This is a genomic window from Acinetobacter sp. BD54, assembly GCF_044778325.1.
GTDB classification, from domain to species: Bacteria; Pseudomonadota; Gammaproteobacteria; order Pseudomonadales; family Moraxellaceae; genus Acinetobacter; species Acinetobacter baumannii.
Window position 1 is genome coordinate 230,687 of the sequence record NZ_JANJEP010000003.1, and the last position, 57,671, is coordinate 288,357.

The following is a 57,671-nucleotide window of genomic DNA, read 5'->3' on the forward strand; positions in this document are numbered from 1 at the left end:
TCGGTTCGACAGCTCCAAAGGCACTTACAACAACAAAGCACCACCTTTCAAGAGCGCGTTCAACAAGTACGCTTTATGCTGGCAACCGAATATTTAAAAGACCCGCATTTAAGCCTACAAGAGATTGCGCTTTTACTTTGTTATTCAGAACAAAGTGCCTTCCAAAGAGCATTTAAACATTGGACCAAGCAAACCCCACAACAATGGAGAGATCATTTTTTAAACAAAGAATAACCAACCAAAACTTACAAATCTTTTCTTGATTAAAACAACACTGAAAACAAAAATTTCATATAGTCACATGCTTAATTTTTTGTGACGTATTTCACATTAATTAAAAAATAGATCAATAGATGAGTAATCACAATGAATAAATATTTTGCTGAATTCCTAGGTACGTTTTGGCTAGTCTTTGGTGGTTGTGGTAGCGCAGTTTTAGCCGCAGCTTTCCCTGAACTTGGTATTGGCTTTGCAGGTGTAGCCCTTGCCTTTGGTTTAACCGTACTCACAGGTGCTTATGCTCTAGGGCATATCTCAGGTGGACATTTCAATCCCGCGGTAAGTGTTGGCCTTTGGGTCGGTGGCCGCTTCGATGTTAAAGATTTAATTCCGTATATTGTTGCGCAAGTGGTTGGTGCGACTGCTGCTGCATTTGTTCTTTATATTATTGCTCAAGGCCAAGCAGGCTTTAGTGGTGTTGGCGGTTTTGCGACCAATGGTTTTGGTGACTTATCACCAAATAAATTTGGTTTAGGTTCTGCTTTCATTATTGAAGTGGTTCTTACCGCTTTCTTCTTAATCATTATTTTAGGGGCAACTGACCGCCGTGCACCTGCTGGCTTCGCTCCTATCGCGATTGGTTTAGGCTTAACACTCATTCACTTAATCAGTATTCCGGTTACGAACACTTCGGTAAACCCTGCACGTAGTACAGGTGTTGCGTTCTTTGCTGAAACGGCTGCTTTAAGTCAGTTGTGGTTGTTCTGGGTAGCACCGATTTTAGGGGCTGTGATTGGGGCAATTATTTATAAGGTAGTTGCTGGGGATAAGGATTAACTGCACAACCGCAAATACCACGGTCACTCAAGTTGTAGTTGTATAGGTAATGCCTCACTTTTGAGTGAGCAAAAGTGACAAAACTCATTCGTTTCACTGACGTTACTTCCATGTAACGCAGTGAAACAGGCGGCATCCGTGCCGCCGTCGCGATAGCAAATTGAGTAAAATATATTTATTACAAAAACGGATTATTAATTTCTTGTTCAGCTGGACGTTCAATTTTCTCAGGCAATTCTTCTTTTTCCAAAGCTGCAACTACATCATTTAAAAAACTCTGCAATGCCTTTGCCTGCTCTAACCCGACTTTGTCTTTAGTGATTTGCAAATTGCCATAAATACTCACGCAATCGACATCATTTTCTAATGTTAAATCTTCAATTGAAGAAGACTCAGTACCCTTTTCAAATGGCTTAAACATAGCTGTTGTCTCGTTGTTATATCTTCACAGTGTAATACGACCAATTTAAAAAAAATCAATCAAAATTAAAAGTGCCGACAAAATTAAGAAAGCGCCCATTAGGATATTAAAATATTTCAAACGGTTGCCCTGATTCAGTACCACTGAAAATTTATCACCACATAATCCCCAAAAGAACAAGCATGCATAGCATGTGAAGAAATAAATAATAATAAAGATCGGCAACGACTGCGGGTTTTCAATGCTAGTAAACATGGTAATACCCGACACACAAGCCAACCACGCTTTTGGGTTAAGCCACTGTAATAAGAAACCATCTTTAAAATTGGGAATAAGCATGTGCCCTACAGGTGCACTTGAAATTGAAATATTGGCAGCAGAAAGAATAATTTTTATGCCGATATAGCAAACAAAGAGCGTTCCACAAACTGCAAGAATTTTTAAGACAACTGGAAACTGAGTTAATACACTTTGAAGACCAAAGGCCATAAAAATCAAAAGTAAGGTAAAGCCAATGGTGGCACCTGAAATATAGGGAAGTGATCTTTTTAAACCATGATTTAAACTGGTCGATAAAATGACTGTATTGACGGGTCCGGGTGTAATCGACATTGCAAAAGAAAAAAGAAACATCGAGGCAAACATTATTATTATCCTTATTCGAATAAATAGATGAACAGACAGATCTGTCTGTTCATCTTATTGTATCGATTCAGGCTTCACAACAGTGCTAGAAGCGTCTTATTTCATTATCTGCAAGAAATAGTTCACCAAGGCTTCAACCAATTGTTTCACAATGGCATTTCTAGTTTCTTCATCAATACTTGGAACTTTTGCTTCCATCGGTTCAGAAGAACCAGTTTTTTGCTTTTTAAACTGATCTTGTAACGCTTGAATTTGTTCTGCGCTTAGGTCTTGTTCGCACTGGCTTTCACCATCCCAATGCAAATAGTCGAGCTTTTGGTTAGGTTTAACTTGGCTAGCAGTTAACGGTAAGCGATAAACGTTACGTTTTTGCTGTTCTGTAAGCTGTGGAAATAAGTTAATACCAAGCTTTTCTTCTATATAACAAACACTCACTACCTTCACTTGCTGCGAGTTATTGTTAGGTGCGTAGTAAGCCCCAATAGCGCCAGTTTTTGGCATATACACCGCTTTATAAACTGCGGTAGGTACAATCACACCCTGCCCAATCGTTTTGAGACGTTTACCCTCAAAAACAGGTCCTGTCACGACATATACATCTTGTTTTTGCTTGGTGACAATAGCACGGGTTGCTTCTTCAAGTTTACGCCAGACTTCTTGGTTATTTTTAGGTGCTTGCGGCACCATGTTGCTGAGCGAGAAACTATCAGACTGTGATTCTTTATTTGGCATATCGCCATTCGGTGCCATATGACCACGGTCATACCCTGAACCACGGTAGTCACTTAAAAGTGCCCGGTGCTTTTGAGGAACACGCGTTTCTTCATGAAAGTTATCTTCACGTTTAATTTTGGTACTCAAACGTTCTGCATCTAAATGCTCGGCCGACCATAATGGTGTTTTAGAAATGCCAGAATAGAGGACATTAAAACCGTTAAAGCACAGCGGATAGCTGTCTTTTTTTAAGCTTTCTTTATTTAACGCAGGCGGAACTTCACGATAAAACTGGTTAAGACAAGTCGAGTTAGTACTTAAAGGCGAAAACCACTGCGAAATCTTTTCACTGCCGAAAGCAATTGCAAAGCTTCCGGCTGCAATACAAGCAAGAATAATCTTGCCAAAATGCTCACTTAGAGAAAATGAATTTGTACCTTTACTACGTTTTTTACTTGCCATGTTTCTATCAATACCACTATCCACACGCAGCTTAACAATCCTGCTTTTTTAAGTATATCGCTTATCTTTCAAATGGTTAAAACGTGGTCATCTTTTTTGTAACTCTAATCGGTTTTACGTAACAGTCTGTTGGCATTATGAGTGCCTTTGGCTATTGAATTACGCCAATTGCGTATCTTTCGTTGAAATGCACTTATAGCTTATGACATGGTTAGCTCCACAAATTTGGATAAAAATATAATCGGAGTCCATTTAATGATCCATTCAAAGATTATTGGTATTGGCGTAATCACAGGATTGTGTAGTATGGCTGCTTTGGCTGAACCAGCAGTCCAGCCAGGTGATACTTTAGAAAGCTTATCTAAAGTAAAAGTGACTACAACCGTCAACGGCCAACCAGGTTCTATTAGCGATTTGGTCAATAGCGGACAAGTACAGCAAGTTTCTGCTGCACCAACAAGCGCAGCGCCTACCGGTGCTCCTATTCCGGCAGATGTTCCACCAGCACCTCCAGCGGGCGGTGAAATGGCTCCTCCAGCTGCACCTACTGATGCAGTGCCACCTGCACCGAATCAAGCGGCTCCAGCGCCACAAGATCCGAACACTCCACCGCCAGCTGCTAACCCGAACCAGTCAGCAGACCCAATGGCAAAAGATGGGGCGTTACCAGCAGATGCACCTATGCCACAAGCTCAATAATCCGAGCCATAAAAAAACCAAGACATATGTCTTGGTTTTTTTATTACATCAAATTTTATATTTCGATTTGACTACCTAATTCAACAACGCGGTTAGTTGGAATTTGATAGAAGTCACTCACCGGACTAGTATTACGCTGCATTGAAATAAACAGCTTTTCTCTCCATGGCGACATGCCGTCACCCACAGAGTGAACAATACGATCACGCGAAATAAAGAAGCTGATATGCATCAAGTCATATTCAAGGCCTAATTGTTCATAGGCTTGCATCAATGCTTTCGGTACATTCATTTCATCTTTAAAGCCGTAGAAAATTTTAATACGGAAGAAATGTTCGGCTAAGGTTTCTGTCGTAATACGCTCTTCAGGTGCAACAAACGGTACATCTTCAATCACTACAGTGACCAAGATATTACGCTGATGCAGTACCTTATTGTGCTTAATATTATGCAGCATGGCATGTGGCACAACATTTGGCGTACCTGTCATAAATACAGCATCGCCCGGCACCCAGTGCACACTATTACCAATACTTTTTACAAACAAATCGAGTGACAAAGTATCGTGTTCAAGCTTAGCAAAAGTAAGTTCACGGCCACGTTTCCATGTCATTAAAATGGTCACTGCAATCGCACCAATCAATAATGGCACCCAACCGCCAGACAAGATTTTAAGCGAAGTTGCACCGACCAATACCGACTCTAAAATAAAGAACGGAATAATCAGAAGAAGCACTTTTGGCAGGCTCCACTTCCAAGCCGAGTAGATAAATACAGCAACCAAAATCGTGTCACAGAGCATGGTCAAAGTTACGGCCAAACCGTATGCACTTGCCAAGTTCGAGCTGGTTTTGAAGATTAAAATTAAGATAATAATTGCGATTAAAAGTAACCAGTTTAAGAAAGGTACATAAATCTGACCTTCTTCGGACTCAGACGTATGTTTAATACTTAAACGCGGTAAATAACCCAATTGAATCGCTTGGCGCGCAAGAGAAAACACCCCTGAAATTACAGCTTGAGAGGCAATGACTGTTGCCATGGTTGCCATAATAATCATTGGGTATAAGGCCCACTGCGGCACCAGTAAATAAAACGGGTTTTCAATTGCCGCTGGGTCTCTGAGTAATAATGCGCCCTGTCCTGCGTAGTTTAAAACCAAGCATGGCAATACCACAAAGAACCACGCCAGACGAATCGGAACTGGTCCGAAATGTCCCATATCGGCATATAGCGCTTCACCACCAGTCACAGTTAACACCACAGCACCCATCACAAAAAATGTCATGATCGGATGGTGATAGATAAACTGGATCGCCCAATGCGGACTAAACATGCCTAGTACCACAGGTGTTTGGATGACACTGTGAATACCCAAGATTCCTAAAGATAAGAACCACACAAGCGTAATTGGACCAAAAAACTTACCTACAAACGCCGTACCGTGCTTTTGCACCAAAAACAGCGTGACGATAATGGCAATTGCAATAGGCATAATGAACGGGTCAAACACATCGGTTGCAATAGACAACCCTTCGACCGCAGACAATACCGAAATGGCTGGGGTAATAATACCGTCACCAAAGAACAGTGATGCCCCTATAAAGCCTATCGCAATCATGTAGATTTTTTTGTTGTCGGCAATTTTCGCTTTACGCAAATTCAACGCGAGTAAGGCCATAATGCCGCCTTCACCATTGTTGTCTGCACGCATCACGATTGCGACATACTTGATGCTAATAATCAGCATTAAGCACCAAAAAATAATGGATAAAATTCCTAATACGTTTTCAGGCTGAATTCCCAACCCATGCGCTGCATGGAAGGACTCTTTCAAGGCATAGAGCGGACTTGTTCCGATGTCTCCAAAGACCACTCCAAGAGCTGCCAAAGCCGTGGCAGGCAAGGTCGCTTTTTTGGCCGTATTTTGCATTGTGTAATTAAACCAATATGATTTTTAGCGCAATCTTATCACCTCTATTATTTTTTTTCTGTAAAGCTCGTCTTAAATCTTGGCAGGACTCGTTTTTTTAGTTACTATCGCACGCCTTGGTGAGGTGTCCGAGTGGCTGAAGGAGCACGCCTGGAAAGTGTGTATACGTTTACGCGTATCGAGGGTTCGAATCCCTCTCTCACCGCCAGAATTTTAAAAGACCTAAATCGTTTTGATTTAGGTCTTTTTATTTAACTTAAATAAAATCAACTTAATCAACGATAAGTAACTTCGCACCATTTAAGCTAAAAGACTGATGTGGCTCTGAATTGTCTCCGACTTGATAACTCATACCTGAAGTTAAAGTAAATGTTCGTCCATCTTTCAATCTACTTTCTAACTCACCTTCTAGGCAAAATAATATGTGCCCTTTTTCACACCAATGGTCTGCTAAGTAATTTGCAGAGTACTCTACAAGCCTTACTCTTATTTTATTTCCTTCTTCACCAAAAAATTGAGTTTTCCAATAAGCTTTTCCAGTTTCACCGCTATATTCAGTGACTTCTATTTCTTCCCAATTTGTAATTTGAAATGGAAAAGGCGCGATATTCATAGTTTTCCCAAAGACGTATTATTGTGTTTTCAACTTATAGACAAAATTGGTTTTTGCAAACACTTTAAAAATATTATCTCTTAAAGCCAACGCCCAACTAAGAAAGAAACTCATTAGATTTCTCTAATCAGCCTTAATCCAGATCAAAAACTTCTAATGACTCTACATAAGGCAAAATAAGATATTCATGATTAGATAAATGTTGTTCTAGCTGGTTATGCGTTGTTTGGTTGAATTGATAAAAGTTGCTCAACTCATTAAGCAATTGAGGAGTTTTATTTGCATTAAATTTTGATGTTTTAATAAAGAATAATAAGCTTGCCCCTAAACCCACATACTCTAAGCCATAGTTTTGATCTAAATGCTCAATCAAGCTAAAAGACTCAAAAGGGTTCAAATCACAAGTAAAGTAACCATTGAGGCATGCTGCAAATTTTTGAGTTTCAGTTTGAATATTGACTAACTTTACTTGAATAACTTCATCTAAAATTTTTTCTGGTTCAGCATTGATCTGTAGCAGAGTTGCCTGATCTTCATCGCTATAGTTAAGTTTTTTTGGCAAGTTATTAAAGTTTAAATAATTTTCTGGCTTTAATAATTGTTCAATATGATATTGAAGCTCTAAAGGTCGAGTATTTTCCCAACTTGCTGCACTGTCATCTTCAACGAATTCTGTGGTATCAAAATAAAACCCCTCTCCCATTGAAGCATGCATGGACGTGTATTCGCACTGTCCTATATCTTCTAAAAGTAATAATACTTTTTTAGGGAAATGTTTCTGCTTAATTTCTGAATATAATTTAGCAACATCGTTCCATGAGTTTATTTCACTGATTGTTGCGTAGCATATTAATTCATGAGCATCTTCAGTTATAAAAGAATTTTCTTTTTCTTTAATGCGAAAAACGGTCATAATTTTTTAAATTTAATCTATATTTAACGAACATTTATATCATAAATAAACTGTATATTTAACTTAAAACCTTAATGTAATTTTTTAAAAAATCTTCTATATAAAAGACCCAAACTCTCACGCTTAGGTCTCTCTTTTAAAAATTACTCAGACAATGCTAATAATTTCTGAACATACTGAACGGCACTGTTATCTATTTCTTGGTGAGTTGGAATAGCATCATCTGGTGAAGGGTTTGTGTCTAAACCATAAAATGCGTAAAGCGGTTGATAGACTGCCCCAACATATAAAGCGGTGAGTTCAAAAGAACTAAAAATCTGTTCTAACGAAAGCTTATATTCGCCTTGCTCTGAATAAACTTTTTCTTGAGCACCCGCAGACACTGCCAGCATAAATTTTTTATTTTTAAGTTTGTCACCTGTTGAACCATAAGCCCAACCATACGCCAAAACTTCATCAAGCCATTGTTTCAAAAGCGGCGGACAGTTAAACCAATACACTGGAAATTGAAAGACTAAATTTTCGTGTTCTTCTACAAGCGCTTGCTCTTTGGCAACGTCAATTACGCCATCTGGGTAGGCTTGATAAATTTGGTGAACCGTAAATTGGTCTGGGTGTTTTTCTAATTCCTCCACCCATCTTTTATTAATTACAGACTGGTCTATGTGAGGATGCGCAACGATCACTAATGTCTTTTTCATTATAAAAACACTCTTATCGAAAAGTAGATAAATCGATTATAGAAGTGTGCTTTCCTAAATATAAGTACGGTAATTTTTGTTATATACTATACTAAAAGATAGTGTAGATTTTAAAAAATGACTGACTGCCTTCCATCAAATACGCCATTAGAAGAAACAGGATTTGGCTATACCCTTTCTTTAATCAATGGCAAATATAAGATGATCATCATGTATTGGCTGTATGGAAAAACCGTTATGCGTTTTAATGAGTTGCAACGCTGTATTGGCAATATTTCATTTAGAACGCTGAGCAATACACTTAAAGAGTTAGAAAGAGACGAACTTATTATTCGCAAGGAATATCCCCAAATTCCCCCGAAGGTTGAGTACCGTCTTTCGGAAAGAGGACAGTCTTTAATTCCGTTGTTAGATATGATGTGCCAATGGGGCGAGCGGAATATGAATTCTTAGTTTTATAGACTGAAAGTGATACTCAATATGAGACATGAATTAAGAGAAATTTTTATTAAGGGATGCGACGAGAAAATTGAAAAGAAGGGAGACAATGTTGGTCTATCTTTTTATGCTTTTTTTAAAAATAAGAATGATAACCCTGAGTTACTGATGGAAGCAGCCCATTGGTGGATTATGGAGCATAAGCTAGATCACTTCGAGAAAGCTGTGAAGATTAAACAATTGGTTTTGAGTGAAAGCTAAAAATAGAATTATTTAAAAGGCTTAAATTTAAGTAAATTAAGCCTTTTTTTATTTTAAAAACTTCTATTTAACATATGACCAAACATCAGGATCTGTATATTCTTCATCGATATGATAGCCCTCAGCCTTAGCTTTTCTCTCTTCCTTTTCCCGATATTTTTTATTTTCAATTAGTCTCTTTTTAAATGCTTGCTTGAATTCACTAGGTGTCATTTTATCAGAGTCAGGAATTGAGTCTCTTTCATTGTATCGAACACTCTGAAAGCTAAATCTAAGCATATATTGTTCTTCATTCCGCTCATTCTTAGCTGTTCTTTTTAAACTGATATCTAAAATAACCCCATTAGCATACAACCTATAACCCAATGATTTTGTCGGGCTGTTGTTTATTATATTTTTCCACTCCTCAAAGCTAAAAATATAACTCGGGTCAATGACATCACGACTTTTCGATAGATGCTTAATATTATCTTCTTTAGCGATACGCGGAGCATCTGTAAAGAAATAGTTTTTCCAACCAGCCTGATTAATACGTTTCATTAAAGCTACATAGCTTTGATAAACCTGCTCTGGGGTAGCAAATTCTTCTTTTGTGAGGCCAGCATCAATATCTAAAACTTGGATCCCTTCATTTTTATCATATTGAGTTCCTAATACAGAGAAAACATGCTCAATCGATAAAGTGTTAGAACCATTCTCTATAGTTAATTTTCCTAAGTTAGGAGGAGAAAATTGAAGTTCTCTAAAGCTAACGCCAGCTGGATGATTATCGACACTGCCATCACTATATTTTGAAAAATCTTGAATACCTTTTTCACCCATATGCAAAGTGTAGGCTTGCTGATGGGAATCTAAACTTTCATTATGTTTTGCGGCTGGCTGACAAGCGGAAAGTAATAATCCAAAAATTAAAATTAAGAAATATTGTCTAAATTTTACCGTCATTACTAACTTCTCTACTTTGCTATTTCCCGACTCTGCGATAATTTTTAATCTTGGACAATAAAGCTATATGTCTTGTCAATTTCAGCATCACCACCTGCATAGAAGTCAGCTCGTATATGGATAGTATATTTTCCTTTGTACTTTGGAACACCTTTGATTTGTATAGCATTATATCCATCCAAGTCATCAACAGGCTTAACGGTAATGCCTAGATTTTCTGGAATATTCGTTTCTAATTCAGCGTATTTATCTATAACTTTTCCTCCAGAAATCTTAATAATTTGTTGGTATTCTTGATTAATATGAGCAACAGGTAAACTCTCAGGAGAAATTTTATATTTCTTCCCACAACCTATAAGTACAAAAATAATTGAAAAAATAATTATTAATTTATGCTTCATTAGAAACTTTCCTTTTTAAAGACCTAAAACTAGAGATTTAGGTCTTTCCATTCTCAAATAAAATGGAACTCGATATAAAATATAAATCTATTAAATCTTTCCTTTCTCACTCCAATATTTTGCAATCTCTAAATTTTTCTCTACACCCAATCCATATTCATACATAAAGGCAATATCCCTCATAGCTTGTTTATTTCCAAGAGCAGCAGCCTTTTTACGTAGCTCTAGTGCTTTATGAGTATCTTGCTCAACTCCGTCACCTCTACTATACAAGTTAGCCAAACCAACCATACAATCTGCATCATTTAGTTGAGTTCCTTTCGAAAACCACTTAAAAGCTTTTTTGTAGTGTTCATCTGCATCAGCTGGATCCATATCTCCAACAAGACCAGCATAAGTGGCATATCCCTCACCGAGCCATTGCATTGCTTTTACATTACCGCTTTCGGCTGATGTAGTTGCCCAGAATTCCGCTTGAGTTTCATTCTCTTCGATACCCCATCCATATATATAAACATCTGCTAACTCTAGTTGAGCTGATGTATCACCATTTGTAGCTCTCTTTAATAGGTCATCTGAGAAAATTGGATTAGCAAATAAATTCATTGAAAACATTAGTCCTATAGTAATGAAAAGAATTTTGAAGTTATTCATGTCTAACCTTAAATAGTTTTTTCTAACCTTTATAATCAAACAATAATAGATGAGAGCTATTTAAATTTAATGAATTAAATAATAACCTCCCGTATGGCGAAAATATTTATCTTTAATCTGTTTGCTATTTAAAACTTATAAATTTCTTTTTAATTACACTAAAGCCCAACTCCCGTCAGGCCTTTCCCCATCAAACCCGACTTAGAAAATAATCAATCAGATACTCCCTTTCATCAGTTTGATTTGAACTTAAAAGCTGCACCATTGCTCCATCGACCACAAACAAAAACATATGCGCATCTTCAACTGTAGCGGCAGGTTTTACAGTTAAAAGTAGTTTATGAATTTCCTGAATAAGCCAGTTTCGGTAATCAATAACCACTTTATAAGCCGACGGATAATGCTTTTCTATTTCAAAAATTGCTTTAAAAGGCAACCGATAAAGCCCGTCTGAGTCAGCATGTAAAAAGAAAATTCTCTTGAGTTTATCGAACACCATCAGTTCACGGTACGAATAGATCGTAGAAAATACCTCTTCTTTTAAAGCGTCTGTTTGAAAAGTTAAGCTCATCTGAATGAGTCTTTCTTTTGAGTGGAAGTAGTTGTAAAAGGTGGCTTTGGGAATTTGGGAGTCGGCAATAATTCGGTCTACCCCTACCTTATGAAACCCATATTGGTTAAATAAATCTTTTGCCGTGTGGAGCACTCGCAATGCTCTAAATGAAGCTTCTAAATTTTTCATGTATATCGCTTAAAATAATTTTTTGTTGTAAATAAAAGAGATAGAAATGCCGTCGCTCTTAAATTGAGCGCTAAATACAGGCGTGCAAAAGCAGCACAAAAATGGTGTGCTCGCCTATCTCAGGTTTTATTGTTGCTATGATTTTTTAGTCGTAATGACCTATGGCTTAAAACCTAGAGTCGGTTAAACCGTCTTAAAGACCTGTTGGGTATAGAGTCAAAGATTTTGGCGAAGGTTGCCAACGAGAGAGATGAAATAGTACGCATGTGCGAACTCCTGTATGTATTAGAAGCTCTACCACAATTACTGCTAAATAATGGTGGCAGGACGAAAAGAGGTTAGCAGACTGGACATACAGAACCAGCACACCCGAAGGTGTCCCCCTTCCGCCCTACCGCAACGTGAGGGGGACGGTGGTTTTTTTACACATAGATCTCCCCCTCAGAAGGAGCAAATCTGATGCGCTGTATGTGTACTCGGCCTGCTACAACCGGCTGGCAATGTAGGCCAGCAGGCAAAGGATAATCCGCACGTTTTGGAGTGTCAATGTGATATTGGCTATTCATTTATAAAGATTATTTTTATTTTTCATTGGCATAGTGATTTAAGAATATATTTTCTTAAAGTTTAGTTTTTCTGGTCACTTCATTGTTAATTTATCGTTCATTTTCAAACCGCTTAAATGAACAGATTGATCGCGCTATAAATAAAAGCTACAGTAAATAAAGTTTGAATTTTATAACTTTAAATAAATTGATAATGCATGCAGGCAAAGACATGGAAACCATACATGATTTTTATCGCCGCTTTTCTTTAACCAGAGATAGCGATTACTCGGTTCCATCGACTTCGTTTGGACATTTTAACGTGTTCCAACGCGATGCCTGCTCATTTCTAACGCCTTATAGCCGCCGCGATTATTATAAAATTTCACTGGTTTTAGGCACAGGTGAACTTCACTATGCTAACCGCTGGATACGAGTCGACCGCCCTGCTTTACTGTTTTCAAACCCAATGGTGCCCTATGCATGGGAAATTAATTCGCCCGAACAGGCAGGCTGGTTTTGTCTATTTACCGAAGAGTTTGTAAACCAAGAATCGCGACAAAGCTTTTTAAAAGACTCACCACTGTTTAAAGTCGACGGCGACCCGCTATATTTTTTAAACGACCAACAGGTTGAAGAAATTTCATTTATTTTCAAAAAGATGATGAATGAAATAAATTCAGACTATATTCATAAATACAATGTTTTAAGAAATTATTTGCATCTGATTGTGCATGAAGCCATGAAAATGCAACCGACCCAACAGTTTGAAAAACATAGTAATGCTTCGGTGCGCATTTGCCATTTATTCTTTGAATTATTAGAGCGCCAGTTCCCCATCGACTCGCCACATTTTCAGCTTAAACTCAAAACTGCAAATGACTTTGCCTATGGCTTGTCTGTGCATGTGAACCATTTAAACCGAGCTGTAAAAGAAGCCACAGGTAAAACTACGTCTGAGCATATTAGCTCGCGCATTACGCAAGAAGCCAAAGCGCTGCTACAGCACACCAGTTGGAATATTTCCGAAATTGCTTATAGCTTAGGCTTTGAATATTCAGCGTATTTCACCAACTTCTTTAAGAAAAATACCGGTTTTTCGCCTAAAAAATTCCGCGAAGACTGTGTGGCCTAAAAACAAATTGTTTGAATTTTATAATTATTGGTTTGAATGTTATACGTCAGTTTGAGCCAAAGCATTTTATAGTTTTTCTACTCAAGTGATTTTGCAAAAAGAGTGTGAAAAATGAAATATAGAACTTTAGGACAAACAGGCGAAAAAGTATCAGCACTTGGTTTAGGTTGCATGGGAATGAGCTTTGCCTATGGTGCCTCAGATGACACACAAAGCATTGCAACTCTAGAAAAGGCCTTAGACCTCGGCATTAACTTTTGGGACACTGCCGACATGTACGGCAACGGCGCAAACGAAGTGTTGCTCTCAAAAGTTTTAGAAAAACACCGTGACAAAGTGTTCTTGGCGACCAAATTTGGCTTCCGCTATAAAGAAGATAACCTCAACCCGAAAAATTCTTTAGAGTCTTATATCGACGGCTCACCTGAGTGGATTAAAGTCGCGGTCGAAAACAGCTTAAGACGCTTAAATACAGACGTGATTGATTTGTATTATGCGCACCGCATAGACCCGAATGTTCCGGTTGAAGATACCATTGGCGCAATGGCGGACTTGGTCAAACAAGGTAAAGTTCGTTATTTAGGACTCAGTGAAGCGTCGGCTGAAACTATTCGTAAAGCACATGCGATTCACCCGATTGCAGCGGTTCAACATGAATATTCGCTACTTACCCGTGAGTTTGAGCAAACCCATTTGCAAACCATTCGTGAGTTAGGCATTAGCCTTGTGCCGTATTCACCTTTATCGCGTGGTTTAATTACCAATACGCTTGATGTAAATAACCTCGACGAAAATGATTTCCGTCGCCAGTTACCACGTTATCAGGGCGATAACTGGAAAAATAACCAAAGCTTGGCGCAAGCATTTAGCGAGTTTGCTCAAAGCAAAAATGCGACAGCGGCTCAACTGGCTTTGGCTTGGATTTTGGCGCAAGGTGACGACATTATTCCAATTCCGGGTACGCGTAAAATCGAGCGACTTGTGGAAAATGCAGGCGCTGTAGATCTTCATTTAACAGCAGCAGATTTAGCAGAAATCGACACGATTATCGCGAGATACCCAAACATGGGCGCACGCTATAACGCTCAGCAACTTGCTGCGGTCAACCACTAAAATATAAGCCATAAAAAAAGTCCGACTCAGTGTCGGACTTTTTTATTTAGTCTTTGCTATATGTGCCTTGCTGGCGCCCACCTTCCCAGATCGCATCTAAGGATTTATCTGAAATCATTAGGCTTTCAGGGAAAATACTTAAATCCTTTTTAAATTTAGCCTCTGGTTTTAAGCCAATACAGTCTCCATTTTTCCACCATATGCCTTCTGCATATTGGTCTAAAGCACCTACAGCGAGCATCCATTGAAACTTACCGTCTGGCTGAAGTAAAAGTTCTGAACCGACTTCCATCACACCATGTAAATAATAGTGCCCACTCCAAGCCTGATCGGCCTTTTGGAATTTCACTTCCTTACAGGTACTAGTCGGCTCTGCATAAATGTGAGCAGAAAAAATAGCCGTTGAAAGAAGTAGTAAAGGTGCAAATATATTTTTCATTATTGTGTTCCTATATGTTTAATCTTATTTTCCAGACTCAACTTTTAAATACGTTCCATCGGCATAAACGTTATGTCCAAAGCCACAACCCGACTCACCTTCGCTTTGTTTAACCTGAATATAATTTCCTAATTTCGCGTTAGATTTAAAATCGAGCTGAATACGGCAGTCTTGATCTTTATAAATGGTTTGCTTGACATTAGTCGGCATTTTGGTGTCAAACTCACCCATATTTGGGCCGTAAATTAAGCTTCGTAAGCCCATATAAACGCCCGAATAGCCAATGGCATATTGGCCCTGTTTACGACTTACCGTGATGTGATCCCACTCACCAAAACCTGAGTAACGGACGTATTCACCCGACAAATCATTTGATGCTTTAGGTTGAGGCAACTGCTTAAGGTTAAATTGACTAGACTTTGATTTTTCATCCAGCATAAACCATGCTCTTGCCCAAAGTGGCTGACCCAATTTGGCATAGGCTAAGCCCACGTTATTGTTGGCAACTTCAATATCTCGGTCGGTAAATTTAACTGTGGTTTCGTCTGCATTGGCTTTACAAAATGCAGTCCAAGAGGCTTGGTTTTGGAAATTTTCGAGTGCCTTTTTATATTGTTTTTGATCGTAGAATTTCTTACCTAAGCTCGCGTATTGCTTCACTTTATTACAGCCTTGTTGTAATTCTTGTTCATAAGTAAACTCTGCATGGGTCACCGCCAAAGCCGAAAGTGTAAGAACCGCGCAACCTGAAATAATCGATTTAATCATTTTTAAAATTCTTTAATAATTAACTAATTATATAATATGAGCTGGCGCTATAAATCACAATTATTTGAAACAAAAGTCTATTAGAAGCATTTAGATTTTTATAAAAATAGTTAAATCCATACAGAATAATTTTTTGAAAATATTGAACCTTAACTGGTTATTTTAATTGAATATTTAACCAAAAAATAATGTAGACTGCATGCGTAAAAATTAGGAAAAATTATAAGAGTGAATAAATTAATTATTGGAACCCTATTTGCACTGTGTGCAGCAGCTTTAAATGCATCTATTGGTGTAATTAGTAAATTACTCATGCATAGTGGTTTAAACCCGCAAGACATTGCCTTTTTAAAAACCATTATCGCCTTTTTCTTTTTAAGTGTGTTTTTATTTAAAGTGCCTGTTAGCCAAAAGATTGCTTTTATTAGCAGCAAGCCAAGTAAACTCAGCGTTTTTGCTCAAATTGCTATCTGTGCTTTTTTAGGTATTTTCTCTTTATTCTTTTTTGAGACCATTGCTTATAACCACGGTGCTGCAGCTAATGTTGTGGTGGTACTCATGGCTTCGGCTGCCATCTCTGCCCTATTTTTTGGGAGGTTCATTTTAAAAGAAAGTATCTATATTCATTCGCTTATTGGAACATTATTGGCTGTCACGGGGATTAGCATTATTTCGTGGAAAGGTGAAAATAGCCTTTTAATGCTGATCAATGCTTCTATTGCCGGTACGGGTTATGGCTTATTTTCGGTTTTAGTGAAAAAGTTCAAATTAAATGGCGGGCTGTTTCTGACTAAATACTTACTGCTGTTTGGTAGCGTTTATCTTGCGGTTCCGTTTTTAGTAAATTTGCATAGCATTACTTTTAATAGTGACATCATTTTAGGTTTGATTGGTTTAGCTGTTCTACCAACCATACTCGGCTTTTTCTGTACCACTAAAGCGTTGTCTTATATGAGTGCCGCAAAGGTACAAGTGACCGAGCTTTCAGAACCCATTTTTGCAGCGCTTATGGCTTGGGTTTTCATTCATGAACAACCGACTTTATCGTTTTTATATGGTGCAATCTTCATTATTTCAGGCATCTTTTTAATGAACAAAGCGCCGAAATCAAACTAGCTGATTTCATTTATTTCGTTGGCGTGATGACAAGCCACTTGCACCACACTGGCAAAGTTAATCGCCATCTGTGAAGGGGCATGTTTTTTATAAGCAAGCCCTAAACCCACCGTAGGTACAGGTGCTTTCAAAGAGCGATAAGCCACACCTTGTATTTGCAATTGTTTGGTCGACTCGGGAACCAAAGACACCCCTAAGTTTGCAGACACCAACGATAAAATTGATACAATTTGCGGGGCGTTTTGTCCAATTTTAGGTTCAAAGCCACGCTCATGACAGGCCTGTTTAATCGCATCAAAAAGCCCTGCACTCACTGAAGGTGGCGAGACAATAAAATCAAGCTCTCGCAGCGCAGTTAAATCAATTTCTTGTGATACATCGTCCAGATTAAAAGACTCTGAAGGTAAAGCAGCAATGAGCGGCTCAGCTAATAATTCTTGCAGAATGAGGCTATCCGGCATATTGCGTGGCGAACGAATAATTGCGACATCTAAACGGTCTTCAAGCAATAAGTCGATGAGTAGTAAAGTATTGGCTTCTTCAAGCTTTAAATTTACTTTCGGGTATTGCTGCTGGAAATAGCGAACGCATTTAGGTATTAAAGGGTTCAACATTGAAGTACCTGTAAAGCCTAACCGTAATTGACCCACTTCGCCATTTGCCACTTGTTTAACAAGGTTTGCTGCATCTTCTACACGCTGCTGTACTGGCTGAATTGCATTTAAAAAGGCAAGCCCAGCTTCGGTCAGCTCCACCCCATGAGGCGAACGAATAAATAAATCTGCACCTAGCTCTTCTTCTAAGTCACGTATTTGCATACTTAAAGGCGGCTGACTCATGTTTAAGCGCTGCGCAGCTTTGGTAAAGTTTTTTTCTTCTGCTACTGCCAAAAAGTAGCGTATATGCCTGAGTTCCATTGTTATATATAAAACATATCGTGTCCCATTATTAAATATATTAGAAAAATACCTTTTAAATTGCTAATTTTAATTTATCGAATTTTCTCGATGCAGCATGCCTTTAGGTCCTGCTCTTTTTTCTGTCATGGTCATGATATGAACTCTTCATCTACACCCAGTACCTTAAACACTGAGGCAACGTCTGTTCTTTCCTCCCGTGAGTGGATTCACAAAGGGACTAAAGCTTATAAACATGCAGGATTTGCTTTATTCCTCGTAGGTTTTGCTAGCTTCTCTCTGATTTATTGTGTACAGCCACTCTTACCTGCATTTAGCCAAAGCTTCCAGATTAGTCCTGCGAGTAGCTCTTTGGCACTGTCATTAACGACTGCCTTTTTAGCAATTTCCATTGTGCTATCGAGTGCCTTTTCACAAGCGATTGGCCGTCGCGGCGTGATCTTTACATCTATGCTATGTGCCGCAATTTTAAATATTGTCTCGATGTTTACACCGAACTGGCACAGTTTACTCATAGCACGCGCGTTAGAAGGTTTATTACTCGGTGGCGTACCCGCAGTGACTATGGCTTGGATTGCCGAAGAAATTGCACCTGAACACCTCGGTAAAACCATGGGGTTATATATTGCAGGGACAGCCTTTGGTGGCATGATGGGCCGTGTCGGTATGGGTATTTTGGTTGAATATTTTTCATGGCGCACCGCCTTAGGCCTACTTGGAGCAATCTGTTTTATTTGCTCAATTGCATTTTTAAAATTACTTCCCGCATCGCGTAATTTTGTGCAGAAAAAAGGGCTGAATTTAGGCTTTCACATGCAAATGTGGCGTGCTCATTTAAGCAATACTAAATTATTACGCCTTTTTGCGATTGGTTTCTTGCTTACCAGTGTTTTTGTCACCTTATTTAACTATGCGACCTTCCGCTTAAGCGGCGCACCTTATTCACTCAGTCAGACACAAATTAGCCTTATTTTCTTGTCGTATAGCTTTGGTATGGTGTCTTCATCGTTGGCAGGTAGCTTAGCCGATCGCTTCGGTAAAAAAACCATGATGATGAGTGGCTTTGCCTTGATGATCGTGGGTAGTCTCATGACCCTGCTCAGCTCTCTTTTCGGCATTATCATTGGCATCGCATTTATTACCACAGGCTTCTTTATTACCCACTCACTTACGAGTAGTTCTGTGGGTGCCGAAAGTAAACAAGCTAAAGCTCATGCCAGTTCGCTTTACTTGCTGTTTTACTATATGGGTTCAAGTATTGTTGGCTCGGCGGGCGGTTGGTTCTGGTTACACGGTGGCTGGAGTGCGATTGTCGGTTTAACCGTGTTCTTGTCTTTAATTGGAATATTTTTAGCAGTTTATACTTCACATGCTAAAGCGCATTAATGTAGTAAAACCCTAACTTTTTTAGGCTAAACCCGATGAGTATTTAAAAATCATATGAAAAAATTTAAATGCTCATTTTTTGGCTTGTATTTTTTTTAAGAAACTGTAAAATTCACTCCACATCGCCGGCATAGCTCAGTTGGTAGAGCAACTGACTTGTAATCAGTAGGTCCACAGTTCGAATCCGTGTGCCGGCACCATCATTAAACCTCATGAATATTTGATTTATGGGGTTTTTTGTTGTCTGTAGGTTTTGGAATAGACCTTTTGACTGTGCTGCCTTAGGTAGTAAAGAGATTCGTTAATAAGAAATGAAAAAAGCCCAACATCCTGTTGGGCTTTTTTCGTATTTCGTTACTAGGTATACATCCTGTAATACCTCACGTCCTGGTGCTTAAACTTATTATTGTTGTTTTACGTTTTGGAACTTCCTGTTCCTGATGAGTTCATCATAGGCAATTCATGAGGTCATAGAAAGACGTCAATTTCCTGAATGGATGTAGGAAAAAGCGTACATGGTTCTTTTAAATTTAAAACTTGATTTACCCATCATGAAATAAAAAATATGAATTTATAAACAAGTTCTGTTCTTCAATTAAATAAGAAAAAGATATAATGAGTTTATTACTTTATTTCTAAAATAAATTTAAAAACAACAAGGAACGAGATGTCTAATCTACCTTTAAACCTTTTTCAATCTTTAGTGATCATACTTGCATGCCTTATTATCCTTGTAAGTAAAATGCCTCAGCTAAAATTTAGAAAAACCATATTATTTTTAGCTCTTGGCAGTCTTACTTTAATCTGTGCTTTGGCAATATTTGGCTTCTTTAATTAAGCCTTATTTCTTGCTCTTCTCTATCATTTTTTCAAAGTGTTTAAGGTTTGGATTCAGCATGTCCCAAGCATAGGTCTGGCTCACAAAAACCTCCGCTTTAGGATGATAGAGACTTGGGTCATCCAAAGTGCCTGCGCGTATTGAAATCATTTCAGGAACAAGTTCAGGTAAGCCAAAAAGTTGAGAACCACAAGTCGGGCAAAAGGCTCTTTTAATGGGACGACCAGAAGAACCTAATGTCTCAAAATATTTAAGTTCGCCACTTATTTTCAATTCAGATTGATGAAAAAAAGCGATTGGTGCATAGGCCGAACCTGTTGCCTTTTGGCAATCTCGACAATGGCAATTAAAACTATAACGTGGCTCTGCATCGCTTTGATAGCTCACAGCTCCACATAAACATGATCCTTGATATTTAACTGACATGGCTCACCCTATTTTTTTATTGCTGTTATTTGAATATAACGTACATACCCATTTTGATAGAGTTGTTGGCATAACTTTGCAGTCATTTGGATTTTAAAATTTGCCAACCCTCGGTTATGGCTTTGTGCTTGTTGATTTTGAATATACTGTGAAAAACCTAATAATACCTGTTCTGATAAATCTTCGATTTTAATATCTGTAAAACCTTGTTGTTCCAAGGTAGTTCTCAGTATCTCTTCCGTGAGTAAGGCATCCCAAGTGACATCGGCTGCTTTAAGTAAATAACGATGCTTTTGTTCTTGTAGCATGGTCATGTTGTGACATGAGTCGGCACGCATCAAGTAATGAAAACCTAATCGTCCTTTTGAATTTAAAACTGGCGTAACCGAATCTAGAAATGAATTTAAATGACTGTGATAAGCCGCATCGATACATAAAATGGCATCGAAGCGTTGTTTAAATTCAAATTGTTTTAAATTTAAAAATGAACCGCAGAAAATCTGGCTTATTTCAGGAATAAGTTTTTGAATTTTATTAACACATGAAGCTTGTAGTTCAACTGCACTAAGGCTTTTAGGATGATAGTGCTGTAACCAGTGCAATAAACTTGCACCCTGCCCACAACCTAAATCGAGTAAGTGATCTTTTGAATTTAAATTGACAGCTTGTGCCAAATGATCAGCCAATTGGCGACAAGCTTCACGGTAGGTTTGGGTATTTTTCCAAAAACCCAAGTTTGTCCAAGCAAGCTCTTCACTATCCCCCAAACTTGATGCATCAATTGCATATTTATGAGGGATAAATCGAGAAAGAGCTGCTCGAACTTTTGCTTTCACAATTTTAGTAACCGAGTTCAGGGGCAACTTCGACCTTAGGCTTTAATCCCACGAATGGTAAAGGTGCACCCAAAATTTCAGCAATATGCATCGCAGAAGTCACTGCTGACTCTAAAATTGGCAAACCATCACATGACCATGAACCACAGTAGAATACTTTACGGTTTGGTTCTAAGTGACGTTGTTGTAGCTCTTTGTTTAAAGCAATAGTTTGCGAGTCTACAACTGCACGCGTTAAGGTCACTTTTGAAATGACTTTTTTAGGGTCAATATCAACTACTGGACGCCAAGTTTGGAATACAGGATTTTTACCTACTAGTGATGGCTCAACGGCATTCATCCAAACTGTAAACTGCTGACGAGTAAACTTACGGTCCATCATATAGCTCAGCACTGACCAGTCTTTACGGCGTGGTGGCATTACTGTTGCATCTGTATGAATAACCAAGTCGCCTTGTTCAAAGCGGAACTGTTTAAGCAGATTCATATCTTCTGCAAACTGTTCAGGGTTTAAGAACTCTTCAAGTTTAGATGTCGGTGTCGCCACAATAACGCGGTCAAATGTACCTTGGTCACCTTTTTCATTTTCGACCAGTACTTTTCCACCTTGTAGCTCAACTTTTTTAATTGCCGAACCGCTATGGATATCAATGCCTTTAATTAAGCTGTCTACAAATGCAGGTGTACCGCCTTTCATACGCAACAACATGTCACCATCAGTTAAATGACGCAAAAACTCAAGAAGGTTTTTCGCAGGCCAATCACCAATTGTTTTTGGGTTACATGTACAAATCGTATAAAGCACCGGCATAACTACACCATGCCAGAATACTTCTTCAATATCGTTCTGATTAATAAATTCAGCGAGAGTAATATCTTGATTTTTAGATTTAAAGAACTGGTGAATCGCAGTTTTTAATTGCAGCATCCCTTTTACCAGACGCCAGCCATATTGCTGGATACCTTTACGGTTATTGATAATTGGGAAATTACCAATACGGCTACGAGATGTGGTTAACCATGTTTCAGTACGATCTTCAAATAACCAGCTACAAGACATATAGGTACGAACCGGAAAGGTTTTAATGCCTAAGTGTGCAGCAAGGCTGAGTGTATTTTTCCATAGATGCGGGTTCATAACACGCAATGGTGCATCAATAATCCCACCATCGAACTCAATGCTATGACTGTCCATTCCCCGGCCAGGAAGTGCTTCAAATATCGTGATTGTATGTCCTGCATCTTTCAGAATTCTTGCTGCTGCAAGTCCTGCCATTCCACTGCCAATAATTGCGATATCCAAAATGATGTCCCATTTTTCGAGAATTTTTTTGATTATCACTCATACCCTAAAAAAACACCGTATTAAAAACTACCAGATTTTTATTTTTTGCATCAATTTATATAGAAAAATTTTAAAAGATAAGCCCAAAAGTTTTTCATAAAATTTTACAAAAGAGGATGACTGTATAAAAATCTATATTTTTTAAAAATTTAAAAAAATTCTTTTAAATAAAATAAGATAATTTAACTGTATTTATATCATTCGTTTTACAAGTATCATTTTTTGCGGTATCATGGTGGCATAATAATGAGAACTAAATCACACAAAACAATGCCGACACAATAATGATATCCATCATAAAAACAGAAACTTTACAGCGAAAAAGCCCGCTATTCACACTTGATAGCGGGCTTTTTATTACTTTGCTTTTAAAGATCATTAAGCACAACTTAGCAATTTATCCTTCTTGCATGATTGAACCGAATTTTCCACGATTAAAATCGTTAATCGCTTCCATAATCTCGGCTTTGGTATTCATGACAAATGGACCATAACCTTCGATTGGCTCATTCAGTGGTTGGCCAGTCAACACCAAGAATTTAGTGTCTTCTTCAGCATTTAAACTAAACTCAACGCCCTCACGAGATAAAATCGCAACGGTTTTGCCTTCAAGACGGTTTGTATCATTAACCACAACCGCACCCTCTAGCACAACAACAAGGGTAGTATGCCCTTCAGGTACATACAGGGTATGTTTTTGACCTTTTACCAATTTACCGTCCCATACATTTAATGGACTAAATGTAGTTGCTGCACCTTTTGCATCTGCATATTCACCTGCGATCACACGCAAATGACTACCATGCTCGTCTAGTGCAATGTCCGGAATATCTTTAGCTTCAATGGCTTGATATTTTCCAGGGGTCATTTTTGAATGCGAAGGTAAATTTACCCACAATTGCACCATTTCAAAAAGACCGCCATGCTCTGCAAATTCAGGAGAATGGAACTCTTCATGTAACACCCCTGCACCCGCAGTCATCCATTGCACGTCACCGGTTTTAATGGTTCCACCACCACCACTTGAGTCTTTATGAGTCACTTCACCTTGATAGGCAATAGTAACTGTTTCGAAGCCACGGTGAGGATGTGAACCTACACCTTGTTGTTCGGTGGTTGGTGAGAAGTTATATGGCGCTGCATAATCCAGTAACAAAAATGGGCTTAGGGTTTGGCCTAAACGGTCATAAGAGAACAGGTTATATACAGGGAAACCATCACCAACCCAATGCATGTGGTTATTTTGATATGCACCAAGAAATTTCTTCATCTGATCTCTCCTATATATGTAGGATTTTCTTGAACTGAGATTGATTTTACGCCTCAATAATTGCAGTTTATAGATCAGGATTAGCAACACATTATTGCATTTATGGGACAATCATAAATTTTGATGTTTTGTTTAAGAGATCGTCCTATTTTTAAAATTCTTAATCCTATTTTTTAGACTTAATTACGACAACAAACTCATCTAGCATGATTTTAGGCACTGATGACCTACTCAATAATTTTTGATTATTCAATTTGATAACATGAGGACATAAAAAATGGCTCAAGATTATGTACGCTTAGACAAGGATAATGCTGCGGTTCTTTTAGTTGACCATCAAGCAGGTTTACTTTCTTTAGTTCGAGATATCGATCCGGATAAATTTAAAAACAACGTACTTGCTGTTGCAAATGCAGCAAAATACTTCAATCTTCCAACAATTTTAACAACCAGTTTTGAAACTGGTCCAAACGGTCCTTTAGTTCCTGAGTTAAAAGAAATTCACCCAGATGCACCTTTTATTCCACGTCCAGGCCAAATCAATGCGTGGGACAATGAAGATTTCGTAAAAGCGGTTAAAGCAACCGGTAAAAAACAACTGATTATTGCAGGTGTTGTAACTGAAGTGTGTGTGGCTTTCCCTGCACTATCTGCTTTGGCAGAAGGCTTTGAAGTATTCGTGATTACTGATGCTTCTGGTACTTTCAACGAATTAACACGTGATGCAGCTTGGGACCGTATGTCTAAAGCAGGTGCGCAGCTGATGACTTGGTTCGGTATGGCGTGTGAATTACACCGTGACTGGCGTAATGATATTGAAGGTTTGGGTACATTGTTCTCAAATCATATCCCTGACTACCGTAACCTGATTTCAAGTTACAATCACAACACTAGCCAAAAATAAGTTCTACTGCCAAGATTAGAATGCTTAAGCATTCTAATCTTGAATTTAAATGGGTTGAACGGACATTGATAAGCTCTTTTGATGATTTTTATTATTTCTATTTGGTCGTGAAACACGGCGGCTTTAGTGCGGCCAGTGAGGCCGAAAATATTAGTAAATCCAAGCTCAGCCGACGCATTATTGACCTTGAAAATAAATTTAATGTCAGCCTGATTCAAAGAACAACCCGCCATTTTAAAGTGACCGATTTAGGTCAAGAGTTTTACGAGGAATGCTGCAAAGTCATTGCTCAAGTTGAATGTGCTGAGAACGTGTTATTAAAGCAAAAAAGTGAGCCTCAAGGTTTGGTAAAAGTAAGCTGCCCGCCTTTAATGATGCATTTTCAAATTAGAAAAATTTTAAATCAGTTTTTAAAAACCTACCCTAAAGTTGAAATATCTCTTGAGCTAACGAGCCGTCGAGTAGATATCTTGCATGATGACATCGACCTTGCGATTCGAACCAATTTTGAACCGAATGAAGATTCAAATTTGATTGTTCGTGATGTGATTAAAACCGATCACTGTCTGGTGGCTTCGCCTGAATTACTGCAAGGTCGCACCATTAAGCATTATTCCGAATTACAGGACTTTCCAAGTATTAGCTTAGGCACACAAAAGCAAAATTATATTTGGCATTTATGCAATATACGTAATGGTGAATCGGTTGATGTGCCTTATCAACCACGTATTAAAAGTAATGACTTGGCAGGTGTTTACTATGCCGTGATGGACGGTTTAGGTATTGCAGATCTTCCTTTTTTAACCGTTGAATCGGAAATTCGTAAAGGAACACTGGTTCATATTCTTCCTGACTGGAAGTCGAATATTGGCATGCTACAACTGGTTTATGTGTCCCGAAAAGGACAACGTCTGGTAGTCGAAAAACTCATTGAAACCCTCATTGATGAGCTTCGTCGTTTACCCGAAAGCCATGAAGGATATTTGCCGACTTAAATAAAAAAACCGGTCATGAATGGGCATGACCGGTTTTTTTGTGAAACATCACATGCAGTATAACTGCATGTTTTCGTTCAGAACAAAGCGAACTCGCTTTATCCCTTACTCAGATAAGTCTACGCAGAGGTATTTCATTTCGACATATTCTTCGATGCCGAATTTTGAACCTTCACGACCTAGACCTGACTGTTTTACGCCGCCAAACGGAGCAACTTCGTTTGAAATCGCGCCCGTGTTAATGCCGACCATACCGTACTCAAGTGCCTCCCCTACTCGCCATTGACGAGCTGTGCTTTGAGTAAACAAATAAGCAGCTAAACCGAACTCGGTATCGTTCGCCATTGCCACTGCTTCATCTTCGGTTTTAAAGCGGAACAATGGGGCAAGTGGACCAAAAGTTTCTTCTTTAGATACTTTCATGTCTTGCGTTACGCCAGTTAATACAGTTGGTTCAAAGAATGTACCGCCAAGTGCCGAACGTTTACCACCAATACGAACTGTTGCGCCTTTCTCAGTTGCATCTGCAATATGAGACTGAACTTTTGCAACTGCATCTTCATCAATTAAAGGTCCTTGTGTTGAACCTTCTTGACGGCCATCGCCAACTTTAAGCTTAGACACAGCTTCAACCAAACGCTCTGCCAATGCATCGTAAATGCCATCTTGAACATAAATACGGTTAGCGCAGACACAGGTTTGACCGCTGTTACGATATTTACTTGCCATGATGCCCTGAACTGCTTGTTCAAGGTTGGCATCATCAAATACCAGTACCGGTGCGTTACCACCCAGTTCAAGCGAAAGCTTTTTAATGGTTGGCGCACATTGTTGCATCAAGATACGGCCAACTTGCGTTGAACCAGTAAAGCTTAACTTACGAACAATATCGCTTTCGCAAAGGGTTTTACCGACTTCAACTGCATCACCACTAATGTTAATTAAAACATCTGCTGGTAAGCCTGCCTGTAACGCCAATACTTCAAGCGCATAGGCGGTTAACGGCGTTTGCTCTGCCGGTTTAACCAACATTGAACAACCTGCAGCAATGGCTGGACCTGCTTTACGCGTAATCATGGCAGCCGGAAAGTTCCACGGCGTAATTGCAGCTGTAACACCAATCGCTTGTTTAATCACGAGCAGACGTTGGTTTGGCAACGTAGGTGTTAAGACTTCACCATCGATACGACGCGCTTGCTCGGCAAACCAGCGAATGAATGATGCTGCATAACCAATTTCACCACGTGCTTCTGCCAATGGTTTACCTTGCTCAGCTGTTAAGATTTGAGCCAGATTTTCTTTGTGCTCTAGCATGAGGTTGTACCATGCCAATAGCACATCAGCACGCGCCAAGGCAGTTTGCTTTTTCCAAGCAGCCTGCGCTTTTGCTGAACGGTTAATTGCGGCTTCAACTCCTGCACGGTCATAGGTTTTTACCCATGCCAAAGTTTCACCCGTAGCAGCATCCTTCACCTCGATATAGTCATTTGATGCAGGTGCTTCTAATGAAATATCAGGATGTTTTAATAAATACTGCAAATTATTTTGAATCATGCAGATTGCTCCATTGCTTTTGCACTACCTGCTTTTAGTGTCGCAAAACCTTGTTTCAAGATATCAAGACCTTGACGGAATTGCTCAGCAGGAATGGTTAATGGATATAAGAAACGAATTACATTACCGTATTTACCACAAGTAAGAAGTAACAACCCGTTTTCCATTGCATAGTTTTGTACAACTTTTGCTTGTTCAGCAGTCTCCAGTTCTACTGCAACCATTGAACCCAATGCACGAATATCAGTGACCACGTCACCTGTTGCTTGCTGAATATCTTTAAGCGTAGCAACTAACTCAGCGCCTAATTCATTTGCACGGTCGCATAGGTTTTCTTCTTCAATCGCGTCAATCACGGCATGCGCAGCTGCAACTGCAATCGGGCTACCTGCATAAGTACCGCCTAGACCACCCGGGTTTGGTGCATCCATGACTTCTGCACGGCCCACAACACCTGAAATAGGGAAACCACCGCCCAAGCTTTTCGCCATCGTGATGAGGTCTGCTTTAGTTTCGTAATGGTTCATCGCAAATAACTTACCAGTACGTGCAAAACCAGATTGAACTTCATCAGCAACAAGTAAAATACCGTGCTTATCACAAATTGCGCGTAAACGTTTTAAGAACTCGGCTGGCACCACATTGAAACCGCCTTCGCCTTGTACTGGCTCCAGCACAATTGCTGCAACGTCATGTGGTGCAATATCTTCACTAAAAATATCTTCAACGCTTTCAATTGCCGCATCTACTGAAATACCTTTTGCAGGTACTGGGTAACGTGCGTGGAACACACCCGCTGGCATTACACCGAAATCACGTTTGTAAGGCGCAGTTTTACCTGTCATTGCCATGGTCATAAATGAACGGCCGTGGAAACCGTTACCAAACGTGATAATACCGTGACGACCTGTGTAACAACGAGCAATCTTTACTGCATTTTCAACTGCTTCTGCACCTGTTGTGAAAAAAGCTGCCTTCGCAGGACCAGCAATTGGCGCGCGTTCATTAATACGTTCAGCTAAAGCCACATAGCTTTCATAAGGCGTAACTTGATACGCAGTATGAGTAAATTTAGTAAGTTGTTCAGTCACCGCTGCAATGACTTTAGGGTGGCGATGGCCTGTATTTAAAACTGCAATACCACCAGCGAAATCGATAAATTGGTTGCCTTCCTTGTCCCAAATCGTGGCATTTTCAGCTTTTTCCGCATACCACTGACACATCACGCCTACACCACGTGGAGTTGCTTGCTGTTTACGTGCGTTAAGTGCAGAATGTTGAGTATCCATTTGATTCCCTCATATTTTCATCATCAGTTGCAGCTTTGGTTTTTGCATCCTGTGCTTAATTTTCAGGGTGCTTTACAACGACTGCCTATGCATGTAATTTCGCTCGTCTGATGGCAACTGACGAGAGCCACTTTTTAACTGTAGGAGAGAGCCAATTGCGTAGTTTACTTGGAGATCATTTGCTGCAACGGCTCCAACAGGACACTGAAGGGAAACTACATCAACGCCTTTTCCGTTGCCTGCGTGGTGCCATTATTGATGGAGTGATCCAGCCAAAGACTCGTCTACCTGCATCACGCGATTTAGCCAGTGAAATTCATGTTTCAAGAAATACAGTGCTCACTGCCTATGAGCAGCTACAAGCTGAAGGCTACTTAGAAGCCCGTACGGGACACGGCACATGGGTTGCCGAAAAGTTACCAGAGAGTTTTTTAAATACACAAAACAAGAAAAAAGTAGTTTCTAGCCCAAATGTTCAAAGTTCTTACGCCCTCTCACAGCGTGGCTCAAACTTATTAGGCTATGCCGCAGCCTCGCCACATCAATGGGGAGCCTTTGTTCCGGGAGCACCCGATGTTACAGAGTTTCCACATCATATTTTTAGTCGTATTCAAGCACGCTTAAGCCGCGAACCGGATATTAACCGCCTGATTTATAGCAACGCAGGTGGATGCATAGAGCTTCGAAGTGCGTTGGCAGATTACTTACGTGTGGCGCGTTCAGTCCAGTGCGATGCGGACCAAATTATTATTACCGAAGGCATTCACCAAGCCATTGATTTAGTCTCACGCGCACTGAGTGATATGGGAGATAAAGTCTGGATTGAAGATCCCGCTTATTGGGGAATGCGTAATACGTTACGGATTAATGGCCTCGATATTCAGCCCATGCCTGTCGATGCTGAAGGCATTATTCCCGAAGAAAATCCGGCTGTACCGCCGAAACTTATTTTTGTCACACCATCACATCAATATCCGCTTGGCTCACATTTAAGCCTTGATCGTCGCAGACAATTGATTCAAATCGCACGTCAGCACAATAGCTGGATTGTAGAAGATGACTATGACAGTGAGTTCCGTTTCTCGGGCCAGCCTTATCCATCTTTGCAAGGCTTAGAAAATAACGCACCTGTTTTATATATGGGCACGTTTAGTAAAACTATTTATCCATCTTTAAGAATTGGCTATTTGGTCGTCCCTAAGCCGTTATTTTCACCGCTACGTATTGTTGCGGCCGAACTTTATCGTGGTGGGCACTTGCTTGAGCAAAAAGCCCTCGCTGAATTTATTCGTGAAGGCCATTATGAAGCGCATATTCGCCGTATGCGCCTGCTCTATGGTAAACGCCGCGATTACTTGGTGAGCTTAATTCAACGCTATCTTGGCCCCGAATTTATTCATGAATATGATGAAGCAGCAGGGTTACATCTGGTTTTAAAACTACCGAACTCTTGCGATGATGTCGCCATTGCAGCCACAGCACTTGAACGTGGCGTCAAAGTTCGCCCACTTTCACAATACTACATGCAATCACATGCACATGCCGAACGTGGACTGCTGATGGGCTTTGCCTGTGTAAATGAAAAAGATATGGTGATGGCTTTTGGTGTCTTGCTCCAATGCTTACGTGAAGCAGGTGTACCTACGCTAAATTAACTATTCTCTCGTATTAAAACAAACAAAAAGAGCCTCACAGTGAGGCTCTTTTTTATTTAAAAATTTAAACTAACTTTTCTTCATGGCTATGAGTTAAATGGGTTGCACGACGCTCTTTACCCCAACCTAGCTTTTCAGACAACAATCCGAAGAACACAATAATGCCGAACAATGCTGTGGTGTAAATCACTTCTTTAAAATAGGTGCCTTCAATCAACATGGTAAGAATTGCACCAATAATTGCAAAGATCACCACATAGGTTAGGTAAGGGAACATCCACATTTTAAAGTCAATCTTCACGCCTTCAGCTTCTAATTTTTTACGCATACGAAGCTGAGAATAAGCAATGGTCAGGTACACATATAGTGTTGCTGCACCTGTTGTTAGCATGAAGAAGTCATAAACATTCATACTCTCTGTTGCAGTTAAAATTACCGCAATTACAGAGAAGAAGCATGACACAATCACGCCCACCCAAGGACTGCTTTTACTGTTTACAGAACCAAAACTTTTTGGTGCATCACCACGTTTAGACAACGAGAATAGCATCCGTGAACACGTGTAAAGCGCTGAGTTAAAGCAACTACATACCGATGTTAGAACTACAAAATTTACGATATGGCGCGCGCCCGGAATACCAAGTGCAGACAGAGTTACACTATAAGTACCCCAAGTTGAATCTTTTAAAAGTTCATTGTTGTGAGGAATAAGACATACAGCAACAAACATTGAACCAACGTAGAATAAAATAATACGCCAAACCACCGAGTTCGAGGCTTTACGAATTTCTTTAGATGGATTTGCAGACTCTGCCGCTGCTACAGTAACAATTTCAGCGCCAATATAGGCGAACATCACCCCAAGCAAGGCGGTAATCACTGATGAACCACCATTTGGCATAAAGCCTTGAGAGGTTAAGTTACTTATACCAGATGCAGCCGGATTGCCCCAAGGCCATAAATGCATGATGGCTAAACTACCAATCACAAGGAAAACAACAATCGCGATGACTTTGATGAGCGCAAACCAGAACTCGAATTCACCATAGTTCTTGACGTTTTGTAAATTGACAACAACCAGTGCGACAATGACAACGGTCATATAAACCCAGATCGGTATAAACGGGAACCAGTTATTTAAAATTTTTCCTGCTACATAAGCTTCCCAGCCCATGAGCATCGCCAGCGTACACCAGTACAACCAACCAATTGAAAACCCTGCCCAACGGCCAATCGCACGGTCTGCATAAGTTGAAAAAGAGCCACTGTCGGGATTTAAAACGGCCATCTCGCCTAACATACGCATGATGAACCAAACGAGTAGACCACCTAAAGCATAAGTTAGAAAAACTACAGGGCCGGTGTTGTAGATAATACTGCCTGAGCCAACAAAGAGAGAGCCACCAATAACCCCTGCAATCGAGATCATGGTTAAGTGGCGTGATTTAAGTCCATGTTTTAAACTTTGGGAGTGATTGGCTTCAGAACCATTTTGATGAGCTGCCATATCATTTTCCTTAATATATGGAGGATATCGGCTAGTCTCGGAAATCCTCCGAAGCCAAAAAATATCCCCTAAAAATTTAGCCGTTCTGCCCAATTCCTAAAACAGAAAATTCACTGAGCTTATCCGGCGCTTCCGTATGCATACTTCCAATGGCTTTAATTTGTCGTTTCGGCACTCAAGAAACGAGAGCCATTTTTGTAATAAAAGAGAGAGCCAATTGCAAAATTTATACGCAAAATTGGCCCTTTTTATAGAAGATGCTGGTAAATGGCTCTTTGTTTTTATTTTAATCAGATTGAATTTCTTTAGTTTTGCTCAGAAATTAATAACGCCTTTGTGCCTGTTTCCAAAGCTCTAAATATATGTTTTTGATCGGCTGGATAACAAATATAGTCTCCAACACCCAGCTCAACCGCTTCATCAATTAAACCCACTAAAGCTCGCCCTTCCACTACAATAATATGTTCTACAGAACCAACTGGATGTGGTTCTGAAAGTCGATCTTCGCCCGGTTCAACAATCAATAAATAAACATCTCGGCGCGCATGGGGTGGACAGGTCGCCAACAAAATTGCTTTGTAATTGGCAATCTCCGAACTCACCGTTGGCCCCTCGCCACAGCGAATGACTTGCACTTGATTGCTCGGTTCTTCCATCAAACGTGCAAATGGAATATTGAGTGCAACACAAAGTGCCCATAAGGTTTCAATACTTGGATTACCTTGCCCTGCCTCTAATTGAGAAAGTGTAGATTTGGCAACACCTGCACGGCGCGCAACCTCTGCCAATGAAAGCCCTGCTCTTTGGCGTTCACGCGTTAAACCTTTGGCAATAATTTCGATTGGCTGAGACATTCATTCTATCCGTTCTATAAAAAAAACGATCGTTCGTTTTGACAAAACAATCAGACTTATTCATTATAATGGAAAATCGTTCGCTATATCATGCCATGACTACATACGCTCTTATTAGAAAACTTAGTAAAGATACTACTCGCTCGATTTTCTTTGTGTGCTTAGCAACCAGTGTTGTTGGTATGTCCTTAGGTTCACTCGCCGCAAGTTATGGCTTAGCACTTTGGATCCCACTTTGCCTGTCCATATTTGTGCTCGCGGGAACTGCTGAATTTATTTTTATTGGATTCTTGGCGGTAGGTGGTAGCCCGATTGCGGCTGCAATTGCAGGACTACTCGTCAATTTAAGACATCTGCCTTTTGGCATAGCGGTCAACGAACTGATTCGAGGCAAATTCTCTCAATATTTTGGGTCTCATATCATGAACGATGAAAGCGTTTTGTTTGGTATGGCACAGCCTGATTTCGAAACCAAAAAGGCTGCTTACTGGCTATGCGGTATAGGCATCATGCTCAGTTGGCCGCTCGGTGTCACTGCAGGTTATTTTATTGGGAGTGCTATTCCAGACCCTAAAACATTTGGCTTAGATGCGATTTTCCCAGCGATTTTAATTGCACTTACTTTTAATGCTTTAAAGAATAAAACCACTCGAAAAGCTGCATTTGCCGGATCAACTTTAGCGTTGATAACCACACCCTTTTTAGCCGCAGGACTTCCGATTCTGATTTCACTTTTTGGCTTGATATGGGGTAGAAAAAAATGAGTCAACAGTTACTGATTATTGTAGGAATAGCTCTACTCGCACTGGGTACGTACAGTATTCGTTTTGCTGGCTTTCACTTAGGTGCCAAGTTTTCATTTTCTGAAAAATACCAAGTTTTACTCTCAAACGGCGCAACCGTTTTGCTCTGTGCCATTGCTGTGACCACTACATTTTTTGAAGGCCAACATTTCGCGGGTTTCGCACGTATATTTGGGGTGAGTTTGGCACTTTTCTTAGTTTGGAAAAAAGCCCCGCTTTTATTGGTGATTTGCTTGGCAGCTGCGGGCACGGCACTGGTACGTTTACTTGGTATTGAATAATAAAAAAGGCGAGATAAACTCGCCTTTTTTGAAACTTTGATTAGAACGGTAAATCGTCGTCTAAATCAGCTGGTGCAGATGCTGGTTGTTGTGGCGCTTTAGGAGCGAAACCACCACCTTGCGGGCTATTGCCACCATTACCGAAACCGCCTTGGCCACCATAACCACCATTGTTTTGGCCGTAGCCACCACCTTGGTTGTTATTTTGATAGCCGCCACCTTGTTGAGGCGCGTTAAAACGTGGTTGGTTAAAATCATTACCGCCAGCAAAACCTTGTTCGCCTTGTTGACGAGCATCTAACATTTGCATCTGGTCGCCACGGATTTCTGTAGTGTAACGTTCTTGACCATTTTGGTCTGTCCACTGACGTGTACGTAATGAACCTTCGATATAAACCTTAGAACCTTTACGTAAAAACTGCTGAGCAATTTCCCCTAAACGGTTATGCAAAACAATACGGTGCCATTCTGTTTGTTCTTTACGTTCACCTGTATTTTTATCGGTCCAAACTTCACTTGTTGCGATAGAAAACTGGGTCAACGAGCCCCCATTTGGAAAAGTTTTTGTTTCAGGATCACGACCCAAAGTACCAACCAAAATAACCTTATTTACACCACGCATTAGCTGTCTTCATCCTATACATTTCTATGTTTTACTTTATAAGAGTTATGCTTAAATGGCTACCTCTTTACCGAACAACTGCGTTAAATCACGTCGCGAAGCGTCATCAAGAGACTGTTTATCGACTTTAATATAAGCAACTTGCTGGTCAGGCATCACCACAACTTCTTCGATACCACGAATTGCCAATAGTTGTGTGGTCCACTCATTCACCTGTTGCACTTGCGGCAATGGCAGCACAATAGATGACAAATACCGCGGCTGAGCTAAACCAAAACTAATTAGCAGCCATATTATAGCAATCCCTGCTAAGACACTCCATCCAATCGCAGTATTATGTAACATCAATAATTGACCACCTAGTGTGCCACCAAAAAAAGCACCTAAGAACTGGCTACTGGCATTTACCCCCATAGCGGTGGCTTTCGACTGGATTGGAGCAGACTTCGACAACCAAGAAGGTAATAAAGCCTCCATCACATTAAATGCAATAAAGAAAATTCCTAAGCCAGCGAGTAATACATATTTTGATTGATAACCAAATATAAGAAGAAGCAAACCTGCAATAATGCCTGTAATGGCTGTTAAGAAAATGCCGCGCATTTTGCGATATTTTTCAGCGATGATAATGCTAGGAAATGCAAAAAACAGACTAATAACCAAAAGTGGCAAATACACCAAACCGTGGCTAGCCAAAGGAATGTGCGCAAACTCGATAAGCTGTGACGGCACATAAATAAACATGGCAGTCAGCAATAAATGCAATGCAAAAACCGAAACGTGTAAACGGTTTAAATCACCCATTTGAATGACTTGTTTAAGCTGTGCCATGTAGCCTTGCTGATAATTACGATGGTGACGAGTGACTTTAGGCACCAGCAATAACATCGCAATCGCGATCAAACCCATGATGGTTGTCACAAAGAACAAACCAGAAATACCCACAAGGCTTGTGAGCCAAGGCCCAAGACTAAAAGCGACTACAAAAGATAAGCCAATACTCATACCCATGGCAGCCATGGCTTTAGTACGCTGCTCTTCACGCGTCACATCGGCTAAAAGTGCCATAACTACTGCCGAAACTGCACCCGCCCCAGCGATAGCACGGCCAATAATCACGCCATAAATGGTGTCAGATAGTCCGGCAATTGCACCGCCAATAGCAAAAAGCAATAGACCAAAGACCACAAGCGGTTTACGGCTAAAACGATCAGCAAGTAAGCTAAATGGAATTTGTAAAATGGCCTGACTTAAACCATAAATACCTACAGCCAAACCAATGAGTGCTGGAGTCGCATATTGATATGACTGCCCAACTACAGAAAAGACAGGAATAATCATGAACAAGCCCAACATGCGTAGCGCAAAAATACTACTTAAGGCAAAAGTTGAGCGACGTTCTAAAGCATTCATCATATCAATACACGTTATAAAACTAAGTAAATTATAAGCCGATTCGTTTCTAAAAATACGGGACACCTTATTTAAAATAACGATTTGGGCTTAAAAAAATAAAGAGGCGTTTAGCCTCTTTAGTTTATCGAAGTTTGCTGAAAATTAGCTTAAGGCGACTGTTGCTCGCGCTTCGAATATTGAATTGAAGCGATAACCGCCCAAACAATGAACGCTACACCAATTAAACCTGTAACAACTTCCGGTACATGCACACCTGTACCACTTGCAATCATAATGAATGCTAAAGCACCGATCGCATAATGCGCACCATGTTCCAAGAACACATAGGCATCTAACGTACCTTTTTCTACAAGATAAACTGTCATTGAACGGACGAAAATAGCACCAATTGCAAGACCGAGCATAATCACGACAACGTCGCTAGTAATGGCAAATGCACCAATTACACCATCAAAACTAAATGATGCATCTAACACTTCAAGATATAAGAAACCACCTAAACCGGCTTTTACAACACCAGAAGCGGCGCCTGTTCCATCTTGTAATACAGCATTACCATTTTCATCAATTTCAGGCTCACCACCTAACAAATGACTGAGCACTTCAACGCCAATGTAAACCACAATACCCCAAATACCGGCCATAGTTACAGCTAAACGTTGATGGTCATCGACATAACCTGCCATCACAATTAAGGCAATCAAAGCAAGAAATACAGACATTGCCGGTACGCTTGCCAAGCTTGCAAGTTTAGATTCAAGCCATCTAAACCAATGCGTTTCTTTTTCGTCATCAAAGAAAAAGTTTAAGAACACCAGTAATAGGAATGTTCCACCAAAAGCCGAAATTTCAGCGTGATGTGCCATTAAACGTTCAGAGTAGGTTTTCGGATCATTAAGTGCCATTTTGGCTACTTCGACAACACCCATATCAGCAGTCACTGCAACAATCACGACTGGGAAAATCAGACGCATACCAAAAACGGCGATTAAAATACCTACCGTTAAAAAGATCATTTTCCAGAACGGGTCCCAATTACGGAGAACCGATGCATTCACGACCGCATTGTCAAAAGATAAAGAAACTTCCATCACAGCTAAAATCGCGGTAATGGTTAAAGCTTTAAGCATGGTTGACACGCCCGCTTCAGGTCCATGGGTAAAACCCCAGTAAGCGGATAGTGCTAAACACACCACCGTAAAAAATATCGAAAATCGGAAATGCTTCATGGATCAGACCTATACCAAGAATTAAATTTAATCTTTCTTAAAACCGCGGCTATTATATCGATAATTAACCACAAAACGATGTTGTTTTGTGCCGTTATTCACTTTACTTTATCTCACTGTTTAATAAAGAAATTTATAATATTTCATTAACTTATTAATCGTATTAAATATTTTCTTGCGATATATCTATCATTATTATTTTTGTATTTTAAAATTGATTTAAAATCGGGTTTAGCTGTCTTATTTTAAATGGAATGTTTTTATGCTTTTTTCTCAAGAACTCTGGCAACGTAATTTAAATTTATATCAAAAAATTCTCGACCTGCCTTTTAATCAGGAACTTGCTAACGGTACTTTAGATAAAGAAGCTTTTTGTCATTATGTTATTCAAGATGCTCAATATTTAGTGGCCTATGGCCGTGTGTTGGCTGTTGCAGCAGCTAAAGCTTTTGATGCTGACGATATTATGCAGTTTTCTGATGCAGCTAAAATTGCAATTGTGGTCGAACGCAGTTTGCATGACGACTTTATGAAAAACTTTGGTGTCACCAAAGAAGAATTTAAAAATACCCCATTGACCTTGGCAGGCCATCATTACACTTCATTTTTGACAGCAACTGCTTGGTCTGAAAGCTACCCTGTTGTACTTGCTGCTCTATTACCTTGCTTCTGGATTTATGCCGAAGTCGGTAAAGACATTGTGAGTAAGTCTGTCCCAAACAATCCTTATCAGGCATGGATCGATACCTACGCAGGTGAAGAATTCCATACCGCCGTTCGTAATGTGATTGCGACGGTAGATAAAGTTGCCGCACGTTGTGATGCAGATACTTTAGAGAAAATGCATGCAGCCTATACCATGGGTGCAAAACTTGAATGGTTATTTTGGGATAGTGCCTACCATCAAAGACAATGGTTAGGTTTAGATCAGATCTAAATCAAGATGAGCTCTGACCATTTACTTCGTTAAATGGTCAGTCTTTAATTTAACTTTGAAACAATTGCCAGCCGTAAATCAAACCTGCCGCAGCCACAACCCAGCATAGTGTTGCGACTCCTAGACAAGACCACATCGACATACGCGTTGCCAGCACATAAACAGCAACTAAATAAATGGCATAAGGAATAAGGGACCATAGACCAAACAAAGCAGTTTTTTGTAACGCTTCGGCTCCTTTTTGCTGAAAAACAATCACATGAGCAATTAAAGCGAAGGTAGGAAAAAGCGGGACTAAACCCGCAATATAAAATGCCTTACTTTTCGATAAAATCGAAATAATGAGGACAACTCCAGCCCCCAACATACACTTTAAAAATAACGCCCACATGCGCCTATCCTATCTGGTCATTTCCATTTCAAAACGCTGTATTTTGCGCTTTTTAAAGAAAATTAACAGCGGCTAAAGCAATCAATGCCGGAACCGCCTGAATATAAATAATCTTTTTACTGGCAGTTAGACCACCATAAATACCAGCAATCAGTACACAGCCTAAAAAGAAGTTGGCAATTGATGTTGTAAATGGTGCATCAGCCAATAAAGACCAAAATAAACCCGCCGCTAAAAAGCCATTATAAAGACCTTGGTTCTGTGCCATGACTTTGGTGAGTTTTGCTTTTTCTGCATTATTTCCAAAGGCTTTCATGCCATAAGGTTTGTCCCACAAAAACATCTCTAACACTAAAATATAGACATGTAATATTGCGATAAGCGCAATCAATATTTGTCCGATCATACAATTTTCCTTTTTATTTTAAAGATATGAAAAAAGATCAGTCTCTCGACTGATCTTTTAATGTGTTACGGTTTTAACAACACTTTGCCTTGACGAGCACCTTGCGTTGCTCTTTGAGCGGCAGTTTTAATCTCATCAAAACTAAATACACCTTCTACAGGAAGGATTAATTTTTTCTGAGTAGCTAATGTTAGCAGCTCAACGATCAGTTCCTTTTTACGAGCTGCTGGCATTTCTTTATTAACCACACTCGCCCAGAAACCTTTTACTGTCGCTTGTTTGAAAATTAGATCACCCGATGAAATCTGCATGGTTTCGCCAGTCATACTACCGAACGAAACGAGCAGGCTATTTTCACTGAGTAAATTCAGCATTTCACCACTTGCACTTCCACCAATCGAGTCCACACCGGCAATTAGAGGTTGGTCACCGTGAATCTGTTTAACTTGCTCTTTCCAGTTAGGTTGATCGGTTGCAACAACATGCTGAATACCTAATGCTTGCATCTCGGCAATTGCATCACTACGACGAACCAGATTAATCACAGGCAAACCACGTGCCTGTGCAATCATTGCCACCGTTTTACCGACTGCACCATTCGCCGTGTTTTGAATGAGCCATTGGCCTGGTTGAACATTTACAAAGTCGAGTAGCATGAGTGCACTAATTGGCATACCAATCAGTTGTGCTGCTGTTTCATCATCAATTTCATTATTGAGTGGAATAATCCCTTGCGCTGGCGCAATAAAGTATTCAGCCCAACTGCCATGCACAGCCGCAACGGCAATACGTTGCCCGACTTGTACATGAGTAATGCCTTCGCCCAACGCATCAACAATACCAACTGCCTCACTGCCACCAATCGCAGGTAAAGTCGGCTTATAGCCATAGCTTCCACGTACTGTCCATACATCATGGTTATGGATCGGAGACATGATGGTTTTAATACGCACTTCGCCTGCTTTTGGCTCAGGCTTTGGCATATCCGCCTGCTCTAAAACGTCTACAGGTTCGCCAAAATTACGATGGATAATACTTCGCATGCTTTATTCCTCTATCGGTTTTAAGAGTTGTTGGGTGGTTTCTAAGGCTAGATGTAGATGTGCTTTGTCTTGCGACAATTTTGTGAGTAAAGCAGCACCTAACCATAACTGGTACATGACTTGCGCAGTTTTTAAAGGATCAATATGTTTTGGAATTGATCCTTCTTGTTGCCCTTCTTTGAGTAGCAAAGCCAAACGTTGCGTTAGTTTGTGCACACCGTCATTTAGAATTTGACGCATATCTTCTGATAAGTCCGAAACCTCGGCTGCCAATTTCACAATCAAGCAGTTTTCAGCCCAGCTACCATGGACCGGATCATCAATCCACGCCTGCCATAAAGCCATTAAACGGGCATGGGCACTTTGCTCACTGTGCTGCCAAAGCTGTTCCATACGGACTTTATAATTGGCCATGTATTGCTCGAGCAACGCACAGCCAAACGCCTCTTTTGAAGCAAAGTAGTGATAGAACGAACCTTTAGGTACGTCACAAGCCTTTAAAATTTCTTGCAAACCAACACCGACAAAACCTTTATGTAGCACCAGTTCAAAACTGGTATCTAAAATGTGTTGTCGTGTGGTTTCGCTTTTATTTAATCGTTTCATGCATTCATCATAAACAACTATTAGACCAGTCGTCTAGTAAAATTATGTTGCTGGTTAAAATTTGCTTAGAGTAGAAATGTAGAATGAGGAATGTTAAAAATACAACCTGCTTAATTAAACAAATTTTGTCGTTTGTCGTTTAACCGTCACAATTTGTCGCTTTAAATCATTTTATACCACTTGAACAATTTTAAATCGTTATCATATATAGGGTCTGTTGTTTATAACCAGTCACACCTCCCTGCGGCTGATCACTCAACACCTAAATTTTCATCAATACACAATTGAGATGTTTTATGAGCCAAAGTCATATCCGTATTCGAGGCGCACGCACCCATAACTTAAAAAATGTGTCACTCGATATTCCACGCGACAAATTTGTGGTAATTACGGGGCTATCAGGTTCAGGAAAATCTTCTCTTGCCTTTGATACCTTGTATGCCGAAGGACAGCGCCGTTACGTCGAATCACTTTCGGCCTATGCCCGTCAGTTTTTATCGCAAATGGAAAAACCTGAAGTTGACTCGATTGAAGGTTTATCACCAGCCATTGCGATTGAGCAAAAGTCTACTAGCCATAACCCACGTTCAACGGTTGGTACGATTACCGAAATTTATGACTATTTGCGTCTGCTTTATGCACGTGTCGGTACGCCTTATTGCCCTGAACACGACTTACCTATGGTTGCGCAAACTGTTTCTGAAATGGTCGATGCGGTAAAAAACCTTGAGGAAGGTACAGCACTTATGTTGCTTGCCCCTGTTGTTCGTGAGCGTAAAGGTGAATACAGCAACTTGTTCGAACAACTGCAAGGTCAAGGTTTCGTTCGTGCCCGTGTTGATGGTGAAATCATTGATATTGATACACCACCGGAACTCGACAAAAAGAAAAAACATACCATTGAAGTCGTTGTTGACCGCTTTAAAGTACGTGATGACTTAGGCAACCGTATTGCTGAATCATTTGAAACTGCACTGCGTTTGGGTGGTGATATTGCCGTTTTATCATGGATGAATGGCGAACACCCAGATCGCGTTTTTTCTGCAAAACACTCATGCCCTGAATGTGATCGCGCAGTCGCAGAGCTTGAGCCACGTTTATTTTCATTTAACAACCCGTTTGGTGCGTGCCCTGTCTGTGATGGCTTAGGTACACGTAGCCATTTTAGCCCTGAAAAACTCATTCCTAACCCTGAGCTTGCAATTAGTGAAGGTGCTATTCGTGGTTGGGATCGTCAACGTCCTTATTACTATTCAATGCTGCAAAAAGTTGCCGACCATTTCGGTTTTCAACTTGATACACCATGGAATCAGTTAGATAAAGACACGCAAAAGAAATTCTTACAAGGTACTGGCAAAGAAAAAATCGATTTAAGTTATATCGATGAACGTGGCCGTAAACATACACGCGTGCAACCTTTTGAAGGAATTTTGCCACACCTTGAGCGTCGCTATCGTGAAACTGAAAGTAACTATGTACGAGACGATTTAGCTCAATATCTCTCTAATACAGCGTGTGATGCATGTGGCGGTTCACGTCTCAATGAAATTTCACGTCATGTTCGTGTAAAAGACAAAACGATTGCCGACATTACCCGCATGTCGATTGGAGATGCCGAAAGTTACTATCAAGGTATAAACCTTGAAGGTGCCAAAGGTGAAATTGCAGATAAAATCTTTAAAGAGATTCGTGAGCGTTTACATTTCTTGGTGAGTGTTGGCCTGAACTATTTAAGTCTGGCTCGTTCTGCCGAAACACTATCGGGTGGTGAAGCCCAGCGTATCCGTCTAGCTTCGCAAATTGGTGCAGGTTTGATGGGTGTCATGTACGTCCTTGATGAACCATCAATTGGTCTCCATCAACGTGATAATGACCGTTTATTACAAACGCTAATTCGCTTACGTGATTTGGGCAATACGGTATTAGTCGTGGAACACGATGAAGATGCAATCCGTGCAGCTGACCATATTATTGATATCGGCCCTGGTGCTGGCGTGCATGGTGGTGTTGTCATTGCTGAAGGTACGTATGATGAGCTGGCTAAACATGCCGACTCACTCACAGGTCAATATCTTTCAGGCAAACTCAAAATTGAAGTGCCAAAACAGCGAACTCAACCACCTAAACCTGAAGAAAAAATTAAACTTTCAGGTGCAGCGGGTCATAACTTAAAAAATGTCGATTTAACCATCCCGCTTGGCATTATGACTTGTGTCACGGGTGTTTCAGGTTCAGGTAAATCAACACTGATTAACCGTACGTTACTTCCACTGGCTGCAACACAGCTCAACGGTGCAACGACTTTAACAGCTGAAAAATTTGACTCGATTGATGGTCTACAACATCTGGATAAAGTCGTTGATATTGACCAAAGCCCAATTGGCCGTACACCGCGCTCTAATCCAGCGACTTATACGGGTCTATTTACGCCAATTCGTGAATTATTTGCTCAAACACCAGAAGCGAAAGCGCGTGGTTATAGTGCGGGTCGTTTCTCGTTTAACGTAAAAGGCGGACGCTGCGAAGCGTGTGAAGGCGACGGTATGATTAAAGTCGCAATGCACTTCTTACCAGACATGTATGTACCTTGCGATGCATGTCATGGCAAACGTTATAACCGTGAAACACTTGAAGTCGGTTATAAAGGCAAAAATATTTCTGATGTTTTAGAAATGACGGTTGAAGATGCTGCTGAGTTCTTTAGTGCTATTCCAGTTATTCACCGTCGTTTAGAAACCTTAACTCAGGTAGGTCTAGGCTATATTCGTTTAGGTCAGGCGGCTACTACTTTATCTGGTGGTGAAGCACAGCGTGTCAAACTGGCTCGTGAGTTAGCGAAACGTGATACGGGTAAAACGCTTTATATCTTGGATGAACCAACAACAGGTCTGCATTTCCATGATATTGCCAAGTTACTCGATATTTTGCATGAGCTACGCAACAAGGGTAATACCATTGTGGTAATTGAACATAACCTTGATGTAATTAAAACAGCAGACTGGGTGGTCGACTTAGGCCCTGAAGGTGGTTCGGGCGGTGGTATGATCATTGCCGAAGGAACACCTGAACAAGTAGCCGAGGTTGAGATTTCCCATACTGGTCGCTTCTTGAAACCGATGTTGAAACAATAAAACAAAAAGCCGGAATTTATTTTCCGGCTTTTTTTATCCCTCTACTACATTCCGTCCCCGAGCTTTAGCTCTTAAGAGTGAACGATCAGCGTTCTCTAATAACTCCATCCAGCTTGTCGCTCCAATCGCAAACCCAATACTGACCGATACATGCAATTTTTCTTGTGTACCAGATAGATCAATTTCCTCTAAAGAAATCGCAATACGAATTTTTTCGGCCAAGAGACGTGCATCTAAAAACTGCACCTGTTCTAACAAAATTAAAAACTCATCACCACCATAACGAACAATTAAATCAGAAGCCCGTACATTTGCTTTTAATTGATCTGCGATACGTCGAATCACTTGGTCACCCACAATATGACCATATTGATCATTCACGTGTTTAAAGCGATCAATATCAATAATCATTAAACAAGTTTGAGAAAATTTTTGAGGGTAACTCTCAACAATTTTTAAATACTCAGATAAAGCCAAACGATTGGATACACCCGTTAATGGATCTGTATTGGCAATATTTTTAAGCTGGAATTCAAAAGCATCTCGCTGCTTGAGCATTCTTTGTAAACGATCAATAGCTTCGAACAACGAAATAAATTCGCCTTTTTTAGGTTTCAACTCATCTATTGGGTAATCTGTGCTATGAGATAAATCAAGAATTAAGGTACGGGCCTGAATAAGAGGCTCAAACACCCTTCTCTTTGCATAAATTAGTGTAAGTAAAGCAGCTGCTAAGGATATGCTTGAAATGAGTAAAGTAAGGAAAAACTTCTTTTTTGCTAAATAGTTTTCTTGAGATGCAATTAAGACGCTTTTATTAAGTAAAAACTTTTGCAAATCAATAACCGTGGTAAATTTATCAACGATTTGGTCTGTCAGCTCTGTTCCATTTAAATGATAGGCTTGGTGCTTTTGGCTTTCATCTAAAAGCTGACCCACAATAGGTACGCCTTTATCTAAAAATTCAGTTTTAACCCTTGAGTAAAGGCGATGATATTCCGGAGTTTTAGCTTGCTCTGACTGTAGTGTGTCTACAAGTGCCCATAAGTAGCGTGCTTGCTGCTGAGTCTGCAAAGACCGCGCCCGATTATCATTAGGTATGGTTTCTTTAAAAGTCACAGGCGCAATAACATTAGATGCAGTACGACCAGCTTGATCCCGCATATCGGTCAACACCACAATCAAAGTAAAGTAATTGTTAATTTGGCTATCTTTACTTTTTAACTGTAGCATCAAATTTTGTAAAACTTCTCGGCAGCTATCCCAAGCTCCAAACATAGCCAAAATTGCATTATCGAATTGTATAGAGCTTCTCGCTTGTTCAGGAGTTGCAACATAATAGTCAACTACAGCACGCGCCTGTTTTAAATCATCTCTAAATTTAGTATCTAAAGTATTTGCTAAATCGGTATAACCTTCTTCTTTTAAAATATGAATAGTTTCATTAAGTTGGCGATCAACAGAAAGGCGATATTCTTTTAAGTTTTTTTGATTTTTTGAAAAATCGGCAGCGTTACTCGACATTAATTTATTTGCGGGCGCACGTTCTTTAGAGACTTTATTTGCGACTTCAGCAATTGATCTTAAGCTTTTAATTTCAACCAAAGCCTGTTTAGTTTTTAAGTACTCTTGATAACTGCTGACAATAAGCGGAACCGCCATAAACAGTAAGGACAAAATAATGACCAACATGAAGAAAAACAGTCGATTACTGATATGTTCTGAACGTAATCCTGACATTTCTAGCTGGTACTCCGTAAATGTCCTACCATGATCACTACTATAGAATGAAGTAATTAATCCGCATCCTAGCACTTTACTGAACAGAAGTTCAGCAACAAAGTTCGATTAACGCAATATACGCTTTCATCTTTTCTATTTCTTAAAAATTTGATCGAAAGAGCAAATGATGGCTATAGCAAAACTCCATTTTACAGATGATGTAAATTTCGCAATCCTATAATTAGCTTCTTTTTCCTCTTGGATGTTTCTCCCAGCATCCTAAACCCAGCCCTCAGCTGGGTTCTTTTTTATACACACTCAATAGAAGAAATTTCATGTATTTTTTCTAATAAATATTAATGTTTTCTTATAGATAAAAAAAAGCTCAACCTTGGGGAAAGCTGAGCTCGTAAAGTCTGATGTGATAACACATCGTATCTGGGAAAGCACTTCCAACTCTAAAAATGTTAGATAGTGAACTTTGCAATTGAATTGTGTGACTTATCTCTAATTTTGTAAAGTTGATTAAATTGATCAGAATTAATTTTTTAATCGTTTTTTTAGTTTAAAAACATATTTTCTTTGCTTTATTCAATTATATAATAATTCAAAATAGATAGATTATTTAGATGAACTTATCAAAATAGTGTTAACTATTACTCAAAATACAGCAAAATTGAAAAAAGAATAATGTTTTAGTGGCTATTTATTAAACAAGTCGACAAATAAATTAACGATAAAACCGATTAATAAAATCGCTTTTTTCAATTGTAAATGTAATTATTTTTAAACTATTTAGTGTCAATTCCCTATGAAACTTAAGGTTTAGGCTCTTGTTAATGTTCATTTTTTTAGCAGGTTGACATAATACACTTCAATTGTTGTTTTTTTAACCATTTTTAACATAAGTGTCAAATTTCCTTAACATTACGTTTCATCTATTATTGACTTCATAAATTGTTACAATACAATGACCCCAGCTTTATCTCTTGTTAATGCTGGAAATGATTATGAAAAAACTTGGTTTAGCCACTGCTGTATTATTAGCCATGACCGGTGCTCATGCTTATCAATTTGAAGTTCAAGGTCAATCTGAATATGTTGACACAACTGCAAATGATAAAAACTTCACTGGTGACGTTGCTGGTACATTCTATTTGAAAAATGTTGATACAGCTAAGGGTCCTTTAGCTGAAGCAGCTTTCTTAAACCAAGCTTCTAGCGTGTCTTTAGGTTATAGCTATCAACAATATGACCAAAACAACGTAAACTACCACATTGGTACATACGGTGTTAAAGGTGAGGCATACGTTCCAACTCCTTACCTTCCTGTATATGCTAGCGCAACTTACAACCACACTGATGTTGATGGTAAAAACAACTTCTCTAAAGATGACAACGGTGACCGTTATGCATTAGAAGTTGGTGCTATGTTGTTACCTAACTTCTTAATGACTGTTGGTTATACAAGTGTTGCTAACCAATTCGCTTTAGATAACTTCGGTATCATCGGTAACGGTATCTACTCTGCTGTTAACCAAACTGCTGCTATCCAAAACGACCAAGATGCTGTTACAGCACGTGCTAAATATGTTGGTCCAATCGATGGAACTAACATGGCAATCGGTTTTGAAGCTGCTGGTGCATTCGGTCAAGAAAACCAATACGGTTTAAAAACTGACCTTTACTTGACTCCTAAGTTAAGTGTTGGCGCTACTTTCGTGGGTAACGATGGCGAAGCTGACATCAAAGGTAATGACCTTGGTGAATTCCGCCAAGCTTGGGGTGGTAACGTAAACTACTTCATCACTCCTGCTTTAGCAGTTGGTGCATCTTACATGAAAGCTGACGTTAAAAAGTCTAGCTACGATACACAAACTATCGGCTTAAATGCTAAATTCCGTTTCTAATTTAATTTAGAAATTGAATTAAAAAAAAGGACTCAATTGAGTCCTTTTTTTATGGCTATTAACTGCGTACGATATTTAAGAAATGTAAATGACGTTCGTACTGATCAATAATATCCTGAATCAAATCTTCCTGAGTCCAGTCCATTACATCATAGTTTTGTCCGCCTTCTCTCAAAAATACCTCAGCTTGAAAATACTGACCGTCTTCTGCTTCTGTACGACCAATTAAAAAACTTGGAGGTACTGTTTCACGTGAAACAACTTTATAAATAAAATTAATTTCATGATGATGATCGACTCGAAGCTGCATACCATCTTCCACTTCACTAATCGACACCTCAAGATGGCGGCGTCTAAACTCATGCTGAATATTTTCAAAAGCACGTGAAACCTGCTTTTCAATATATTGCTTCACCTCTTCTTCACTATGAGGATAATGCATGATTAAACCAAGACGCTGCTGCCAGCTTCTAGGGTTATGAATGGCGCGTGGTGTAATGCGAGCCTCTTGAATTGCTATCATTTTAGTGACGTCAAGATGCAAGGCTTTTATTAGGCCCCAACTCATTAACAGCATGACTACGGTAAAAGGCAACGCACTCATAATGATTGAAGACTGAAGCGCCGCAAGACCGCCCACCAAGAGTAAAATAATAGCCAGCACCGCCATAAGCACTGTCCAGAACAGACGCTGCCAAGTAGGTGAATTTTCTGTTTTTGCTGTTAAGTAGTCAGTAACCAATGCCCCTGAGTCAGCAGAAGTTACAAAGAATAAAACCACCAAAATAGTCGCCAGAATATTCATGACACCTGACCATGGCAAGTGTCCTAAAAACTCAAATAGAGCAACTGACGAGTCTTGCTGAACAGCCTGAATCAAAGTGGTTTGATGTTCATGGATAATGCTAAATAACGCAGCATTTCCTAAAAAGCCCATCCAGATAATGGTAAAGCCTGTTGGAATGAGGAGTACCCCGACAATAAATTCTCGAATGGTACGACCACGTGAAACCCTTGCGATAAACATACCTACAAATGGCGACCAAGAAATCCACCAAGCCCAATATAAAATAGTCCATCCCCCAATCCATCCATTCGGCTGATAAGCATATAAATTGAATGTCATGGTAAAAAGGTTAGAGATATACTGCCCAGTGTTTTGAATAGTGGTCTGAAGTAAATAAATACTAGGGCCAGCGATAAAAACGAATACTAATAATATTAAAGCTAATACTAAGTTTAACTCTGATAAACGTTTGACCCCTTTATCTAGTCCTAAGAACACAGATAATGAAGCGAGAATACTCACAAAAATAATGAGTAAAACCTGAGTAGTGGTGCTTTGCTCAATACCAAATAGATAATGTAAACCAGAGTTAATTTGGGTAACACCAAATCCGAGAGAAGTCGCTACACCAAAGACTGTACCAATGGTCGCAAATATATCGATGCTGTCGCCCCACGGTCCATAAATCTTTTTACCAATCAGTGGATACAGTGCTGAACGGGTTTTTAGCGGTAAATTATGCCGATAAGCAAAATAAGCTAATGCTAAACCGACCACGGCGTAAATTGCCCATGCATGTAAGCCCCAGTGGAAAAAGGTTACACGTAAAGCTTGTTGTGCTGCTTCAATTGTCTGCGGCTCACCGCTTGGTGGGTTGACATAGTGCATGACAGGTTCAGCCACACCAAAGAACATTAAGCCAATACCCATACCCGCAGTAAACAACATGGCAAACCATGATCCGTTACTATATTCGGGCTGGCTATGGTCAGGACCTAATTTAATACGTCCAATCGCAGAACAGGCAATATAAATGAGTAGGATAAGAAAGAAGGCAACCGATAAGACATAGAACCAACTAAAAGAATCAGTGATCCACTGCTTTAACTGTTGCGTGAGAAGTTCAAAAGAACTCGGAGCGATCACAACAACTGCTAAGAACAAAGCAATAATAATGACCGTACCCAAAAAGACATTGGGATTAACATTTGCGAACCAACTCGCTTGTTTGGAAGGCATAAATCCTCCATGTTATTTTAATGAAAATGACAGGCTTAAAGCCAATAAAGACATTCAGGAATGAACAAAGTTATATCTTTCAATAGAGAAAGCCGATAATACTTTAAATAAACTTAAATAATATTGCAGTTACAAAGGTGTAAATAAATTAAAACACCTCCTTCTTTATTTATCAGAATTCTTTTTAGGCGTGTGCTTGATATATTGTAAAGCGATTAAACGCGTGACTATTAGGGCTAAATACATCACTCCACAAAACATCTGTAACATCGCTAAAACACGTGCTGGTGGACTAAGGGGCATTAAGTCAGACAGTCCCGTAGCTGACTGCAAACTAAAGCTTAAAAACAGTAAATCTAACCAAGTTTGTAAGTGATGGATGTGGTTTGGATTTTGAAAGCTATTAGGAATGAGTAACTGACAAATGTTATATAAAAATGCAAATCCCCAAGCCAGCAAGGTAAAAACTGCGGCAGCTGCAAACAACTCATCGCGGGTTAAATATCGGTCAGCAAACATATAGCGAAATAAACCATAAGCAGCCGAAAAGTAAGCTAAGGCTTCACAGCTATGGGCAAAAATCTGGATGGTTAAATTGCTATAGCCTAATAAAATAAAGACCGAAGCTATAATTGCCCCACTGACAAATGCGAGTCCCAGAAAAGTGAACATGGGTGTTTGGCGAATAACTTTAGCAATAATGAGTAATGCAAGTACCCCTAGCGCCCAAGTTAAGGTCCTGTAAGCCTCATTATCAAAAGTCAGCATAGCCAGAATAAGTAAAATGAATTGCACCAACAGCAGCCATGCAGAAGGCAACAATCGAAAGCTCGACCAGAATTCAATGATAGATCGCATTTAATTATTTTCCATTTTTTCATTATGTTTTGGATTATAGAAAATCATACTGTACAAAAAATAGGATAAACAAGTTGTTCTTTATTAAGGAGCTTCTTTCAATACATTTTATGAGATAAATAAAAAAAGCCCCGTAGGGCTTTTTTGAGATGTTCAAGTGGTTGTGATTTTAGTGGTCTGATGCACCAGAAGCACCAATACCTGTCATTGAACGAACATATTGAGCATCGAAAGAAGCACGTTCTTTTTTCGCACGTGCTGAGCTGTCAGTTACCGAGAAGAACCAGCAGCAAAGGAACGACAAAGGCATTGCAAATAATGCAGGACCATTGAACGGGTTAATTGGGGTATCAGAGATTTTTAAAGTATCTACCCATACTGCTTTAGACAGAATAATGAGTACAACCGCTGTTACAAGACCAACTACGCCACCAATGACCGCACCACGAGTTGTTAAACCTTTCCAGAACATTGAAAGAACAAGAATTGGGAAGTTTGCACAACACGCTACAGAGAATGCTAAACCTACCATGAATGCTACGTTTTGCTTTTCAAACAAAATACCTAAAATCATGGCAAAGATTGCTAAACCAAGCGTCGCGATTTTTGACATGCGAAGCTCTGAAGCTGGCGTGGTTTGACCTTTTTTAAATACGTTAGCGTATAAATCGTGTGAGATTGCAGATGCACCTGAAAGTGTTAAACCAGCAACAACAGCAAGGATCGTTGCGAACGCTACTGCTGAAATGAAGCCCATGAATAAGTCACCGCCTAAAGCGTCACTTAAATGCACGGCTGCCATATTGTTACCACCAACAAGCTCAAGTTTGCCGGTCATTGCCATTTTCGCAACATCAAGGAATTGCGGGTTGTTTGATACGAAAAGGATCGCACCGAAACCAATAATGAAAGTTAAAAGATAGAAGTAACCAATAAAGCCTGTTGCAACGACAACCGATTTACGAGCTTCTTTTGCGTCTTTTACCGTGAAGAAACGCATAAGAATGTGTGGAAGACCTGCTGTACCAAACATGAGTGCCAAGCCAAGAGATAAGGCATCAATCGGGTTTGCGGCAAGTTTACCTGGTCCCATAATTTTTGCAGCATCTTCAAAGCTTACATCATGAACTTTACTGAACACTTCAATTGATTGGGTGAACATATTACTAAAGCTGAAACCAACCGCTTTCATCACCATAAAGGCCATGAAAGTTGCACCACTTAATAACATCACTGCTTTAATGATTTGTACCCATGTGGTTGCTAGCATTCCGCCGAAAATAACGTATGCCATCATGAGCAAGCCGACAATCACAACTGCAATGTTATAGTTCAAACCAAATAATAGTTTGATGAGCTGACCTGCCCCTACCATTTGTGCAATCAAATAGAACGCGACTACAACAAGCGAGCTGAAAGCAGCTAAAGTACGAACTGGTTTTTCTTCAAGACGGAATGACACTACGTCTGAAAGGTTATATTTACCAAGGTTACGTAAGCGTTCTGCCACTAAGAATAAAACGATTGGCCAACCAACCATGAACCCGAGTGAATAGAGCAAGCCGTCAAAACCTGAGCTAAACACCATTGCAGAAATACCAAGGAATGACGCTGCTGACATATAGTCACCCGCAATCGCCAAACCGTTTTGGAAACCACTGATCCCACCACCAGCAGTATAGAAGTCTTGCGCTGATTGAGTTTGTTTAGCCGCCCATTTGGTAATAAACAAGGTAAAGCCAACAAAGATGATAAACATGATAATGGCATGCCAGTTGGTGGCTTGCTGTTCTGCTTCACCTAAGTCCGGGCTTGCCATAGCAACAGTTGAATATAGCGATGCTGCTGCCAATAAGGCTTTCGCTTTGAATGAATTCCATTTCATATTAGTGTAGTCCTTTCTCATGCGTGATGGCTTCAACTTCCTTCAACGCTTCTTCACTCAATTGGTCAAGGGTATTATTTGCGATATAGGAATACACACCACAAAGTAGGAAAGATAAAACAATAATTCCTAAACCTAGCGGGATCCCCCATGTCGTTACACCACCACTAAAGGAACTCATCAAAAATTCTTTGTTGTAGCCCACAAGTAGCATAAAGCCCACATAAAGCACTAACATGATGATTGTGAGCGTCCAGCTTAATGCACTTTTTTTCTTGACCATTTTTTGAAACTTTGGATTACGTAGAATCTGTTCTACTTGGCTTTGATCCATAACCAAACTCCTTACATAGTGCCCAACCTTGGTCACTTTTTTTTAATGTATTTTTTCATTATTAAAGTTAGCAAGATTCCAGCTCAGTCGTAACTTAGACTTTGGTCGTTAAAATTTAATCAATTTATAGCTTTGTTTCGGCTTGGGTTATGATAGGCATAAGGTTTCACTTATGTAGGTCATATGAACAGCTGGCTGATTATTGGGGTGCTCACTCTTTATATTGCGCTTTTATTTGTCTGTGCTTTTTTTGGTGAGAAGCATGCCAGTCGTCTTAGCACGCGTGGCCGTATGTTTTTATTTAGCTTAACTTTAGGTGTCTATTGTTCCTCTTGGACATTCTATGGGGCAACTGGGGCTGCCGTACGTGAAGGCGTTATCTTCTTACCTATTTATTTAGGTCCACTGTTATTTGTCTGGTTTGGTTATGATATCTGGCGGCGTCTAGGTCGAGTTCGTCAGCATCATGCGATTTCGTCAATCGCTGACTTTGTCGCGGCACGCTATGGTAAAAGTGGTGTACTCGCATCGTTGGTGACTATTCTTGCAGTTATTGCGATTATCCCCTACCTCGCGTTACAGCTGCGTGCGATTGCTTTAAGTACCTCGGTCATTATGGAGCAAAGCTCGCATATTCATACGACGACTAACAGCGTGTTATTGCTCACCAGTGTGCTTGCGATTTTAGCCATGATTTTTGGTACAAGGCAGATTGCAAACACGGAGCAACACGGCGGCCTCATGCTTGCGGTTGCATTTGAGTCATTTGTGAAGTTATTTGCCTTACTTTGTGTCGCTTTATTTTTTATTTTTGAATCACCGGCCAACCTGAGCCAAATGACCTCTGATGTAAACCAGACTTTTCAGGAAGTTCAGCTCTTTGGTGTACCCGAAACTTTCTGGATTCAAACATTATTGGCGGGCTTAGCCATTATTTGCTTACCACGTCAGTTCCACGTGGCTGTGGTCGAACTCCGCGATGAGAAGCATATTCGCGGTGCCCGTAAATGGTTCGCGGTTTATCTCATTTTAACTATTCTTGCCATTATTCCGATTGCAAGCTGGGCTTTACATGCCGCACCGAAGTTTCTGACCGTGCCTGATGTGGCTGTGCTGTCATTGCCTTTAAGTTATAACCAAGAGTGGCTGGCATTACTGGCCTTTTTAGGCGGGTTCTCTGCATCAACAGGTATGTTACTGGTGTCATCAGTAGCATTGTCTATTATGCTCAGTAACGACTTGATTATGCCTGCTCTATGGCGATTTAAGTTGCTGTCACGTCACGATAAGCATTTACCTAAAGTTCTTAAATTTAGCCGCCGTATCAGTATTGTTGCAGTGATGCTACTTGGCTTTTTATTCTTCCATTTCTTTAATGACATTAACCAACTTTCAGTTTTCGGCTTATTGGCCTTTAGTGCTGTAGCACAGTTTGCACCTGCACTGATTGGTGGTTTGTATTGGCGTGGCGGAAGCCGTCAAGGCGTCTATGCAGGACTTATTATTGGATTTTTAATGTGGAGTTATACATTACTATTTCCAACTATATTGCGTAGCTTGCCTGAAGCCTATCAGGAAACTGCTCAAAGTATTTTACTTTTCGGTCCTTTCGGCATTAATGCCCTACGCCCGGAATCTTTATTTGGTTTTGAGTCATTTGCACCTTTAACTCACGGTGTTATTTGGTCACTCGGCTTAAATATTGTTTTATATATCTGGATTTCAAAAATTTATCGGCCAAGCGTCGCTGAACAAATTCAGGCAGAAAGCTTCTTCTACTATGAAACTAAGCCTTTACCATCACCGCACACCTCTACTGATTTAACCTATCTTCCTCATGATGCGGCCCGCTTAAAAGTGGGTGATTTATTTGCCCTAGCCAAAAGAATTACGGGTGAGCAACCCACTACGCAAGCGTTCGAAAATTTTTGTGAGCAAAATCACCTCACCCTCAACCCAAATAGTATTGCCAATGGCATGTGGTGGCGTTTTACCGAGCAATATCTGGCCGGTATTATCGGTGCCGCTTCTGCACGTACGTTGCTCACAACAGCAATGATTAATAACGGCCTCGCTTTAGGGCAAGTGGCTAATATTTTAGACCAAGCATCGCAGTGGCAACGTTTTAATCAGAACCTTCTTATGACCATGATTGACCACATGACCCAAGGGGTAAGCGTAGTTGATAAAAATATGTGTTTGGTCGCATGGAACAACCAATATTTAAAACTGTTTGGTTACCCAAAAGACCTCGTTTATGTGGGCTGCCCAATTGCCGACCTCATTCGTTATAACGCCGAACGCGGTGAATGTGGTCCCGGTTCAGTTGAAGAACATGTACGTAAACGCCTTCACTGGATGAAAGTGGGAAGTGCTCACGAATTTGAACGTATTCGTAAAGATGGCCGTGTAATTCAAATGCGAGGAAATCCAATCGCAGGTGGAGGCTTTGTAACGACATTTGCCGATATTACGGCCTTCCGTGCGAACGAAGCCGTGCTTGAAGCCCGCGTAAAAGATAGAACACAACAGCTTGCCGATGCCTTAACTGAACAACAGCTTGCACGTGAACAAGCTGATATGGCCAATATGTCAAAAAGTCGATTTATTGCCGCGGCAAGTCACGATCTATTACAGCCTATGCATGCTGCTCGTCTGTTTAGTACTGTTCTTGAGCAAAGTATTTCGACCGAAGAAGACCGCCAGACCCTACAACAACTTGACCGAGCACTCTATGGAGCAGAAAGTATGCTCTCTGCCCTACTCGATATTGCACGTTTGGAAGGCGGCACCATACAACCAAAGAGACAACCTTATCCGTTGCATGATTTACTCAGTGATCTTGAGTTGCAGTTTAAATCGATCGCTGCTCAGCGAAATATCTCACTGAAAGTCCACGATGTGTCTTTCTGGATTGATACCGACCCGCAGTGGATTCGTCGTATCATTCAGAACTTTGTCAGTAATGCTTTGCGTTATACCGCCAAAGGTCGAGTGGTGGTGGGTGTACTCCGCTCTGCGCAGCAGTCTGGACATATTCGTATTGGGGTTTGGGATACTGGACCAGGGATTGCCGAAGAACAACGGATTAAGCTATTCCAAGAGTTTGAGCGCTGTGGGCATTTATCACCTTGGGGTGAACAAGGTTTAGGGCTAGGACTTGCCATCGTACAACGTATGACAGGTTTGCTAAATTACCCTGTTCATGTTTACTCAGAGTTGGGCAAAGGCTCATGCTTTATGATTGAAGTGCCTATTGTCGAGCCGCCAAAAGTTGCAACACCAGCTGTACAAGCCGTACCTTTAAAAACTAAAGCCTACCGTATTTTGTGCCTAGACAATGATGAAACTATTCTTGAAGGAATGAGTAGTTTATTAGGAAGATGGGGTTATCAAGTTTTCAAAGCGACTGAACCTGAACAGGCGCTAGAAATTATTCAAAAAGAGAATATTCAGGTTTGGCTCATTGACCAGCATTTAAACCACAATCAACTTGGGGTTGATTTTATTACTCAAAATCGTCAAGAAGATGTTCCTGTTGCCTTAATTACAGCGGACTCGCACCCAGAGTTACCGCAGCAATTAAAAGAACTGAATATTGTTTTACTCAAAAAACCGTTAAAACCTGCTTCATTAAGAGCATGGTTATCTGGGCTTAAAATTGCCAGCACGACAGACTAATCATTTATCGCTTCCCAACCTTTAATAATTTTGGGGAGCGGTTCTTGGCAAAAATGTTTGACTGAATTTAAGCCAATAGGCAGAACTGCTCAAAAAGTCTACTTTTACTCAGTAAATCATTGACCAAAATTTCCAATGCCTTTTTTTCTATGGCAAAGCCCACCTTTTTTGTAAGTGAACACTTGTATACTTAGTTACAATTTAATAAATCATTGTTTTTATAATAGATTATCTACAAAAAATCACCTTATACGACTTTAGTCGTATTCTACTTGCATTCTTCATGACACATAAATATTCAAAACGAATTTTTAAATTGTATAACGAATTATCAAATCGATTTCCAATCTATATAGCTTCACTGCTCTAGAATGAATGCAAAGGATAACTGCCATGAATATTTCTGATAACACCCCACAAGGACAACTCTCGTCTCAACAATTTTATCGTCAATACAGTGCCAATGCCCTACTTCCTGAGTTAGATTGGCAAAGTATTTTTCCGCATAGCAAGCTGAGCGAAGCACATATCAAAGCACTCAATACTATTTATCAGTGTGCTGTACCTCTCGCACTCAATGTATTTCATGATCTAAATTTTGATGTATTTGCGCCTGCTGCTTATCATCCGCAAGGCTTGGGTTTATTTGATAAATTAGCCCAGCAAGAAGAGAACTTCTTAAAAGTTCTTACTGCTGAAAGTGAAAACCTTGACCATGAAACACGCCATCAAATCTGGAGTATGCTTCTACGCGGTGGTGCTGTTCTGGTTTTCAAGGCTTGGCTTGGTCATGTCAAACTTGGAGAAAACCAGTTAGATATGACTCAATTCGATGAGCTTTCTGACTTGCTGTTTATTAAGACACCTCCACATCAACTTGCTGAACGTTTGCATGTAGATGAAAAAGCAAAACTTGACCATATCTTCTTAATGTATGGCAATGATATTTTCCTTGATCGGTTCAATAGCCTAGAAACCGCAGCTCTCTTTGTTGATTTAGGTGTTTATGATGCGGCTTTCTTAAGCTTGCGTGATGACCGCGTGGCTGAATATTTAAAAAGCAAAGGCTATGTGACCCAAGAACAAATTGATGATTTGCAATGTGCGCTTAACCCACTGTACTGCGACAGCCTAACACCTAAGCAAGATTGCCTTGCCTAAGTGGAATATATAAAAAAGACCTCAATTGAGGTCTTTTTTATTTTAGATTTTTTTATCTTCAATATTTAATGCACTAATTGCCAATACAGCCTGTGTACGATTTTGTACGCCTAGTTTTCTAAAAATAGCCGTTACATGCGCTTTAATGGTAGCCTCTGAAACATCGAGTTCATAAGCAATTTGTTTATTTAATAAACCTTCTGCAACCATCATCAAAACTCGGAATTGCTGAGGCGTTAACGACTGAATACGTTCAGCTAAAGCAGTTTCATCTGCCGCTCTCGGGTCAAGATTAATATTCGATGGCAAGTTTGGCGGCAACCAGATTTCCCCATCTAACACTTGACGGATTGCTTCGCCAATATGACTTGGATGAGCCGATTTAGGAATATAACCCATTGCACCATGCGCAATTGCACGTTGAATAATTGACGCTTCTTCGTGTGCAGAAACCACAATAATAGGAATAGATGGATATTGTGCTCTTACATAGACCAGAGCCGAAAAGCCTGAAGCACCCGGTAAGTTTAAATCGAGTAATACCAGATCAGGTTCTGCCCCATTTTCCAAACGCTCATAAAACTCATCAACCGAAGCTGTTTCATGAATTTGTGCCTGCGGCAGGCTATAACGTACTGCTTGAATCAAAGCATGACGAAACAAAGGATGATCATCAACGATTAAAATATTCATAAGCGATTAAAGTAATCTTGAGCATAAGTATGGCCTATTGTAACCC

The 57,671-nt window shown here is 39.9% G+C and carries 54 protein-coding genes and 2 tRNA genes (1 of these 56 cut by a window edge); 21 read left to right on the plus strand and 35 right to left on the minus strand.

The window, feature by feature from the left end; translation table 11 throughout:
• Both NQ782_RS06325 and aqpZ read left to right on the plus strand, forming a co-directional pair.
• A protein-coding gene (locus NQ782_RS06325; protein ID WP_057093914.1) for an AraC family transcriptional regulator crosses the window boundary here: on the plus strand, positions 1-234 show its 3' end. The gene continues 771 nt to the left of window position 1, outside the view; only the last 234 of its 1,005 coding nucleotides appear in the window; the start codon falls outside the window, past its left edge; the stop codon is at positions 232-234.
• A gap of 132 nt (positions 235-366) precedes the next feature.
• The gene (gene aqpZ / locus NQ782_RS06330) at positions 367-1,056 is read left to right on the plus strand and encodes an aquaporin Z (RefSeq protein WP_001045987.1); all 690 of its coding nucleotides are present in this window, start codon (positions 367-369) and stop codon (positions 1,054-1,056) included.
• A gap of 178 nt (positions 1,057-1,234) precedes the next feature.
• Here the strand turns inward: aqpZ and NQ782_RS06335 are convergent, their stop codons facing one another.
• The 3 genes from NQ782_RS06335 to NQ782_RS06345 form a co-directional block, all read right to left on the minus strand.
• Positions 1,235-1,477 (minus strand): hypothetical protein, encoded by a 243-nt coding sequence (locus NQ782_RS06335; RefSeq protein WP_000476055.1) that lies wholly within the window; start codon positions 1,475-1,477, stop codon positions 1,235-1,237.
• 45 nt (positions 1,478-1,522) lie between these two features.
• Positions 1,523-2,122 carry a LysE family translocator gene (locus NQ782_RS06340; RefSeq protein ID WP_000458293.1) on the minus strand — a complete coding sequence of 200 codons (600 nt, stop codon included), beginning with the start codon at positions 2,120-2,122 and terminating at the stop codon, positions 1,523-1,525.
• A 96-nt stretch (positions 2,123-2,218) separates the two neighbouring features.
• Complete coding sequence (locus NQ782_RS06345; protein WP_049068409.1) at positions 2,219-3,298, minus strand: DNA/RNA non-specific endonuclease; 1,080 nt, start codon at positions 3,296-3,298, stop codon at positions 2,219-2,221.
• 255 nt (positions 3,299-3,553) lie between these two features.
• Between NQ782_RS06345 and NQ782_RS06350 the strand changes: the two genes are divergently transcribed.
• The gene (locus NQ782_RS06350) at positions 3,554-3,997 is read left to right on the plus strand and encodes a hypothetical protein (protein ID WP_000581860.1); all 444 of its coding nucleotides are present in this window, start codon (positions 3,554-3,556) and stop codon (positions 3,995-3,997) included.
• A gap of 55 nt (positions 3,998-4,052) precedes the next feature.
• Here NQ782_RS06350 and NQ782_RS06355 read toward each other — a convergent pair whose 3' ends face one another.
• A complete protein-coding gene (locus tag NQ782_RS06355) occupies positions 4,053-5,930 on the minus strand; it encodes a potassium transporter Kup (RefSeq protein WP_001181667.1) in 1,878 nt (625 codons plus the stop codon).
• A 118-nt stretch (positions 5,931-6,048) separates the two neighbouring features.
• Here NQ782_RS06355 and NQ782_RS06360 point away from each other — a divergent pair.
• Positions 6,049-6,138, plus strand: a tRNA-Ser gene (locus NQ782_RS06360).
• 63 nt (positions 6,139-6,201) lie between these two features.
• Here NQ782_RS06360 and NQ782_RS06365 read toward each other — a convergent pair.
• The 3 genes from NQ782_RS06365 to NQ782_RS06375 form a co-directional block, all read right to left on the minus strand.
• Positions 6,202-6,543 carry a DHCW motif cupin fold protein gene (locus NQ782_RS06365; RefSeq protein ID WP_001017478.1) on the minus strand — a complete coding sequence of 114 codons (342 nt, stop codon included), beginning with the start codon at positions 6,541-6,543 and terminating at the stop codon, positions 6,202-6,204.
• 133 nt (positions 6,544-6,676) lie between these two features.
• Positions 6,677-7,456, minus strand: a complete 780-nt coding sequence (locus NQ782_RS06370) for a hypothetical protein (protein ID WP_086231079.1) — start codon at positions 7,454-7,456, stop codon at positions 6,677-6,679.
• A gap of 143 nt (positions 7,457-7,599) precedes the next feature.
• Positions 7,600-8,157 (minus strand): NAD(P)H-dependent oxidoreductase, encoded by a 558-nt coding sequence (locus NQ782_RS06375; protein WP_000753350.1) that lies wholly within the window; start codon positions 8,155-8,157, stop codon positions 7,600-7,602.
• A gap of 117 nt (positions 8,158-8,274) precedes the next feature.
• Between NQ782_RS06375 and NQ782_RS06380 the strand changes: the two genes are divergently transcribed.
• Complete coding sequence (locus NQ782_RS06380; protein WP_000128772.1) at positions 8,275-8,610, plus strand: helix-turn-helix domain-containing protein; 336 nt, start codon at positions 8,275-8,277, stop codon at positions 8,608-8,610.
• 27 nt (positions 8,611-8,637) lie between these two features.
• On the plus strand, positions 8,638-8,856 hold the full coding sequence (locus NQ782_RS06385) for a DUF6500 family protein (RefSeq protein ID WP_017815887.1): 219 nt from the start codon (positions 8,638-8,640) through the stop codon (positions 8,854-8,856).
• 63 nt (positions 8,857-8,919) lie between these two features.
• On the opposite strand, the gene NQ782_RS06390 is transcribed toward NQ782_RS06385, so the two are convergent.
• The 4 genes from NQ782_RS06390 to NQ782_RS06405 all read right to left on the minus strand — a co-directional run bounded on the left by NQ782_RS06390 (position 8,920) and on the right by NQ782_RS06405 (position 11,598).
• Positions 8,920-9,801, minus strand: a complete 882-nt coding sequence (locus tag NQ782_RS06390) for a hypothetical protein (RefSeq protein WP_057093198.1) — start codon at positions 9,799-9,801, stop codon at positions 8,920-8,922.
• Between the two features lie 44 nt (positions 9,802-9,845).
• Positions 9,846-10,202: a hypothetical protein gene (locus NQ782_RS06395; RefSeq protein ID WP_086231078.1), complete on the minus strand. Its 357-nt coding sequence runs from the start codon at positions 10,200-10,202 to the stop codon at positions 9,846-9,848.
• Between the two features lie 90 nt (positions 10,203-10,292).
• Positions 10,293-10,856 (minus strand): tetratricopeptide repeat protein, encoded by a 564-nt coding sequence (locus NQ782_RS06400; RefSeq protein WP_025467103.1) that lies wholly within the window; start codon positions 10,854-10,856, stop codon positions 10,293-10,295.
• 190 nt (positions 10,857-11,046) lie between these two features.
• Positions 11,047-11,598: a TetR/AcrR family transcriptional regulator gene (locus tag NQ782_RS06405; protein WP_000792712.1), complete on the minus strand. Its 552-nt coding sequence runs from the start codon at positions 11,596-11,598 to the stop codon at positions 11,047-11,049.
• A 777-nt stretch (positions 11,599-12,375) separates the two neighbouring features.
• On the opposite strand from NQ782_RS06405, the gene NQ782_RS06410 reads away from it, so the two are divergent.
• Together NQ782_RS06410 and NQ782_RS06415 are read left to right on the plus strand one after the other, a co-directional pair.
• Positions 12,376-13,278 (plus strand): AraC family transcriptional regulator, encoded by a 903-nt coding sequence (locus tag NQ782_RS06410; protein WP_000447716.1) that lies wholly within the window; start codon positions 12,376-12,378, stop codon positions 13,276-13,278.
• 111 nt (positions 13,279-13,389) lie between these two features.
• Positions 13,390-14,391, plus strand: coding sequence for an aldo/keto reductase (locus NQ782_RS06415; protein ID WP_031993822.1), 1,002 nt, complete (start codon positions 13,390-13,392; stop codon positions 14,389-14,391).
• Between the two features lie 46 nt (positions 14,392-14,437).
• On the opposite strand, the gene NQ782_RS06420 is transcribed toward NQ782_RS06415, so the two are convergent.
• Entirely contained in the window at positions 14,438-14,830 is a 393-nt protein-coding gene (locus tag NQ782_RS06420; RefSeq protein WP_057093719.1) for a hypothetical protein, read from the minus strand.
• 24 nt (positions 14,831-14,854) lie between these two features.
• Entirely contained in the window at positions 14,855-15,598 is a 744-nt protein-coding gene (locus NQ782_RS06425; RefSeq protein ID WP_057093721.1) for a hypothetical protein, read from the minus strand.
• 228 nt (positions 15,599-15,826) lie between these two features.
• On the opposite strand from NQ782_RS06425, the gene NQ782_RS06430 reads away from it, so the two are divergent.
• Positions 15,827-16,714, plus strand: a complete 888-nt coding sequence (locus NQ782_RS06430) for a DMT family transporter (protein ID WP_057094489.1) — start codon at positions 15,827-15,829, stop codon at positions 16,712-16,714.
• On the opposite strand, the gene NQ782_RS06435 is transcribed toward NQ782_RS06430, so the two are convergent.
• Positions 16,711-17,631 (minus strand): LysR family transcriptional regulator, encoded by a 921-nt coding sequence (locus NQ782_RS06435; RefSeq protein WP_000423156.1) that lies wholly within the window; start codon positions 17,629-17,631, stop codon positions 16,711-16,713. The genes NQ782_RS06430 and NQ782_RS06435 overlap by 4 nt on opposite strands.
• A gap of 138 nt (positions 17,632-17,769) precedes the next feature.
• Here NQ782_RS06435 and NQ782_RS06440 point away from each other — a divergent pair, with 138 nt between their 5' ends.
• Together NQ782_RS06440 and NQ782_RS06445 are read left to right on the plus strand one after the other, a co-directional pair.
• Positions 17,770-19,017: an MFS transporter gene (locus NQ782_RS06440; protein WP_057094487.1), complete on the plus strand. Its 1,248-nt coding sequence runs from the start codon at positions 17,770-17,772 to the stop codon at positions 19,015-19,017.
• A gap of 124 nt (positions 19,018-19,141) precedes the next feature.
• Positions 19,142-19,217, plus strand: a tRNA-Thr gene (locus tag NQ782_RS06445).
• Between the two features lie 641 nt (positions 19,218-19,858).
• Here NQ782_RS06445 and NQ782_RS06450 read toward each other — a convergent pair.
• From NQ782_RS06450 to NQ782_RS06465, 4 genes are all read right to left on the minus strand, one after another.
• Complete coding sequence (locus tag NQ782_RS06450) at positions 19,859-20,281, minus strand: GFA family protein (RefSeq protein WP_000114353.1); 423 nt, start codon at positions 20,279-20,281, stop codon at positions 19,859-19,861.
• A gap of 8 nt (positions 20,282-20,289) precedes the next feature.
• A complete protein-coding gene (locus NQ782_RS06455) occupies positions 20,290-21,117 on the minus strand; it encodes a cyclopropane-fatty-acyl-phospholipid synthase family protein (RefSeq protein WP_057094485.1) in 828 nt (275 codons plus the stop codon).
• A 4-nt stretch (positions 21,118-21,121) separates the two neighbouring features.
• Positions 21,122-22,420 carry an NAD(P)/FAD-dependent oxidoreductase gene (locus NQ782_RS06460; RefSeq protein WP_057094492.1) on the minus strand — a complete coding sequence of 433 codons (1,299 nt, stop codon included), beginning with the start codon at positions 22,418-22,420 and terminating at the stop codon, positions 21,122-21,124.
• 439 nt (positions 22,421-22,859) lie between these two features.
• A complete protein-coding gene (locus NQ782_RS06465; RefSeq protein ID WP_000713965.1) occupies positions 22,860-23,732 on the minus strand; it encodes a pirin family protein in 873 nt (290 codons plus the stop codon).
• A gap of 277 nt (positions 23,733-24,009) precedes the next feature.
• Between NQ782_RS06465 and ycaC the strand changes: the two genes are divergently transcribed.
• Positions 24,010-24,636 carry an isochorismate family cysteine hydrolase YcaC gene (ycaC, locus tag NQ782_RS06470; protein WP_000046156.1) on the plus strand — a complete coding sequence of 209 codons (627 nt, stop codon included), beginning with the start codon at positions 24,010-24,012 and terminating at the stop codon, positions 24,634-24,636.
• 20 nt (positions 24,637-24,656) lie between these two features.
• Positions 24,657-25,631, plus strand: a complete 975-nt coding sequence (locus tag NQ782_RS06475) for a LysR substrate-binding domain-containing protein (protein ID WP_000912182.1) — start codon at positions 24,657-24,659, stop codon at positions 25,629-25,631.
• A gap of 105 nt (positions 25,632-25,736) precedes the next feature.
• Here NQ782_RS06475 and NQ782_RS06480 read toward each other — a convergent pair whose 3' ends face one another.
• Positions 25,737-27,185, minus strand: a complete 1,449-nt coding sequence (locus NQ782_RS06480) for an NAD-dependent succinate-semialdehyde dehydrogenase (protein WP_057094294.1) — start codon at positions 27,183-27,185, stop codon at positions 25,737-25,739.
• A complete protein-coding gene (gene gabT / locus NQ782_RS06485) occupies positions 27,182-28,474 on the minus strand; it encodes a 4-aminobutyrate--2-oxoglutarate transaminase (protein WP_000380899.1) in 1,293 nt (430 codons plus the stop codon). Before gabT ends, NQ782_RS06480 begins: the two co-directional genes overlap by 4 nt.
• A 155-nt stretch (positions 28,475-28,629) precedes the next feature.
• Between gabT and NQ782_RS06490 the strand changes: the two genes are divergently transcribed.
• The gene (locus tag NQ782_RS06490) at positions 28,630-30,129 is read left to right on the plus strand and encodes a PLP-dependent aminotransferase family protein (protein WP_001257169.1); all 1,500 of its coding nucleotides are present in this window, start codon (positions 28,630-28,632) and stop codon (positions 30,127-30,129) included.
• A 64-nt stretch (positions 30,130-30,193) separates the two neighbouring features.
• Here NQ782_RS06490 and NQ782_RS06495 read toward each other — a convergent pair whose 3' ends face one another.
• Entirely contained in the window at positions 30,194-31,636 is a 1,443-nt protein-coding gene (locus NQ782_RS06495) for an amino acid permease (RefSeq protein ID WP_000718865.1), read from the minus strand.
• Positions 31,637-31,941: 305 nt separating this feature from the next.
• The gene (locus NQ782_RS06500) at positions 31,942-32,490 is read right to left on the minus strand and encodes a helix-turn-helix domain-containing protein (protein WP_000081861.1); all 549 of its coding nucleotides are present in this window, start codon (positions 32,488-32,490) and stop codon (positions 31,942-31,944) included.
• A 68-nt stretch (positions 32,491-32,558) separates the two neighbouring features.
• Here NQ782_RS06500 and NQ782_RS06505 point away from each other — a divergent pair, with 68 nt between their 5' ends.
• Both NQ782_RS06505 and NQ782_RS06510 read left to right on the plus strand, forming a co-directional pair.
• On the plus strand, positions 32,559-33,254 hold the full coding sequence (locus tag NQ782_RS06505) for an AzlC family ABC transporter permease (RefSeq protein ID WP_057094296.1): 696 nt from the start codon (positions 32,559-32,561) through the stop codon (positions 33,252-33,254).
• Positions 33,251-33,574, plus strand: a complete 324-nt coding sequence (locus NQ782_RS06510) for an AzlD domain-containing protein (RefSeq protein ID WP_000082715.1) — start codon at positions 33,251-33,253, stop codon at positions 33,572-33,574. The genes NQ782_RS06505 and NQ782_RS06510 overlap by 4 nt, the downstream gene beginning before the upstream one ends.
• A gap of 40 nt (positions 33,575-33,614) precedes the next feature.
• Here NQ782_RS06510 and ssb read toward each other — a convergent pair whose 3' ends face one another.
• From ssb to NQ782_RS06525, 3 genes are all read right to left on the minus strand, one after another.
• Entirely contained in the window at positions 33,615-34,196 is a 582-nt protein-coding gene (gene ssb, locus NQ782_RS06515) for a single-stranded DNA-binding protein (protein WP_001215080.1), read from the minus strand.
• Positions 34,197-34,247: 51 nt separating this feature from the next.
• Entirely contained in the window at positions 34,248-35,612 is a 1,365-nt protein-coding gene (locus NQ782_RS06520) for an MFS transporter (RefSeq protein ID WP_000980460.1), read from the minus strand.
• Between the two features lie 146 nt (positions 35,613-35,758).
• A complete protein-coding gene (locus NQ782_RS06525) occupies positions 35,759-36,841 on the minus strand; it encodes a DUF475 domain-containing protein (RefSeq protein WP_000680214.1) in 1,083 nt (360 codons plus the stop codon).
• A 262-nt stretch (positions 36,842-37,103) separates the two neighbouring features.
• On the opposite strand from NQ782_RS06525, the gene tenA reads away from it, so the two are divergent.
• The gene (tenA, locus tag NQ782_RS06530) at positions 37,104-37,778 is read left to right on the plus strand and encodes a thiaminase II (protein ID WP_000899418.1); all 675 of its coding nucleotides are present in this window, start codon (positions 37,104-37,106) and stop codon (positions 37,776-37,778) included.
• A 49-nt stretch (positions 37,779-37,827) separates the two neighbouring features.
• Here the strand turns inward: tenA and NQ782_RS06535 are convergent, their stop codons facing one another.
• The 4 genes from NQ782_RS06535 to NQ782_RS06550 form a co-directional block, all read right to left on the minus strand.
• Positions 37,828-38,169, minus strand: a complete 342-nt coding sequence (locus NQ782_RS06535; RefSeq protein ID WP_000263327.1) for a GlpM family protein — start codon at positions 38,167-38,169, stop codon at positions 37,828-37,830.
• A gap of 52 nt (positions 38,170-38,221) precedes the next feature.
• Positions 38,222-38,575: a DUF1304 domain-containing protein gene (locus tag NQ782_RS06540; protein ID WP_057094162.1), complete on the minus strand. Its 354-nt coding sequence runs from the start codon at positions 38,573-38,575 to the stop codon at positions 38,222-38,224.
• Between the two features lie 65 nt (positions 38,576-38,640).
• Positions 38,641-39,618 carry a zinc-binding dehydrogenase gene (locus NQ782_RS06545; protein WP_057094164.1) on the minus strand — a complete coding sequence of 326 codons (978 nt, stop codon included), beginning with the start codon at positions 39,616-39,618 and terminating at the stop codon, positions 38,641-38,643.
• 3 nt (positions 39,619-39,621) lie between these two features.
• Positions 39,622-40,224, minus strand: coding sequence for a TetR/AcrR family transcriptional regulator (locus tag NQ782_RS06550; protein WP_000826319.1), 603 nt, complete (start codon positions 40,222-40,224; stop codon positions 39,622-39,624).
• A 296-nt stretch (positions 40,225-40,520) separates the two neighbouring features.
• Here NQ782_RS06550 and uvrA point away from each other — a divergent pair, with 296 nt between their 5' ends.
• Positions 40,521-43,355 carry an excinuclease ABC subunit UvrA gene (gene uvrA / locus NQ782_RS06555; RefSeq protein WP_057094166.1) on the plus strand — a complete coding sequence of 945 codons (2,835 nt, stop codon included), beginning with the start codon at positions 40,521-40,523 and terminating at the stop codon, positions 43,353-43,355.
• Positions 43,356-43,388: 33 nt separating this feature from the next.
• On the opposite strand, the gene NQ782_RS06560 is transcribed toward uvrA, so the two are convergent.
• Positions 43,389-45,095, minus strand: a complete 1,707-nt coding sequence (locus NQ782_RS06560; protein ID WP_000016119.1) for a GGDEF domain-containing protein — start codon at positions 45,093-45,095, stop codon at positions 43,389-43,391.
• Between the two features lie 992 nt (positions 45,096-46,087).
• Here NQ782_RS06560 and omp33-36 point away from each other — a divergent pair.
• Positions 46,088-46,987: a porin Omp33-36 gene (omp33-36, locus tag NQ782_RS06565; RefSeq protein WP_000733005.1), complete on the plus strand. Its 900-nt coding sequence runs from the start codon at positions 46,088-46,090 to the stop codon at positions 46,985-46,987.
• A 58-nt stretch (positions 46,988-47,045) separates the two neighbouring features.
• Here the strand turns inward: omp33-36 and NQ782_RS06570 are convergent, their stop codons facing one another.
• From NQ782_RS06570 to NQ782_RS06585, 4 genes are all read right to left on the minus strand, one after another.
• Positions 47,046-49,013, minus strand: a complete 1,968-nt coding sequence (locus NQ782_RS06570) for a choline BCCT transporter BetT (RefSeq protein ID WP_001139472.1) — start codon at positions 49,011-49,013, stop codon at positions 47,046-47,048.
• Positions 49,014-49,178: 165 nt separating this feature from the next.
• Positions 49,179-49,871, minus strand: a complete 693-nt coding sequence (locus tag NQ782_RS06575; RefSeq protein WP_001256565.1) for an ion channel — start codon at positions 49,869-49,871, stop codon at positions 49,179-49,181.
• Between the two features lie 169 nt (positions 49,872-50,040).
• Positions 50,041-51,756: a cation acetate symporter gene (locus tag NQ782_RS06580; RefSeq protein ID WP_000871878.1), complete on the minus strand. Its 1,716-nt coding sequence runs from the start codon at positions 51,754-51,756 to the stop codon at positions 50,041-50,043.
• A 1-nt stretch (position 51,757) separates the two neighbouring features.
• On the minus strand, positions 51,758-52,090 hold the full coding sequence (locus tag NQ782_RS06585; protein WP_000372818.1) for a DUF485 domain-containing protein: 333 nt from the start codon (positions 52,088-52,090) through the stop codon (positions 51,758-51,760).
• Positions 52,091-52,273: 183 nt separating this feature from the next.
• Between NQ782_RS06585 and NQ782_RS06590 the strand changes: the two genes are divergently transcribed.
• Together NQ782_RS06590 and NQ782_RS06595 are read left to right on the plus strand one after the other, a co-directional pair.
• On the plus strand, positions 52,274-55,771 hold the full coding sequence (locus NQ782_RS06590; protein WP_001089744.1) for a PAS domain-containing hybrid sensor histidine kinase/response regulator: 3,498 nt from the start codon (positions 52,274-52,276) through the stop codon (positions 55,769-55,771).
• 393 nt (positions 55,772-56,164) lie between these two features.
• Positions 56,165-56,932 carry a hypothetical protein gene (locus tag NQ782_RS06595; protein ID WP_001026735.1) on the plus strand — a complete coding sequence of 256 codons (768 nt, stop codon included), beginning with the start codon at positions 56,165-56,167 and terminating at the stop codon, positions 56,930-56,932.
• A 42-nt stretch (positions 56,933-56,974) separates the two neighbouring features.
• Here the strand turns inward: NQ782_RS06595 and NQ782_RS06600 are convergent, their stop codons facing one another.
• Positions 56,975-57,625 (minus strand): response regulator transcription factor, encoded by a 651-nt coding sequence (locus NQ782_RS06600; RefSeq protein ID WP_001023261.1) that lies wholly within the window; start codon positions 57,623-57,625, stop codon positions 56,975-56,977.
• Positions 57,626-57,671 lie beyond the last annotated feature (46 nt).

Bases quoted from the DNA above. Each gene is read 5' to 3' on its own strand.
- aqpZ (WP_001045987.1), top strand. From the start codon at position 367: ATGAATAAATATTTTGCTGAATTCCTAGGTACGTTTTGGCTAGTCTTT.
- NQ782_RS06335 (WP_000476055.1), bottom strand. From the start codon at position 1,477: ATGTTTAAGCCATTTGAAAAGGGTACTGAGTCTTCTTCAATTGAAGAT.
- NQ782_RS06340 (WP_000458293.1), bottom strand. From the start codon at position 2,122: ATGTTTGCCTCGATGTTTCTTTTTTCTTTTGCAATGTCGATTACACCC.
- NQ782_RS06345 (WP_049068409.1), bottom strand. From the start codon at position 3,298: ATGGCAAGTAAAAAACGTAGTAAAGGTACAAATTCATTTTCTCTAAGT.
- NQ782_RS06350 (WP_000581860.1), top strand. From the start codon at position 3,554: ATGATCCATTCAAAGATTATTGGTATTGGCGTAATCACAGGATTGTGT.
- NQ782_RS06355 (WP_001181667.1), bottom strand. From the start codon at position 5,930: ATGCAAAATACGGCCAAAAAAGCGACCTTGCCTGCCACGGCTTTGGCA.
- NQ782_RS06365 (WP_001017478.1), bottom strand. From the start codon at position 6,543: ATGAATATCGCGCCTTTTCCATTTCAAATTACAAATTGGGAAGAAATA.
- NQ782_RS06370 (WP_086231079.1), bottom strand. From the start codon at position 7,456: ATGACCGTTTTTCGCATTAAAGAAAAAGAAAATTCTTTTATAACTGAA.
- NQ782_RS06375 (WP_000753350.1), bottom strand. From the start codon at position 8,157: ATGAAAAAGACATTAGTGATCGTTGCGCATCCTCACATAGACCAGTCT.
- NQ782_RS06380 (WP_000128772.1), top strand. From the start codon at position 8,275: ATGACTGACTGCCTTCCATCAAATACGCCATTAGAAGAAACAGGATTT.
- NQ782_RS06385 (WP_017815887.1), top strand. From the start codon at position 8,638: ATGAGACATGAATTAAGAGAAATTTTTATTAAGGGATGCGACGAGAAA.
- NQ782_RS06390 (WP_057093198.1), bottom strand. From the start codon at position 9,801: ATGACGGTAAAATTTAGACAATATTTCTTAATTTTAATTTTTGGATTA.
- NQ782_RS06395 (WP_086231078.1), bottom strand. From the start codon at position 10,202: ATGAAGCATAAATTAATAATTATTTTTTCAATTATTTTTGTACTTATA.
- NQ782_RS06400 (WP_025467103.1), bottom strand. From the start codon at position 10,856: ATGAATAACTTCAAAATTCTTTTCATTACTATAGGACTAATGTTTTCA.
- NQ782_RS06405 (WP_000792712.1), bottom strand. From the start codon at position 11,598: ATGAAAAATTTAGAAGCTTCATTTAGAGCATTGCGAGTGCTCCACACG.
- NQ782_RS06410 (WP_000447716.1), top strand. From the start codon at position 12,376: ATGGAAACCATACATGATTTTTATCGCCGCTTTTCTTTAACCAGAGAT.
- NQ782_RS06415 (WP_031993822.1), top strand. From the start codon at position 13,390: ATGAAATATAGAACTTTAGGACAAACAGGCGAAAAAGTATCAGCACTT.
- NQ782_RS06420 (WP_057093719.1), bottom strand. From the start codon at position 14,830: ATGAAAAATATATTTGCACCTTTACTACTTCTTTCAACGGCTATTTTT.
- NQ782_RS06425 (WP_057093721.1), bottom strand. From the start codon at position 15,598: ATGATTAAATCGATTATTTCAGGTTGCGCGGTTCTTACACTTTCGGCT.
- NQ782_RS06435 (WP_000423156.1), bottom strand. From the start codon at position 17,631: ATGGAACTCAGGCATATACGCTACTTTTTGGCAGTAGCAGAAGAAAAA.
- NQ782_RS06440 (WP_057094487.1), top strand. From the start codon at position 17,770: ATGAACTCTTCATCTACACCCAGTACCTTAAACACTGAGGCAACGTCT.
- NQ782_RS06450 (WP_000114353.1), bottom strand. From the start codon at position 20,281: ATGTCAGTTAAATATCAAGGATCATGTTTATGTGGAGCTGTGAGCTAT.
- NQ782_RS06465 (WP_000713965.1), bottom strand. From the start codon at position 23,732: ATGAAGAAATTTCTTGGTGCATATCAAAATAACCACATGCATTGGGTT.
- ycaC (WP_000046156.1), top strand. From the start codon at position 24,010: ATGGCTCAAGATTATGTACGCTTAGACAAGGATAATGCTGCGGTTCTT.
- NQ782_RS06475 (WP_000912182.1), top strand. From the start codon at position 24,657: ATGCTTAAGCATTCTAATCTTGAATTTAAATGGGTTGAACGGACATTG.
- NQ782_RS06480 (WP_057094294.1), bottom strand. From the start codon at position 27,185: ATGATTCAAAATAATTTGCAGTATTTATTAAAACATCCTGATATTTCA.
- gabT (WP_000380899.1), bottom strand. From the start codon at position 28,474: ATGGATACTCAACATTCTGCACTTAACGCACGTAAACAGCAAGCAACT.
- NQ782_RS06495 (WP_000718865.1), bottom strand. From the start codon at position 31,636: ATGGCAGCTCATCAAAATGGTTCTGAAGCCAATCACTCCCAAAGTTTA.
- NQ782_RS06500 (WP_000081861.1), bottom strand. From the start codon at position 32,490: ATGTCTCAGCCAATCGAAATTATTGCCAAAGGTTTAACGCGTGAACGC.
- NQ782_RS06505 (WP_057094296.1), top strand. From the start codon at position 32,559: ATGGAAAATCGTTCGCTATATCATGCCATGACTACATACGCTCTTATT.
- NQ782_RS06510 (WP_000082715.1), top strand. From the start codon at position 33,251: ATGAGTCAACAGTTACTGATTATTGTAGGAATAGCTCTACTCGCACTG.
- ssb (WP_001215080.1), bottom strand. From the start codon at position 34,196: ATGCGTGGTGTAAATAAGGTTATTTTGGTTGGTACTTTGGGTCGTGAT.
- NQ782_RS06520 (WP_000980460.1), bottom strand. From the start codon at position 35,612: ATGATGAATGCTTTAGAACGTCGCTCAACTTTTGCCTTAAGTAGTATT.
- NQ782_RS06525 (WP_000680214.1), bottom strand. From the start codon at position 36,841: ATGAAGCATTTCCGATTTTCGATATTTTTTACGGTGGTGTGTTTAGCA.
- tenA (WP_000899418.1), top strand. From the start codon at position 37,104: ATGCTTTTTTCTCAAGAACTCTGGCAACGTAATTTAAATTTATATCAA.
- NQ782_RS06535 (WP_000263327.1), bottom strand. From the start codon at position 38,169: ATGTGGGCGTTATTTTTAAAGTGTATGTTGGGGGCTGGAGTTGTCCTC.
- NQ782_RS06540 (WP_057094162.1), bottom strand. From the start codon at position 38,575: ATGATCGGACAAATATTGATTGCGCTTATCGCAATATTACATGTCTAT.
- NQ782_RS06545 (WP_057094164.1), bottom strand. From the start codon at position 39,618: ATGCGAAGTATTATCCATCGTAATTTTGGCGAACCTGTAGACGTTTTA.
- NQ782_RS06550 (WP_000826319.1), bottom strand. From the start codon at position 40,224: ATGAAACGATTAAATAAAAGCGAAACCACACGACAACACATTTTAGAT.
- uvrA (WP_057094166.1), top strand. From the start codon at position 40,521: ATGAGCCAAAGTCATATCCGTATTCGAGGCGCACGCACCCATAACTTA.
- NQ782_RS06560 (WP_000016119.1), bottom strand. From the start codon at position 45,095: ATGTCAGGATTACGTTCAGAACATATCAGTAATCGACTGTTTTTCTTC.
- omp33-36 (WP_000733005.1), top strand. From the start codon at position 46,088: ATGAAAAAACTTGGTTTAGCCACTGCTGTATTATTAGCCATGACCGGT.
- NQ782_RS06570 (WP_001139472.1), bottom strand. From the start codon at position 49,013: ATGCCTTCCAAACAAGCGAGTTGGTTCGCAAATGTTAATCCCAATGTC.
- NQ782_RS06575 (WP_001256565.1), bottom strand. From the start codon at position 49,871: ATGCGATCTATCATTGAATTCTGGTCGAGCTTTCGATTGTTGCCTTCT.
- NQ782_RS06580 (WP_000871878.1), bottom strand. From the start codon at position 51,756: ATGAAATGGAATTCATTCAAAGCGAAAGCCTTATTGGCAGCAGCATCG.
- NQ782_RS06585 (WP_000372818.1), bottom strand. From the start codon at position 52,090: ATGGATCAAAGCCAAGTAGAACAGATTCTACGTAATCCAAAGTTTCAA.
- NQ782_RS06590 (WP_001089744.1), top strand. From the start codon at position 52,274: ATGAACAGCTGGCTGATTATTGGGGTGCTCACTCTTTATATTGCGCTT.
- NQ782_RS06595 (WP_001026735.1), top strand. From the start codon at position 56,165: ATGAATATTTCTGATAACACCCCACAAGGACAACTCTCGTCTCAACAA.
- NQ782_RS06600 (WP_001023261.1), bottom strand. From the start codon at position 57,625: ATGAATATTTTAATCGTTGATGATCATCCTTTGTTTCGTCATGCTTTG.